Source organism: Streptomyces albireticuli (genome assembly GCF_002192455.1).
Lineage (GTDB): Bacteria > Actinomycetota > Actinomycetes > Streptomycetales > Streptomycetaceae > Streptomyces > Streptomyces albireticuli_B.
The window spans coordinates 3,677,647-3,734,135 of record NZ_CP021744.1 but is presented as its reverse complement, the minus strand read 5'-3'; the positions used below and the strand labels follow the sequence as shown (position 1 = coordinate 3,734,135).

Annotated in this window: 49 protein-coding genes, 1 tRNA gene and 2 pseudogenes (2 of these 52 only partly in view); 25 read left to right on the top strand and 27 right to left on the bottom strand. The window is 73.8% G+C overall.

Annotated elements, in window-relative coordinates; translation table 11 throughout:
* The 4 genes from SMD11_RS15970 to SMD11_RS15955 all read left to right on the top strand — a co-directional run.
* A protein-coding gene (locus SMD11_RS15970) for an anthranilate synthase family protein (RefSeq protein ID WP_087927094.1) crosses the window boundary here: on the top strand, positions 1–981 show its 3' portion. 915 nt of this gene lie to the left of the window's left edge; 981 of the gene's 1,896 nt are visible here — the last part of the coding sequence; its start codon lies beyond the left edge, outside the window; it ends in the stop codon at positions 979–981.
* Positions 982–1,071: 90 nt separating this feature from the next.
* A complete protein-coding gene (locus SMD11_RS15965) occupies positions 1,072–2,649 on the top strand; it encodes a class I adenylate-forming enzyme family protein (protein WP_087927093.1) in 1,578 nt (525 codons plus the stop codon).
* A 214-nt stretch (positions 2,650–2,863) separates the two neighbouring features.
* Complete coding sequence (locus SMD11_RS15960) at positions 2,864–4,459, top strand: FAD-dependent oxidoreductase (protein ID WP_087927092.1); 1,596 nt, start codon at positions 2,864–2,866, stop codon at positions 4,457–4,459.
* Between the two features lie 134 nt (positions 4,460–4,593).
* The gene (locus tag SMD11_RS15955; RefSeq protein WP_087927091.1) at positions 4,594–5,076 is read left to right on the top strand and encodes an RrF2 family transcriptional regulator; all 483 of its coding nucleotides are present in this window, start codon (positions 4,594–4,596) and stop codon (positions 5,074–5,076) included.
* Between the two features lie 93 nt (positions 5,077–5,169).
* Here SMD11_RS15955 and SMD11_RS15950 read toward each other — a convergent pair whose 3' ends face one another.
* The 9 genes from SMD11_RS15950 to SMD11_RS15910 all read right to left on the bottom strand — a co-directional run bounded on the left by SMD11_RS15950 (position 5,170) and on the right by SMD11_RS15910 (position 18,708).
* On the bottom strand, positions 5,170–6,408 hold the full coding sequence (locus SMD11_RS15950; protein WP_087927090.1) for an NAD(P)/FAD-dependent oxidoreductase: 1,239 nt from the start codon (positions 6,406–6,408) through the stop codon (positions 5,170–5,172).
* Positions 6,405–8,045 (bottom strand): FAD-dependent oxidoreductase, encoded by a 1,641-nt coding sequence (locus tag SMD11_RS15945; protein ID WP_234366057.1) that lies wholly within the window; start codon positions 8,043–8,045, stop codon positions 6,405–6,407. The genes SMD11_RS15950 and SMD11_RS15945 overlap by 4 nt, the downstream gene beginning before the upstream one ends.
* 47 nt (positions 8,046–8,092) lie before the next feature.
* Positions 8,093–10,093, bottom strand: a complete 2,001-nt coding sequence (locus tag SMD11_RS15940; protein ID WP_234366406.1) for a molybdopterin oxidoreductase family protein — start codon at positions 10,091–10,093, stop codon at positions 8,093–8,095.
* A gap of 466 nt (positions 10,094–10,559) precedes the next feature.
* A complete protein-coding gene (locus SMD11_RS15935; protein ID WP_087927088.1) occupies positions 10,560–11,903 on the bottom strand; it encodes an MFS transporter in 1,344 nt (447 codons plus the stop codon).
* On the bottom strand, positions 11,900–13,339 hold the full coding sequence (locus SMD11_RS15930) for a class-II fumarase/aspartase family protein (RefSeq protein ID WP_087927087.1): 1,440 nt from the start codon (positions 13,337–13,339) through the stop codon (positions 11,900–11,902). Before SMD11_RS15930 ends, SMD11_RS15935 begins: the two co-directional genes overlap by 4 nt.
* Positions 13,336–15,324, bottom strand: a complete 1,989-nt coding sequence (locus tag SMD11_RS15925; protein ID WP_087927086.1) for an FAD/NAD(P)-binding protein — start codon at positions 15,322–15,324, stop codon at positions 13,336–13,338. The genes SMD11_RS15930 and SMD11_RS15925 overlap by 4 nt, the downstream gene beginning before the upstream one ends.
* Positions 15,321–16,892: a class I adenylate-forming enzyme family protein gene (locus SMD11_RS15920; protein ID WP_087927085.1), complete on the bottom strand. Its 1,572-nt coding sequence runs from the start codon at positions 16,890–16,892 to the stop codon at positions 15,321–15,323. Before SMD11_RS15920 ends, SMD11_RS15925 begins: the two co-directional genes overlap by 4 nt.
* Positions 16,893–16,957: 65 nt before the next feature.
* Positions 16,958–17,500, bottom strand: coding sequence for an SRPBCC family protein (locus tag SMD11_RS15915; RefSeq protein ID WP_087927084.1), 543 nt, complete (start codon positions 17,498–17,500; stop codon positions 16,958–16,960).
* A gap of 200 nt (positions 17,501–17,700) precedes the next feature.
* The gene (locus SMD11_RS15910; protein ID WP_087930540.1) at positions 17,701–18,708 is read right to left on the bottom strand and encodes an NADPH:quinone reductase; all 1,008 of its coding nucleotides are present in this window, start codon (positions 18,706–18,708) and stop codon (positions 17,701–17,703) included.
* Positions 18,709–18,920: 212 nt separating this feature from the next.
* Here SMD11_RS15910 and SMD11_RS15905 point away from each other — a divergent pair, with 212 nt between their 5' ends.
* Positions 18,921–19,583 carry a DsbA family protein gene (locus tag SMD11_RS15905; RefSeq protein ID WP_087927083.1) on the top strand — a complete coding sequence of 221 codons (663 nt, stop codon included), beginning with the start codon at positions 18,921–18,923 and terminating at the stop codon, positions 19,581–19,583.
* 22 nt (positions 19,584–19,605) lie between these two features.
* On the opposite strand, the gene SMD11_RS15900 is transcribed toward SMD11_RS15905, so the two are convergent.
* Complete coding sequence (locus tag SMD11_RS15900) at positions 19,606–20,592, bottom strand: LuxR C-terminal-related transcriptional regulator (protein WP_234366056.1); 987 nt, start codon at positions 20,590–20,592, stop codon at positions 19,606–19,608.
* A 335-nt stretch (positions 20,593–20,927) separates the two neighbouring features.
* Here SMD11_RS15900 and SMD11_RS15895 point away from each other — a divergent pair, with 335 nt between their 5' ends.
* From SMD11_RS15895 to SMD11_RS15845, 12 genes are all read left to right on the top strand, one after another.
* On the top strand, positions 20,928–21,677 hold the full coding sequence (locus SMD11_RS15895) for an SDR family oxidoreductase (protein ID WP_087927082.1): 750 nt from the start codon (positions 20,928–20,930) through the stop codon (positions 21,675–21,677).
* 53 nt (positions 21,678–21,730) lie between these two features.
* Positions 21,731–22,786: an SGNH/GDSL hydrolase family protein gene (locus SMD11_RS15890; protein ID WP_087930538.1), complete on the top strand. Its 1,056-nt coding sequence runs from the start codon at positions 21,731–21,733 to the stop codon at positions 22,784–22,786.
* A gap of 166 nt (positions 22,787–22,952) precedes the next feature.
* Positions 22,953–25,199: an iron-containing redox enzyme family protein gene (locus SMD11_RS15885; protein WP_087927081.1), complete on the top strand. Its 2,247-nt coding sequence runs from the start codon at positions 22,953–22,955 to the stop codon at positions 25,197–25,199.
* Positions 25,200–25,283: 84 nt separating this feature from the next.
* Positions 25,284–27,116, top strand: a complete 1,833-nt coding sequence (locus SMD11_RS15880) for a carbamoyltransferase (RefSeq protein ID WP_087927080.1) — start codon at positions 25,284–25,286, stop codon at positions 27,114–27,116.
* A gap of 210 nt (positions 27,117–27,326) precedes the next feature.
* A complete protein-coding gene (locus SMD11_RS35900) occupies positions 27,327–27,470 on the top strand; it encodes a hypothetical protein (RefSeq protein ID WP_170116791.1) in 144 nt (47 codons plus the stop codon).
* Positions 27,471–27,504: 34 nt separating this feature from the next.
* Entirely contained in the window at positions 27,505–28,461 is a 957-nt protein-coding gene (locus tag SMD11_RS15875; protein WP_087927079.1) for a TauD/TfdA family dioxygenase, read from the top strand.
* Between the two features lie 38 nt (positions 28,462–28,499).
* The gene (locus SMD11_RS15870; RefSeq protein WP_087927078.1) at positions 28,500–29,756 is read left to right on the top strand and encodes an ATP-grasp domain-containing protein; all 1,257 of its coding nucleotides are present in this window, start codon (positions 28,500–28,502) and stop codon (positions 29,754–29,756) included.
* Positions 29,757–29,858: 102 nt separating this feature from the next.
* The gene (locus tag SMD11_RS15865; protein WP_232390387.1) at positions 29,859–30,107 is read left to right on the top strand and encodes a hypothetical protein; all 249 of its coding nucleotides are present in this window, start codon (positions 29,859–29,861) and stop codon (positions 30,105–30,107) included.
* Complete coding sequence (locus tag SMD11_RS15860) at positions 30,104–31,366, top strand: ATP-grasp domain-containing protein (protein ID WP_087927077.1); 1,263 nt, start codon at positions 30,104–30,106, stop codon at positions 31,364–31,366. The genes SMD11_RS15865 and SMD11_RS15860 overlap by 4 nt, the downstream gene beginning before the upstream one ends.
* Before the next feature lie 27 nt (positions 31,367–31,393).
* Positions 31,394–32,017 (top strand): LysE family translocator, encoded by a 624-nt coding sequence (locus SMD11_RS15855; RefSeq protein ID WP_087927076.1) that lies wholly within the window; start codon positions 31,394–31,396, stop codon positions 32,015–32,017.
* A gap of 72 nt (positions 32,018–32,089) precedes the next feature.
* Complete coding sequence (locus tag SMD11_RS15850; RefSeq protein ID WP_087927075.1) at positions 32,090–33,337, top strand: ATP-grasp domain-containing protein; 1,248 nt, start codon at positions 32,090–32,092, stop codon at positions 33,335–33,337.
* Positions 33,338–33,341: 4 nt separating this feature from the next.
* On the top strand, positions 33,342–34,643 hold the full coding sequence (locus tag SMD11_RS15845) for an MFS transporter (protein WP_234366055.1): 1,302 nt from the start codon (positions 33,342–33,344) through the stop codon (positions 34,641–34,643).
* Between the two features lie 77 nt (positions 34,644–34,720).
* Here SMD11_RS15845 and SMD11_RS15840 read toward each other — a convergent pair whose 3' ends face one another.
* Positions 34,721–36,073, bottom strand: coding sequence for a transcriptional regulator (locus tag SMD11_RS15840; protein ID WP_087927074.1), 1,353 nt, complete (start codon positions 36,071–36,073; stop codon positions 34,721–34,723).
* A 549-nt stretch (positions 36,074–36,622) separates the two neighbouring features.
* Here SMD11_RS15840 and SMD11_RS35460 point away from each other — a divergent pair.
* A complete protein-coding gene (locus SMD11_RS35460; RefSeq protein WP_159395306.1) occupies positions 36,623–36,766 on the top strand; it encodes a hypothetical protein in 144 nt (47 codons plus the stop codon).
* Between the two features lie 66 nt (positions 36,767–36,832).
* Here SMD11_RS35460 and SMD11_RS15830 read toward each other — a convergent pair.
* From SMD11_RS15830 to SMD11_RS15815, 4 genes are all read right to left on the bottom strand, one after another.
* A tRNA-Ser gene (locus SMD11_RS15830) sits at positions 36,833–36,919 on the bottom strand.
* 90 nt (positions 36,920–37,009) lie between these two features.
* Entirely contained in the window at positions 37,010–37,531 is a 522-nt protein-coding gene (tadA, locus tag SMD11_RS15825) for a tRNA adenosine(34) deaminase TadA (RefSeq protein WP_087927072.1), read from the bottom strand.
* A gap of 152 nt (positions 37,532–37,683) precedes the next feature.
* Complete coding sequence (locus tag SMD11_RS15820; protein WP_087927071.1) at positions 37,684–38,232, bottom strand: hypothetical protein; 549 nt, start codon at positions 38,230–38,232, stop codon at positions 37,684–37,686.
* Between the two features lie 196 nt (positions 38,233–38,428).
* Entirely contained in the window at positions 38,429–38,683 is a 255-nt protein-coding gene (locus SMD11_RS15815) for a hypothetical protein (RefSeq protein WP_087930535.1), read from the bottom strand.
* A gap of 201 nt (positions 38,684–38,884) precedes the next feature.
* Between SMD11_RS15815 and upp the strand changes: the two are divergent.
* A pseudogene (upp, locus tag SMD11_RS15810) lies at positions 38,885–39,519 on the top strand (uracil phosphoribosyltransferase).
* Positions 39,520–39,632: 113 nt separating this feature from the next.
* On the opposite strand, the gene SMD11_RS15805 reads toward upp, so the two are convergent.
* Both SMD11_RS15805 and SMD11_RS15800 read right to left on the bottom strand, forming a co-directional pair.
* Positions 39,633–40,289 (bottom strand): LytR C-terminal domain-containing protein, encoded by a 657-nt coding sequence (locus tag SMD11_RS15805; protein WP_087927070.1) that lies wholly within the window; start codon positions 40,287–40,289, stop codon positions 39,633–39,635.
* 137 nt (positions 40,290–40,426) lie between these two features.
* Entirely contained in the window at positions 40,427–40,723 is a 297-nt protein-coding gene (locus SMD11_RS15800) for a type II toxin-antitoxin system VapB family antitoxin (protein WP_003986294.1), read from the bottom strand.
* An 88-nt stretch (positions 40,724–40,811) separates the two neighbouring features.
* On the opposite strand from SMD11_RS15800, the gene SMD11_RS15795 reads away from it, so the two are divergent.
* Positions 40,812–42,386, top strand: coding sequence for a helicase HerA-like domain-containing protein (locus tag SMD11_RS15795; protein WP_087927069.1), 1,575 nt, complete (start codon positions 40,812–40,814; stop codon positions 42,384–42,386).
* 27 nt (positions 42,387–42,413) lie between these two features.
* Here SMD11_RS15795 and SMD11_RS15790 read toward each other — a convergent pair whose 3' ends face one another.
* Positions 42,414–43,031 carry a helix-turn-helix domain-containing protein gene (locus SMD11_RS15790; RefSeq protein WP_087927068.1) on the bottom strand — a complete coding sequence of 206 codons (618 nt, stop codon included), beginning with the start codon at positions 43,029–43,031 and terminating at the stop codon, positions 42,414–42,416.
* 195 nt (positions 43,032–43,226) lie between these two features.
* Here SMD11_RS15790 and SMD11_RS15785 point away from each other — a divergent pair, with 195 nt between their 5' ends.
* Entirely contained in the window at positions 43,227–43,922 is a 696-nt protein-coding gene (locus SMD11_RS15785) for a B3/4 domain-containing protein (protein WP_199843891.1), read from the top strand.
* A gap of 14 nt (positions 43,923–43,936) precedes the next feature.
* Here SMD11_RS15785 and SMD11_RS15780 read toward each other — a convergent pair whose 3' ends face one another.
* Together SMD11_RS15780 and SMD11_RS15775 are read right to left on the bottom strand one after the other, a co-directional pair.
* Entirely contained in the window at positions 43,937–44,539 is a 603-nt protein-coding gene (locus SMD11_RS15780) for an HhH-GPD-type base excision DNA repair protein (protein ID WP_087927067.1), read from the bottom strand.
* Positions 44,540–44,873: 334 nt separating this feature from the next.
* On the bottom strand, positions 44,874–45,800 hold the full coding sequence (locus SMD11_RS15775; protein ID WP_087927066.1) for an NAD(P)H-binding protein: 927 nt from the start codon (positions 45,798–45,800) through the stop codon (positions 44,874–44,876).
* Positions 45,801–45,905: 105 nt separating this feature from the next.
* Here SMD11_RS15775 and SMD11_RS15770 point away from each other — a divergent pair, with 105 nt between their 5' ends.
* On the top strand, positions 45,906–46,874 hold the full coding sequence (locus tag SMD11_RS15770) for an AraC family transcriptional regulator (RefSeq protein WP_087927065.1): 969 nt from the start codon (positions 45,906–45,908) through the stop codon (positions 46,872–46,874).
* Here the strand turns inward: SMD11_RS15770 and SMD11_RS36420 are convergent.
* The 4 genes and pseudogenes from SMD11_RS36420 to SMD11_RS15755 form a co-directional block, all read right to left on the bottom strand.
* Positions 46,839–46,964, bottom strand: coding sequence for a DUF6126 family protein (locus tag SMD11_RS36420; RefSeq protein WP_232390383.1), 126 nt, complete (start codon positions 46,962–46,964; stop codon positions 46,839–46,841). The two genes, SMD11_RS15770 and SMD11_RS36420, sit on opposite strands and share 36 nt — an antisense overlap.
* A 116-nt stretch (positions 46,965–47,080) precedes the next feature.
* Entirely contained in the window at positions 47,081–48,316 is a 1,236-nt protein-coding gene (locus SMD11_RS15765; RefSeq protein WP_087930533.1) for an MFS transporter, read from the bottom strand.
* A gap of 59 nt (positions 48,317–48,375) precedes the next feature.
* A pseudogene (locus tag SMD11_RS15760) lies at positions 48,376–49,586 on the bottom strand (PLP-dependent cysteine synthase family protein).
* A 280-nt stretch (positions 49,587–49,866) separates the two neighbouring features.
* Positions 49,867–50,451, bottom strand: coding sequence for a hypothetical protein (locus SMD11_RS15755; RefSeq protein ID WP_087927064.1), 585 nt, complete (start codon positions 50,449–50,451; stop codon positions 49,867–49,869).
* Between the two features lie 403 nt (positions 50,452–50,854).
* Between SMD11_RS15755 and SMD11_RS15750 the strand changes: the two genes are divergently transcribed.
* The gene (locus tag SMD11_RS15750) at positions 50,855–51,652 is read left to right on the top strand and encodes a VOC family protein (protein WP_087927063.1); all 798 of its coding nucleotides are present in this window, start codon (positions 50,855–50,857) and stop codon (positions 51,650–51,652) included.
* A gap of 14 nt (positions 51,653–51,666) precedes the next feature.
* On the opposite strand, the gene SMD11_RS15745 is transcribed toward SMD11_RS15750, so the two are convergent.
* The gene (locus SMD11_RS15745) at positions 51,667–52,665 is read right to left on the bottom strand and encodes an NADP-dependent oxidoreductase (RefSeq protein WP_087927062.1); all 999 of its coding nucleotides are present in this window, start codon (positions 52,663–52,665) and stop codon (positions 51,667–51,669) included.
* Positions 52,666–52,763: 98 nt separating this feature from the next.
* On the opposite strand from SMD11_RS15745, the gene SMD11_RS15740 reads away from it, so the two are divergent.
* Positions 52,764–53,666 (top strand): LysR family transcriptional regulator, encoded by a 903-nt coding sequence (locus SMD11_RS15740; protein ID WP_087927061.1) that lies wholly within the window; start codon positions 52,764–52,766, stop codon positions 53,664–53,666.
* Between the two features lie 199 nt (positions 53,667–53,865).
* Here SMD11_RS15740 and SMD11_RS15735 read toward each other — a convergent pair whose 3' ends face one another.
* Both SMD11_RS15735 and SMD11_RS15730 read right to left on the bottom strand, forming a co-directional pair.
* Positions 53,866–54,072: a DUF5988 family protein gene (locus SMD11_RS15735; protein ID WP_087927060.1), complete on the bottom strand. Its 207-nt coding sequence runs from the start codon at positions 54,070–54,072 to the stop codon at positions 53,866–53,868.
* A gap of 204 nt (positions 54,073–54,276) precedes the next feature.
* Positions 54,277–55,542 carry a globin domain-containing protein gene (locus SMD11_RS15730; RefSeq protein WP_418952446.1) on the bottom strand — a complete coding sequence of 422 codons (1,266 nt, stop codon included), beginning with the start codon at positions 55,540–55,542 and terminating at the stop codon, positions 54,277–54,279.
* A gap of 305 nt (positions 55,543–55,847) precedes the next feature.
* Between SMD11_RS15730 and SMD11_RS15725 the strand changes: the two genes are divergently transcribed.
* A protein-coding gene (locus tag SMD11_RS15725; protein WP_087927059.1) for a response regulator crosses the window boundary here: on the top strand, positions 55,848–56,489 show its 5' portion. It continues 84 nt past the right edge of the window; only the first 642 of its 726 coding nucleotides appear in the window; its start codon is at positions 55,848–55,850; the stop codon falls past the right edge of the window.

The window sequence follows — 56,489 nt, the reverse complement described above, 5'->3', positions numbered from 1 at the left end:
GGCAGCCCCCTGGAGAGCGCCTGCCGGGTCATCGACCGCTACGAGGAGACCGGCCGGGGCTACTACAGCGGGGTGCTCGCCCTCATCGGCCGGGACGCCGCCGGGCAGCGCGTCCTGGACTCGGCGATCCTCATCCGCACCGCCGACATCGACCGGGGCGGCCGGGTGCGGATCGGGGTCGGCGCCACGCTCGTACGCCACTCCGACCCGGACTCGGAGGTCCTGGAGACCCGCGCCAAGGCGGCCGGGCTGCTCTCCGCGCTCAAGGACGACGGCGGCGGCCGTTTCGGCCGCCACCCCAGCGTCCGGGCGGCCCTCGCCGAGCGGAACACCGGCATCGCCGGGTTCTGGCTGGCCCCCGACACCGAGCGCGCCCGCACCGTGCCGCTGCTCGACGGGCGGCGGGTCCTCGTCGTCGACGCCGAGGACACCTTCACCTCGATGATCGACCACCAACTGCGGGCCATGGGCCTCACCGTGACCGTACGGCGCTTCGACGAGCCGTACTCCTTCGACGGCCACGACCTCGTCGTCATGGGCCCCGGCCCCGGCGACCCCCGCGAGGCCGGCCACCCCAAGATCGCCCACCTGGACGCGGCGATCGGCACCCTGCTCGACCGGCGCCGGCCGTTCCTCGCGGTCTGCCTCAGCCACCAGGTGCTCAGCCTCCGGCTCGGCTTCCCGCTGCACCGCCGTGACGTGCCCAACCAGGGCGTCCAGCGCGGCATCGACCTCTTCGGCAGCCCGGAGCGGGTCGGCTTCTACAACACCTTCGCCGCGCGGAGCGAGGCGGACCGGGCCGTGACCGCGGCCGGTGAGCTGGAGGTCAGCCGCGATCCGCGCACCGGCGAGATCCACGCCCTGCGCGGCGCGCACTTCGCCTCCGTGCAGTTCCACGCCGAGTCCGTCCTCACCCAGGACGGCCCGCGGATCACCGGCGCGCTGCTGGCCGGGCTGCTCACCGGCGCGCCCGTCGCCTGACCCGCCCGCGACCGAACCCCCCGCCGCCTCCGGAGCGGGACACCCCCGCGCCCACGGACCCGAACCTTCCCGAATTCCCAGGAGCAACTCATGCTGCCGATCACCCCCAGCGACACCGGCATCCACATGGGGCTGGTGGCCGAGCGCGCCGCCGCCAGGTACCCGGACACCCTGATCACCCTCGACCACGAGATGCCCCTGCTGCCCGGCGCCGGGCCCGAGCTGACCTTCGCCGGGTTCGCGGACCACATCGACGACGTGGCGGCCCGGCTGTGGGCCGCGGGGGTGCGCACGGGCGAGCATGTCGCGCTCTACAAGACGGCCGGCTTCGACATCAACGTCCTGTCGTGCGCGGTCTCGCGGATCGGCGCCGTGCCGGTCCAGCTGTCCCCGGGGCTCGACGGCGCGAGCGTCCTGGCGCTGCTGGACCGGCTCGGCCAGCCGTACCTGGTGACGGACCTGGCCAAGCTCGACGCCGAGCTCGCCGACCCCACGCTGCCGAACCTGGCCAAGGAGATCTTCGTGGTGGCCGGGGCGCGGGAGGGCACGGTCTCCCTGGCCGACCTGGCCGGCGCGCCCCGCCAGGCCCCCGTCGAGCCGGGCCTCGACGAGCCCGCCCTCATCACCCACACCTCCGGCACCACCGGCCTGCCGAAGCTCCTCGTGCACACGCCGCGCACGCTGCACGGCCGCTACCGCCCGCAGGCGAAGCTCTTCGACCTCGTCCGTGAGCACGAGACCGTGGCGCTGCACGTGTCGTACGTCCACTCCCGGATGCCGCTCGCGCTCGCCGTGCTGCTGCCGCGCGGCGTCCCGTTCCTCGTCATGGACGACGCCGACCCGGAGAAGGTGGCGGAGCTCTTCGCCCGCACCCGGCCCGCGTTCGTCGAGTCGGCGCCCAACTCCTTCATGGAGTGGGAGGAGCTCGCGGACGACCCCCGCAGGCCCTTCGCGAACGTGAAGTACTTCAGCAGCACCTTCGACGCGATCCACCCCGGCACCATGCACCGGCTGCTGCACGCCTCCGACCGGCATCACCCGGTCTTCTACCAGATCTACGGGCAGAGCGAGACGGGCCCGCTCGTCGGCCGCTCCTTCACCCGGGAGACCGCGCTCGGCGCGGACGGCCGCTGCCAGGGCTACGCGTTCCCCGGCGACACCAAGTTCCGGCTCGTCGGCCGGGACGGCGAGGCGCCGTCGAAGGAGCACCCCGGCTACATCGAGGTGCAGGCGGCGGGCCGGGTGCTGACGTACTTCGGCGAGGGCGAGCGGTACGCCAAGCAGGTCGACGGCGACGGGTGGTGGCGCGGCATGGACGTCGGCTACCGCACGGAGGAGGGCTGCCTGCACCTCCTCGACCGTGAGGTCGACGTCGTCCCCACCATCCACAGCACCCTGGAGGTCGAGGACACGGTCCTCGGCCGCCTCCCGGAACTCGCCGAACTCGTGCTCCTGCGCGGTCCGTCGGACGAGCCGCTCCCCGTCGTGTGCACGCGCGGGGACGTACCGCTGGACCCGGAGCGGTGGCGGGCGGCGGTGACGGACTTCCCGACGCTGGCGGAGCCGGTGCGGATGCGGCTGGAGGAGCTGCCGCGGACGGCGACGATGAAGGTGCGGCGGCTGGAACTGGCGCGGCTCCTGCGGGAGCGTGCGGGCGGGGGCGCGTAGGGGCTTGTTCCCCAGCCCCGCCCCTTCCCGTAACCGGGGAGATCCCCGGGCCCCCGGTTCCGCGCTTCGCGCGGTGTCCTCAAGCGCCGGACGGGCTGAAATCAGCCCGTCCGGCGCTTGAGGACCGGGGTCCGGGGCGGAGCCCCGGTATCGGGAAGGGGCGGGGCTGGGGAAACAACCCGCCGGTCACAACCACCCGCACAGGAGACCCGCCATGCACACCCCCGACCCCACCGACACCCAGGTCCTCGTCGTAGGCGCAGGCCCCACCGGCCTCCTCGCCGCCTGCGAGCTGCTCCGCCGCGGCATCCCCACCCGCATCATCGACCGCGCCCCGGCCCCCATGACCGTCCCCAAGGCCCTCTCCCTCTGGCCGCGGGTCCTCGACATCCTCGAAGACCTCGGTGTCGCCGACGAGGTGCGGGCCGCCTCCGTCCCCATCCGCGCGTTCAGTTACTTCTCCGAGCGCCGTCCCCTCGCCTCGTTCACGTTCGCCGACGACCTCGCCGCCCGGCAGCTGCCGCAGCCGGAGACGGAGCGGATCCTCACCGAGCGGCTGCGCTCGCTGGGCGGGAAGATCGAGCGCGGGGTGCGGCTGCTGGCGCTGGACGACGTGGACTTCTCCGGCCGGATCGACGCGACCGACGGGGTCACCGCGATCCTGGAGCACGGCGAGGGGCAGGGGCCCGTCGAGCGGGTACGGGCGCCGTTCGTGATCGGCGCCGACGGCGCGGGCAGCCCGGTGCGCGGGCAGCTCGGCATCGGCTTCCAGGGGACCACCTACGAGATGGCGTTCGCGCTGGTGGACGCCCGTACCGACGGGGATCTGCCGGAGGACGAGATCCTCTACTACCAGGCGGCCGGCGGCACCCTGGTGATCGTTCCGCAGCCGGCGGGCGTGCACCGCTTCCTGTCGGTCATGCCGGACGGCGGCCGCGAGGTCAGCGTGCCGATGATGCAGGCGATCCTCGACGAGCGCGGGCCGCGCGGCGTGCGGATCACCGAACCGGTGTGGCAGACGGTGTTCAGGGTGCACGCGCGGCGGGCCGCGGACTTCCAGCGCGGCCGGGTCTTCCTCATGGGCGACGCGGCGCACGTGCACAGCCCGGCGGGCGGGCAGGGCATGAACAACGGCCTCCAGGACGCGCACAACCTCGCGTGGAAGCTCGCCGCCGTGATCCGCAGCGAGTCCCCGTCCTCGCTGCTGGGCACGTACGGGCCGGAGCGCTCGGAGTCGACGCGGCGGATCGTGCGGGACACGGACGTCCAGACGCGGGCGTGGATGTTCAACGGGCCCCTCCAAGTGCGCGCCCGGGACGCGGCGTTCCGCCTCCTGGACCGGACGAACGCGGTGTCGCGGTTCTACACGCCGGTGATGGCGGGCCGCCGCCTGGCCTACGAGCCCGAGCGGGACACCCAGCGGCCGGGCGGGCTCACCGCCTGCCGACTGCGGGGCCGGCTGCCCGGCGGGGCGAAGGTCGGCGGGACGTTCCCGCGCCGGGCCGCGCTCTCGGCGGGGATCGCGGGCACCGGGGCCGACCCGGGCCGCTGGGTCCTCGCCGTGCGCGCGCCGGGCAAGGGGCGGGCCGCCGGCTGGCGGGCGGAAATCGGCCACATCGCGGCGCGGCGGCCGCAGTTGCGGGTGCGCTGGATACCGCGCGGGGTGGCGGACGCGGACGCGTTCTGCGGCCGTCCGGGCTACTACCTGATCCGCCCGGACGGCCATATCGCGGCCCACGGCCACCAGGACGACCTCGACCGCCTGGAGACCGAGCTGAACACGGTGCTCCTGCGCCCTTCCGGAATCTGACGCGCCGCCCGCCGCGCCCTCGGCGCTCATTTCGCGCCATCGTCGCGAGGGCGCCGGGGCGGCCTGCGAATCAGGCGAATTCGCCTGCCACGCAGTCATTTTGCAGGGCTGATTCTCGCTATAGCATCACTTTCATGCGAATGAGCGAGGGTGTGGAATGGGCCATGCACACCTGCCTGAACCTGGCCTGGGTCGGCCCGGACAGAGCCGTGCCGGCAGCCAGGCTCGCCGCGTTCTACGACCTGCCGCCGGCGTACTTGGGCAAACAGCTCCAGGCGCTCGTCCAGGCCGACATCGCGTCCTCCAGCCCCGGCCCCCGCGGCGGCTTCCGGCTCGCGCGCGAGCCGGAGACCATCACGCTCATGGACATCGTGACCGCCATCGAAGGCCCCGAGAAGGCCTTCCGCTGCTCCGAGATCCGCCGCCGGGGCCCTCAGCACGAGGTCTCGCAGGGCGCGTTCGACCACCCCTGCCACGTCTCGTGGGCCATGCGCGAGGCGGAACTGGCCTGGCGCCGCCAGCTCGCCGCCAAGACGCTCGCGGACGTCCAGAAGACCGTGCTGCGGAGCTCCCCGGGCATCCCGGAGCGGACGCGCCAGTGGTTCGCGGACCATTGAGCGGGTGAGCGGCCCCGGCGCGTGGACGGGGCGACCACGATGCCGCCCGCCCTTCTGACATGAACGCGAGGCCCCGCGGCAGCGGCGTACCCCTCAGGGCTTCCACGTCAGCATCTGGTCCACCGGCGCCGGCAACTCCCGGTTCAGCAGCGACCGCAGCAGCGGGTACGGCTTCGCGTCCCCCGCCAGGACCCCGCCCAGCAGCGTCCGGCCGTCCTCGGCCAGGACCAGCTTCGCGTACGTGCCCGCCGCCGGGTCCGCCTCGACGTACTCGATCGCGCCCGGCGTCGTGGCGTGGGCGTCACCGATGCTCGCCACGTCGACGCCGAGCAGCTTGAGCTTGGTGGACATGTCGGCGCCGTCGAAGACGGAGCCGGCCGCGTCGTCGGTGGTGCCGCCGGTGGCGAGGAGCTGTTCCACGACGACCTTGGCCATCTGGTAGCCGGGGGTCGCGAGGCCGTAGCAGCGGCCTTCGACGGCGGCGCACTCGCCGACCGCCCAGATGCGGTCGTCCTCGGTGCGCAGGCGGTTGTCGACGAGGAAGCCGCCGCGCTCGGCGCGGCGGAGACCGGCCTGGTCGGCGAGCTCGTCGCGGGGGCGGATGCCGGCGGAGAAGACCACCAGGTCCGTCTCGACGAGGGTGCCGTCGGCCAGCCGGACGCCGGCCACGGAGCCGTCCGGGCCCGCCTCGACGGCCTCCGTGACGGCCGAGCAGCGCACCTCCACGCCCATGTCCCGGATCATGCGGGCCAGGATGTCGCCGCCGCCCTGGTCCAGCTGAACGGCCATCAGGCGGGGGGCCGTCTCCACGACATGGACCTTCATCCCCAGCTTGCGCAGCGCGCCCGCCGCCTCCAGGCCGAGCAGGCCGCCGCCGATGACGACGCCGGGCCTGCCCTCGGAGCCCTCGGCGGCCGCGCGTATCGCGTCCAGGTCGTCGAGGGTGCGGTAGACGAAGCAGCCGGGCAGGTCGTGGCCCGGGACGGGCGGGACGAACGGCCGGGAGCCGGTGGCCAGGACCAGCGCGTCGTAGGGGACGACCGTGCCGTCGGCGGTCTTCACCGTGCGGGAGCCGCGGTCGATCGCGGTGACGGGCGTGGACAGGCGCAGGTCGAGACGCGGGTCGTCGAGGAAGCCGGGGCGGGCCAGGGTGAGGGCGCTCGCGGCCCGGCCGCCCAGGTAGGTGGAGAGGGCCACGCGGTTGTACGCGGGCCGGCTCTCCTCCGCGAGGACGGTCACGCGCCATTCGCCGGCGGTGTCGCCGGCGAGGACGTCGGTGGCCACGCGGTGGCCGATCATGCCGTGGCCGGCGATGACGAGGGTGCGGGTCATGGAGTGCGTACCTCGGTGCAGAGCGCTCTTACGGTCGGGGTGCAGGATCCGCAACCGGTCGTGGCGCGGGTGGCGTTGGCGAGGGCGGTCAGGTCGCGGGCGCCGGCGCGGAACGCGGCGGTCAGGGCGGCCTTCGTGACGTTGTTGCACCGGCAGACTACGGCTTCGTCCGGGAGTTCGACAGGGCCCGCCTGGGCGGGCGCGGTGCCGAGCAGCAGCGCGAGCCGGTCCGCGGGGACGGGCAGGCCGTGGTCGTGCAGCCGGATGACGGCCGCGATGGCCCGGGGCAGTCCGGCCAGCGTGGCGGAGGTCAACCTTCCGTGACGCAGCGAGAGTTCCGCGAACCGGCCCCGCGCCGGGTCCGAGAACACCACCCGCCGGTCGTCCTCGTGGGCCCGGCCCAGGGTGACGAGGTCCAGGCCCGGCACCCGCGGCCGGAGCACGACCCGCGTGCCCCGGTAGCGGCCGCGCCCGGTGGCGAGGAGCCCGGCCAGCGCCTCGGCCTGGTCCCAGGCGTTGGCGTGGGTGCCCGGCGCGGCCTCCGGGTGTGCGGCGCAGTCGCCGATCGCGTGGACGCGCGGGTCGCTGGTGCGCAGCGCGTCGTCGACCACCACGCCCGTGCGCACGGCGAGCCCCGCCGCGCGGGCCAGCGCGGTGTCCGGCGTCACCCCGGCGCACTGCACCACGGTGTCCGCGTCCAGCAGCCGCCCGTCCCGCAGCCGCAGCTTGCCGTGCTCGCGCCCGGTGACCTCGGCGTCCGGCTCCAGCTCGACGCCGAGCCCGGTGAGCCGGTCCGCCAGCAGCCGCCCGGCCGCCGGCGGCAGCCGGTCCGCCATCGGGTACGGGCCGGGGTGCGCCATCGTGACCCGGCGCCCCGCGCGCCGCAGGGCCGCCGCCGTCTCCACGCCGAGCACCCCGCCGCCGACGACGGTCACGTGCCCGGGCCCGATCCGCGCGCAGTCGTCGAGCGTGCGCAGCACCCCCGCGCCCGCCAGCGGCTCCCGCGGCCGCGCCCCCGTCGCCAGGACGAGCGTCGCGTACGGGTACTCCGAGCCGTCGTCCGTCCGCACCACGCGCCGCCACCGGTCGACGGCGACGGCCGTCGTGCCCGTACGGACCACCGTGCCCTCGGGGAGCGGGGGCAGGACCAGGTCGGCGGGGGAGAGGGTGCCGTCGAGGACGGACGTGAGGAGCGGCCGGTGGTAGGCGGGCCCGGACCCGGCGCCCAGCAGGGTCACGGGGCCGGGGTGACCGAGTTCGTGGAGGCGGTGGACGAGGCGGTGGGCGGCGGGGCCGTCGCCGATGACGAGGAGGCCGTCCCCGGCGCGGCCCGGTTCCCGGGCCTCCGTGCCCCGTGCGGCGCCCGGTGTCGTGGTGTCCACGGTCTCCCGGGCCCCGCTCGGTGCCACGGCCGCCCGGGAGTCGCCCGGGCGCGCGGCGTCCGCGTTGTCCTGGGCGGCGTCCGGCCCTGCGGCTTTGACGGCCCTCCCGGCTTCGCCCGTTGCCGCGGCTTCGCGGGCGCGGTCCGGCCCTTGGGGCTTCATGGTCTCCCGGGCCTCGCGGGGCCCCGGGTGCCTCGTCCGGTCCCGCACGGCCCGGCCGTCCTGGCCGCCCTCGTCCCGTATGCCGTCCCGCACGGCGGCACCTCCCGTCGTACCCGTCCTCGTGCCGGCGTCCGCGCCCGTCACGGCGTGCCGCACGGCTCTACGCGCACCGCGCACACCTTGAACTCGGGCATTCCGCTGCGCGGGTCCAGCGCGTCGCTCGTCAGCAGGTTGGCCCGGCCCTCCGCCGGGAAGTGGAACGGCAGGAACACCGTGTCCGTGCGCAGCGTCCCCACCAGCCGCACGCGCGCGAGCGTGCTGCCCCGTACCGAGCTGATCCGGGCCAGCGCGCCCTCGTCCAGCCCGGCCCGGCGCGCGGTGTCCGGATGGATCTCCACGTACGCCTCCGGGGCCGCCGCGGCCAGCTCGGGGACGCGCCGGGTCTGCGCCCCCGACTGGTAGTGGGCGGGCGACCGGCCGGTCGTGGCGTACAGCGGGAAGCGCCCGCCGGGGCTCTCGGCCGCGTCGCGGTGGTCGACGGCGGCGAAGCGGGCCCGTCCGTCGGGGTGCGCGAAGCGGTCGAGGAACAGCCGGGGCGTGCCCGGGTGTTCCTCGTCGGGGCAGGGCCAGTGCAGCGCCTCCCCGGCGTCCAGCCGGTCGTAGCTGATGCCCGCGTAGTCGGCGCGGCCGCCGCGCGAGGCGCGCCGCAGTTCCTCGAAGGCCGTCCGGGGCGCGGTGGGGAAACGGTCCGCCGGCTGTCCCAGCCGTACCGCGAGCCCCTGGAGCACCTCCAGGTCGGTGCGGACCCCGGCCGGAGGGGGCAGCGCCCGGCGCCGCCGCAGCACCCGCCCCTCCAGGTTCGTCATCGTGCCGTCCTCCTCGGCCCATTGGGTGACGGGCAGGACGACGTCGGCCATGCGGGCCGTCTCGGAGGGCACGAAGTCGGCGACCACCAGGAGGTCCAGGGAGGCGAGCCGCTCGCTCACACGGCCCGCGCGCGGGGCCGAGACGGCCGGGTTGGAGCCGAAGACCAGCAGCGCCTTCGGCCCGTCCGCCGTGCCGAGCGCGTCCAGCAGCTCGTACGCGCCGCGCCCCGGGCCGGGCAGGGAGTCCACCGGTACGCCCCAGACGCCCGCGACGTGCTCGCGGGCCGCAGGGTCGGTGATCATGCGGTATCCGGGCAGCTGGTCGGCCTTCTGGCCGTGCTCGCGGCCGCCCTGGCCGTTGCCCTGCCCGGTCAGGCAGCCGTATCCGGAGCCCGGCCGGCCGGGCAGGCCCAGCGCCAGCGCGAGGTTGACGAACGCGGCGGCCGTGTCGGTGCCCTTGCTGTGCTGCTCGGCGCCGCGCCCGGTCAGGACGTACGCCCGCCGGGCGCCGGCCAGCAGGGCCACGGCCTCCCGCAGTTCGGCGACCGGCACCCCGGTGATCCGCTCGACGCGCTCGGGCCACCAGGCCATCGCGCGCTGCCGGGCCGCCGCGAAGCCGGCCGTGCGCCCGGCCACGTACTCCGTGTCCACCAGGCCCTCCGCGACGGCCAGGTGCAGCAGGCCCAGGGCCAGCGCGAGGTCCGTGCCGGGCGCGGGCTGGAGGTGCAGGGCGGCACGCTCGGCGGTCGCGGAGCGGCGCGGGTCGACGACGACGAGGGCGGCCCGGCCGAGGTGCCGCATCAGGGGCGGCATGGTGTCGGCGGGGTTGGCGCCCGCCAGGAGGATCACCTCGGCGTCCCCGAGGTCGGTGACGGGGAACGGCAGGCCCCGGTCGACGCCGAACGCGGCGTTCCCGGCCGTGGCGGCGGAGGACATGCAGAAGCGCCCGTTGTAGTCGATCTGGCTGGTGCCGAGCGCGACGCGGGCGAACTTCCCCAGCAGGTACGCCTTCTCGTTCGTCAGCCCGCCGCCGCCGAAGACGCCCACGGCGTCGGCCCCGTGGGCGGCCCGCAGCGCGCCGAGCCGCTCCGCGACCAGGTCGAGCGCGGCGTCCCAGCCGGTGGGCACGAGGGCCCCGGAGGCGTCCCGGACCAGCGGTGTCGTCAGCCGGTCGGGCGTGGTGAGCAGCGCGGGCGCGGTCCAGCCCTTCTGGCACAACCCGCCCTGGTTGACGGGGAAGCCGGGCGAGGGCCGGACGGCCGCGCCGGCGCCCAGCGGCGCGAGGCGGGTGCCGCACTGGAGGGCGCAGTAGGGGCAGTGGGTGGGGACTTCGGACCCGGCGGGCGGCGCGGGCGCGGGCGGGGTCGCGGCGCCGCCGCCGGATCCGGCACCGGGTCGAGGCGTGCACCCGGCTGCGGGGCCGCCCCCGGAGCCGCCCGCGGCCTCGGTCCGGGCCCCGGCCCCGGCCCCGGCCCCGGGCTCCGGGCGCGGCCCGGATGCCGTCCGTGCCCCGGCTCCGGCCAAGGGCCCGGTCCCGGGCGTGAGCCCGTCCGTGGAGATCCCGGGGCCACCTGAGGCCCCGGCTTCGGGCCCGCCCCCGGCCTCGGGCCCGCCCCCGGCCTCGGCCCCGGCCCCGGGCTCCGGGCGCGGCCCGGATGCCGTCCTGGCCCCGGCGTCGGCCGTGAGCCCGGCCCCGGGCCCCGCCTCGCCCGAGGTCCACCCCCCGGGCCCCGCAGGGGCCCTACGCACGGGACGTCTCCAGCGCCAAGGACGCCTCCGCCCGTTCCCGGCGGAGGTACACCGCCCATGTGACGACCGCACACCCCGCGTAGAACACGAGGAAGGTCCAGAACGCCGGGACGCCCGAACCCCCGCCGGACGCGCCGCCGTAGGACGCGCGGAAGGCGAGGTTGATCGCGACGCCGCCGAGCGCGCCCACCGCCCCCGCGATGCCGATCACCGCGCCCGAGAGCCGCCGCGCCCCCGCGAGGCCCGTGCCGGAGCGCAGCGCCTGCTGGGCGAAGACGGCGGGGATCATCTTGTACGTGGAGCCGTTGCCGATCCCGCTGAGCACGAACAGACCGGTGAAGCCGGCCACGAACAGCCCGAACGAGCCTACGTCGGAGGCGAGCAGCAGCACGGCCGTGCCCGCGCCCATCCCGGCGAAGCTCCACAGCGTCACCCGCGCCCCGCCCCAGCGGTCGGCCAGCCGGCCGCCCGAGGGCCGGGCCACCGAGCCGAGCAGCGGCCCGAGGAAGGTGTACGAGGCGGCCTCCAGCGGGGTGGACCCGAACTGGTTCTGGAGCACCAGGCCGAAGGCGAACCCGTAGCCGATGAACGACCCGAACGTGCCGATGTAGAGCAGCGAGATCCACCACGTGTGGGCGTGGCGCAGGGCCTCCCGCTGGGCGCCCGGTTCGGTGCGCACCGCCTCCAGGTTGTCCATCCGGAGGGCGGCCAGCAGCGAGACCAGCGCGATCAGCGGCAGGTAGAGCGAGGCGACGTACGCCGGGTGCGTGTCGCCGGCGGTGGCGATGACGAGCAGGCCGAGGAGCTGGACGGCCGCGACGCCGAGGTTGCCGCCGCCCGCGTTGAGGCCGAGCGCCCAGCCCTGGTGGCGCTGGGGGTAGAAGCCCGTGATGTTGGTCATCGAGGAGGCGAAGTTCCCGCCGCCCACGCCCGCCGTCGCCGCGACGAGGAGGAAGACCCACAGGGGCGTGCCCGGTCTGTGGACGAAGTACGCGGCCAGGGAGGCCGGGACGAGGAGCACCGCCGAGGCGAACACCGTCCAGTCGCGCCCGCCGAAGCGGGTGACCGCGTAGCTGTAGGGCAGCCGCAGCAGCGCGCCGACCAGGGTCGGGGTGACCACCAGCAGGAACTTCTCGCCGGGGCCGAAACCGAGGCCGATGGCCGGTGACATGAAGAGCACCAGGACCGACCACATGCTCCACACGGAGAACCCGATGTGCTCGGACACGACCGACAGGACGAGGTTGCGGCGGGCGACGCGCTTGCCCTCGCGCTCCCAGAAGTCCGTGTCCTCGGGGTCCCAGTGGGTGATCCACTTCGAGCTGCGTGTGGTCATGGCCGCAGGGCCCGGTCGGTCAGGGCGCCCGCCGCGCCGGTGTAGTCGGCGGGGTCGCACAGGGCGGCCAGCTCGGCCTCCGTACAGCGTCCCTTGAGCTCCGGGGCCTCGGCGAGGACCGTGCTGAGCGGCCTGCCGGACCGGTCGGCCTCCGTGGAGGCGGCCGTCAGGAGCGCCTTCGCGGAGGCCTTGCCGAGGTGCGGGGCGAGCACGGCCGCCAGCCGCTCGGAGACCACGGGGGCGCCGGTGAGCCCGAGGTTCTCGCGCATCCGGCCGGCGTGCACGGTGAGGCCCTCGGTCAGCTCGACGGCCGTGTGGGCGGCGCCCCCGGTCAGCCGCAGGGCCTCGCGGAGGAACTGCCACTCGGCCTGCCAGACGCCCGCCGCGCGCTCGTCCTCGCTGAGGAGGCTCTGGGTGAGCCCGGCGGCCAGGTGCGGGACCTGGAGGGCCGCGCTGCGGACGAGCGTGGCGAGGACGGGGTTCTGCTTCTGCGGCATGGCGGACGAGGCGCCCCGGCCGGCGGTGGCGGGCTCGGCGAGTTCGGCGATCTCGGTGCGGGTGAGCGTCAGCACATCCGTGGCGATCTTGCCGAGGGCGCCGGTCGTGAAGGACAGGACGGCCGCCAGGTCGGCGAGCGGGGTGCGCAGGGTGTGCCAGGGGAGCGCGGGGCGGGCGAGGCCGGTCTCGTCGGCGTACGCGGCGGTGAGCCGGCCGGGGTAGCCGGGGTCGTCGGTGCCTTCGAGACGGGCGTATTCGAGGTACCCGGCGAGCGTTCCGGCGGCGCCGCCCAGGGAGACCGGCAGATGGCGCCGGACGTGCTCGACGCGGCGGCCCGCGTCGAGCACCAGCTGCCGCCAGCCCGCGGCCTTGAGCCCGAAGGTGGTGGGCACCGCGTGCAGGCCGAGGGTCCGCCCGGCCATCAGCGTGTCGCGGTGCCGGTCGGCGAGGTGCGCGAGGGCCTTGGCGATACGGGTGAGGTCGGCGCGCAGCAGGCCCAGGGCGCGGTGCGCGACGAGCATGGTGGCGGTGTCGAGGATGTCCTGGCTGGTGGAGCCGCGGTGGACGTACTCGGCCGCCTGCGGGTCGTGCGCCGCGACGTGCAGGGTGAGCGCCTTGACGAGGCCGACGACGGGGTTGGCCGTCTCACGGGCCGCGAGGGCGAGGGCGCGCGGGTCGAGGTGGCCGGCGCGGGCGGCCCGGGTGATGGAGTCCGCCGCCGTGCCGGGCACGGTGCCCAGCCGGGCCTGTGCCCTGGCCAGGGCGGCCTCGGCGTCGAGCATGGCCTGGAGCCACGCCCGGTCGCCGGTCTCCGCCTCGGCGGGCGTGCCCGCCCGCACCGGGGAGAGGAGCCCGCTGTCGGTGAGCGGGTCCACGGCTTCCGGGGTCTCGGGGGTCTCCGGGGCCTCCCCGCCCGTGCCGGGTACCGGGCCGGTCATACGATCACGCCCGTCAGTTCCGCGTCGGCGACCTCGCGGCGCAGGGCGAGGGGTACGTGGGCGACGGGCGGGAGGGTGAGGACGGCGCGGGCGATGGCGTCGGAGTCGCCGAGGGTGACGGAGTCGACCCCGGGACGGATACCGGCCGCGGTCACCCAGTGCACCGCTTCGGTCGGGACGCCGTAGGCGAAGCGCCGCGGATGGGCATGGCCCCTCCCGTCGATCACGTGGTACGGCCGCTCCGTGACAGCGAGACCGCCTGTCTCATAACTCGTACCCGACGCCGCGTCGATACGGAAAGTCGTGATCTGGTCAGTGTTCAACAAATGCCGCAGCAAGGGATCAGCCGTCCGCCGCAGGTCCGGCTCCGGCAGCCGCGCCTCCACCAGCGTCCGCGCCCGCACCGCGGGCCCCGGCACCACCGTGGAGGACGCCACGAACGCCGCGTCCGCGGTGTCGATCCGCACCACCGTCCCCGGCCCCGTCACCTGAAGCACCCCGGCCTCGATCAGCGCGATCATCTCCTCGATCCGCGACGCCGGCGGCCCGATCGACAAGAACGCGTTCAGCGGCGTGTACCAGCCCTCCAGATCATCACGGTGCGAGGTGCCCTCCAGGCCGCCGTGGTCCACGGCCAGCCGGATCTCGTTGCGCAGATCCCGCATCACGTCCAGCGCCGCCTTCAGCGGCCCGCTCACATTCCCCTCACGCGCCGCCCGCACATCCGCCGCCAGATACTCCAGCAGCCACGCCTGGAACTCCCCACGACCGGAGAACTCCCGCTCCCCGTAAGGCCGCGACAACCGCTCCCAGCTCCAGCGCACCTCCCCACCGATCCCGAACGCCTCCAGCAGCTCCCCCCGCTCGTCCTCCTTCTCCAGCGCCAGGAAACGGTCGGCGAAGGGCTCCGCCTCCTCGGTGCGGTCCAGGGAGCGCAGGAGGGTGGCGTAGTAGACGCTCTCCACCTCGCGGGCGATCAGCGGCCACAGGTCGGCGCCGAAGCGCACCGGCTCACCGCTTTCGGCGCGGTCGCGCAGGCCCGCGATGTACTCGGCCGTGAGCAGCTTGGGGAAGTAACGGCCGTAAGCGCCCTTCTCGTTCTCACCCCGCGCGTGGTATGGGATGCCGCGCCGGGAGAACGCGTAGAGCTTCGGCTCACGGCCGGAGGCGCGGTAGACCAGTTTCCCGTCCTCGCGGGCGAACGTCCCGCCACGCCCGGCCGTGAACAGCGCCATGTGGTCGAAGAAGTTGAGGCCCAGGCCGCGCAGCAGGACGGGTTCGCCGCCCCGCACGCCGCTCAGGTCCAGGTCGGCGGGGTTGGCGGGCGTGACGTAGTTCAGGTGGTGGATGCGGGCCAGGCTCGACGTCCGGGCCTCGCGCGGCGAGAGGTGGGCCGGCACGTGGCCGAGGGCCATCACGATCGCGTCCAGCTGGTTCAGCCGGGTGCCGTCCTCCAGCCGGATGCCCTGGGGGCCGCCGGGCACCCCCTCGGTGTCGGCCATGGCGACCGCGCGCGAGCGGTGCACGCGCACCGTGACGTGCCCGGGGGCGCGGGCCACGACCTGGAGGAAGCTGTCGTGGAGGTAGCGGCCGTAGAACGCCCGGGTCGGGTAGGTGTCCGGGCCCAGCCGGCGGGCCTCGGCGAGGGTCTCCTCGTCGTGGTCCGGGGCCCGGCCCGCGTCGGCGAGGGCGGCCAGGCCGCGCGCCCACTCGTACAGGCTCGGGCCCGGCTCGACGGGCCCCTCGATCCGGGCGCTGTCGTCCGTGTAGACCGTGATCTGCGACGACACCGTGTTCATCAGCAGCTCGCGCGACTGGTCGCTGCGCCAGACGGTGCCCGCGCCGGGTGCCGACGGGTCGACGACGTGCACGGTGACGGCCGTGTGCGTGGGCGTGGCGCGCTCGTTGGCGCACAGCCGCTCCAGGACCGACAGGCCGCGCGGGCCGACGCCGACGACGCAGATCTCCATGTGGTTGCCACTCATGCCGGGGAGCCGTCCCTCGTCTTCAGCAGGCGGGCGAGTTCAAGGCGCTTGATCTTGGTGGTGGCGGTGTGCGGCAGGTCTTCCAGCCGCCACTGCACGGGGTCGGCCATCGGGGCGAGGCCCTCGACGGCCCGCTGCCAGGCCGGCGGGTCCAGCGGCTTGTCGTCCTTGGTGCACACCACCGGCACGGCCCGGCCGTCCTCGCCCGGCACGATGATGGCCTCGACGAGCTCCGGCAGGCGGGCGAAGAGGGTGTCCTCGACGGCCAGGGTGCTCTCGATGCCGGGGATCACGTCGACCTCGCGGTCGAGCAGGTGCAGACAGCCCTGCTTGGTGCGGTAGCCGACGTCGCCCATGGCCCACCACTCGCCGTCGGCCTGCTTCTCCCACCGGGCGTGCTCGCCCAGATAGGTGATGATCCGGCCGTCGCTGCGGACCTCGATGTTGCCGGGCGAGGTGCGGGAGGGCGGGTTGCCGTCGCGGCTGAGGACGCGGACGCCCGTCATGCCGGGGAAGGGCATGCCCACGCAGCGGCCGTCGGCCTCGGCGCCGCGGTCCCGGGTGTACGTGCGGGCGGCGATCGGGCCGACCTCGCTCTGCCCGTAGGCCTGGGCGAACAGCGGGTGGCCGCGGCGCGAGGCGCTCAGCAGCCGGTGCACGGTCCGGGGGTGGATCGCGTCGAAGGTGCTGCTGAAGTACTTGACGTTGGCCAGCGGCGCGCGCGGGTCGTCGACGAGCTCCTCCCAGCGCATGAACGAGTTGGGGTGCGCCTCGATGAACCCGGGCGGCGCCTGGGTGAAGATCTCGCCCACGGAGACCGGGTCGTCGTCGGCCAGCACGATCAGCGGGTGGCCCTGGAGGACGGCGATCGGCATGGCCGTGAACATCCGCGAGTGCACGAACGACACGTGCACGGCGATCGGTTCGCGCTTGCTGACCAGCGAGACCACGGAGGCCTGCGGGCGGTAGCGCGCCTGGAAGGTGGCGCCGGTGTGCACGGCCAGCTTCGGGGTGCCGGTCGTCCCGGACGTGTGCGTGATCAGCGTCGGGTGCTCCGGCGGCATGGGCACCGGGGCGACCCGGGGGGCGCCCGCCAGCGTGTCCAGCCCGGTCGCGCCCTCGTGGGTCCCGGTCGTGAGCAGCACCTGCTCCGACAGCCCGAAGACCGCCTCGGGCAGGTCCTTCTCCAGCTTCGCCTGGTCGGTGACCAGGTGCGGGCGGTTCACCCGGCGCAGCAGCTCCGCGACGGTGCCGCCGTCGAGCTTCGACGACAGCAGCACGGGAACGGCGCCGATCCGCGCGACCGCGCAGGCCAGCAGGGTGATGTCGAAGCCGTCCGTCTTGTGTACGACGACGTGCTCGCCGGTGCGGACCCGGGCGGCCCAGAGCCGTGCGGCGTAGTCGTCGATCAGGTCCGCGACCTCCGTCAGCGTGGCGCGGCGGCCGAGCCGCGGGGCGATGTCGAGGGTGTGGTCCAGGAGGATCAGGTTCGCCGGGTGCTTCGCGGCGGCCCGGTCGAAGAGCGTGCCCAGCCGAATTCCCTTATTACCGATGCGTTGCAGAAACATGTCCCCGCTATCTCGCTCGTAGCTGCCATGAAAAACCGGCCGCGCGCCCGGTAGGCGCGCTCGGGTCAGTTCTTCTCGATGACGTCCTTGACGCGCCGGAGCGTGACCTCCATGTCCTGCTCCAGCTTGGCGCCCCACTCCTCGACGAAGCGCCTGCGGCCGGCCTCGTCCAGATCGGCGACGATGTGGTGAATTCCCTCGGTGGCCCGGCCCATCCGGAAGTGGTGGACGAGTACGGCGCCGTCCTCGGCGGGCTCGATGTCGAAGCCCCAGACGCTGTCCTGGTCCTCCTGGGCGTGGGTGAGCATCACCCAGCGGAAGGTGCTGCCGGGGTCCGCCGCCACCACCTTCGCCTCGGTGTACCAGGTGCCGCGGATGAGCGGGGCCCAGGCCACGACCTCGGTGCTGCGCAGGTTCTCGCCCCGGAAGACCGCGCCCACGGTGGACGGCGTGCCGGAGGTCCATTCGCCGCCCATGCATTCCGGGCTCCATTCGGCGCTGCGCCCGAGGTCGCTGACCACCGAATAGATTTCGAACGGATCGGCCGCCACCCGGATCTCCGTCCGGCACTCGAAAAGCGGGCTGGAATCGATGATGGATTCGCTCATGGGGAAGACGATGCCGAGGCCCCGGCGGCCCGGTCAAGGAAAAAGGTGAGTGTTGTCAAGTCGGCGCACCGGGTTTATCCGGAGGGTGCTCAGCAAAGAGTGCCGGCAGCGCTCCGGCGTGCTGTCGGCAGTCTTTTGCATTCGGTTTTCCGGTGGGCCTGCAAGAAGTCCCGGCGATTTCGCCGGAGCGGCCGGGGAATTCAGTCGCGCGGCTCCGCGGGGCGGCCGGCCGGCGCCGTGCGCAGGACGACGCGGCGGCCGTTCGCCTCGCCCGCCTCGACCCGGCGGTGCGCCTCGGCGGCGTCGGCGAGCGGCAGGACGTCCACGGCCCGGGGCCGCAGCAGGCCCTCGGCGAGCAGCCGGCCGACGGCCTCCGCCGCCTCGGCGAGCTCCCCGGTGGTCGCCTGCGAGATGGCGAAGCCGACGACCGAGCAGTCCTTGAGGTAGAGCGGGCCGACGGGCAGGACGGGCCGGGTGCGCAGCCCGGCGAGCAGGACGATCCTGCCCCGCTTGGCGAGCAGGTCCACGGCGGCGGGCAGGTCGTTGCGGGCCGAGGTGTCGACGTAAAGGTCGGCGCCGCGCGGGCAGGCCGCCCGCAGCAGCGCGGCCTCGGCCGGGTCGCGGTAGTCGATGATCTCCGTCGCGCCCAGGGAGCGGCAGTACTCCGCGTCCTTCGCGCTCGCCGTGGCGACGACGCGGGCGCCCGCCCGGGCGGCCATGACGATCAGCGCGGTGCCGACGTTCCCGGCGCCGCCCGCGACGACCACGGTCTCGCCGGCCCGCAGCCGGCCGTGCGTGAACAGCGCGAGGTAGGCGGTCGAGGCCGGGTGGGCCACGGCGACCGCGTCGGCCGGCGCCACCCCGCCGGGCAGGTGGTAGAGCCGGTCGGCCGGGACCACGACCCGCTCGGCGGCCGCGCCCTGCCGGCCGCCGTGGCCCATGCTGGTGGACCACACGACGTCGCCGGGGCGGAAGTCCGGCGCCCCCGGACCGGCCTCGGCGACCGTGCCGACCAGGTCGCGGCCGACGGTGAACGGGAACGTGACCGGGGTCCGCCAGGCACCCGAACGCACAAAGGTGTCCACGTGGTTGACGGTGGCGACGGTGACGTCGACGGTCACATCGGTGGGCCCGGCCTCGGGGGCGGGCAGCTCGCCGTACTGGATGACGTCCGGCGGCCCGAGCTCTTCTATGTAAGCGGCGCGCATGATCACGGGGGCGATCCTGGCAGCGTTTAGCAGGTGCGTCGCCGGCCGTCCCGGATTTCGCGCGCCGTCTGTCAAGTCCGTTGCGCGCGCGGGGTGTCGGGGGCGCCACGGGCCGATCCCGCGGTCCCGTAACGCCGTTGCGGGAATTGGCCCAAGGAATTCCCGGCCGACTGGCCCCCCGGCCGGGTCCACCCGCGGCTTAGGGTCGCCGCGTGACCAACGACCAGCAGACCCTCGCCGAGAACGCCCCCGCCGGGCGCACCGCCACGGAGAAGTCCACCGTCGACTTCTACTACGACGCCGCCTGCCCGTTCGCCTGGATCGCCTCCCGCTGGATCCTGGAGGTCGAGAAGCTGCGCGACATCGACGTCAGATTCCATCCGATGAGCCTCTACCTGCACAACGCCGGCAACGAGCTCCCCGCGTGGTACCGGGAGCTGGTCGACAACTCCCTCGGCCCGGCGCGCGTCGCGGTGGCCGTGGCCGAGCGGCACGGCGAGGAGCGGCTGCGCGACCTCTACACCGCCTTCGGCACCCGGATCCACCGGGAGAAGAACGAGGACTTCGACGCGGTCGTCGCGGAGGGGCTCGCCGAGCTCGGCCTGCCCGCGGAGCTCGCCGCCGCCGCGCACGACACCGCGTGGGACGAGCCGCTGCGGCTCCGCCACGACGAGGGCAAGGACCCCGCCGCCGGCGCGTACGTCGGCACGCCCACCCTGCACCTCGACGGCGTCGCCTTCTTCGGCCCCGTCCTCAGCTCGATACCCCGGGGCGAGGAGGCCGCCCGGGTCTTCGACGGCGTCCGGCTGCTGGCCGGATACCCCGACTTCTTCGAGCTGAAGCGCACCCGCACCGGCACGCTCGACGCCGGCTGAGCCCCGGGGCGGCCCGGCCGGGTCACTCCGCCGCGGGCCGGTCGGGCCCCTTCCGCGGCGCCTGTACGGCCGGGCCCAGCGCCTCCATCGCCTCCGGGTCGTCCAGCAGCCCGGTGCGGGCGATGAGGTAGCCGAGCTGCGCCCGGCTGCGGCTGCCCAGCAGGTCGGCGGCCTTCTTCACATGCGTGGACACCGTGCGCGCGCTGATGCCCAGCCGGGCCGCGATGGCCTCGTCGGTGTGCCCGCGCACCATCAGCTCCAGGACCGCGCGGCGGGTCTCGTGGGTGAGCGCCTCCGCGCCCCCGCCGGCGGCGAGGCCCTTGCCGCGCACCGGCTTGGCCGCCTCCCACAGGTACTCGAAGTACTTGAGCAGGTACTGGATGACTCCCGGGTCCTGGATGACGAGCGCGGCGGTGCGGCGCTGCTGCACACCGGGGATGAAGGCGATCGACCGGTCGCAGACGATCAGCCGGTCGATGATCTCGTCGACGGTGCGGACCTGGGCGCCGGCGGCGGTTATTCGCTCGATATAGGCCAGCGTGGGCCCGTGGGACCGTACGGTGTGCTGGTACAGGGTGCGCTGGCGGACGCCGCGGGCGCTCAGCGCGAGGTCGCGGTCGATGGCCTCGGCGAGCAGCTCGGGGTCCCGCCCGCCGCCCGGCTGGGCGGTCAGCAGTTCACGCCGGCAGGAGCCGACCGCCTTCTCCAGGGCAGCGCTGATCGCGCTCTCGCCCAGGAGGAGCCGGACGGGGGCGGACTGCTGCTGCACCTCCTGGTAGACGGTCTCCAGCCGGGACACGGAGACCCGCATGGAGGCCAGCATGTGCTGCTGGTTGAGGATGGCGCGCTCGATGGGGCGGGCCATGTCGAAGAGTGCGACGTCGGGCGGGACGGGTACATAGGTCGACGGGGCGTCCGGCAGCGACCGCAGCAGGCCGAGTTGGAGTAAGCAGCGGGGCACCGGGGCCGAAACGGTCCCCTCGGTGAGGGCCAGCCGGTAGGCCTCCATGCCCGGACCGCACACCTCTACATGGTCGGTTCGTCCCTCGTCTTCGGGTTTTGGGCACATTTGCTCCCCCTTCGTGTTCCCGCACTACGCGATCATGATGCCATTCCGCCCTGCTGAATCATGAACTTTTCTGGCTATCGTCGCGTTCGGCGCTGGGAAGTTAAATGCGCCGGAATGCGAAGAGGGCGGGGGCCATGAAACGCAACGCATTTTCTGGATTCTTCGATGTTCTTTCCGAGGTCGCGTCGACCACGTTCCGCGACGATTACCCGGATTCCGCCTGGGGCTAGCCATGCCCCGTTCATAATCCCGCAATAATTCAGGAGGTGGTCCGCATGGCCCGAACGGCCGTGGTGACCGGTGCGAGTAGCGGTATCGGCGCGGCCACCGCCCGGCGACTGGCCGCGAGCGGCTACGAGGTCGTCGTCCTGGCCCGCCGCGAGGAGCGGCTGACCGAGCTCGCCGAGGAGATCGGCGGCCGGGCGCTCACGGTGGACATCACCGACGCGGCGGCCGTCAAGGCCGCCCTGGCGACCCTCGACAGCTGCGACGTGCTGGTCAACAACGCGGGTGGCGCCCTCGGCGCCGACCACGTCGCGGGCGCGGACCCCGACCACTGGCAGTGGATGTTCGACGTGAACGTCCTCGGCACCCTGAAGGTGACCCAGACGCTGCTGCCGCTGCTGCGGGCGGGTGGCGGGGGCACGATCGTCACCATCACCTCGACCGCCGCGTTCGTCAACTACGAGGGCGGCGCCGGCTACAGCGCCGCCAAGCACGCCGAGCACGCGCTCACCGAGACCCTCCGGCTGGAGCTGTCCGGGGAGCCCGTACGCGTCATCGAGATCGCGCCCGGCATGGTCAAGACCGACGAGTTCGCCGTCAACCGCTTCGAGGGCGACGCCACGAAGGCGGCCTCCGTCTACGCCGACGTCGACCGCCCGCTGACCGCCGAGGACGTCGCCGAGTGCGTCGCGCTCGCGGTCGGGCTGCCGCAGCACGTCAACGTCGACCAGCTGGTGGTGCGCCCGCTGGCCCAGGCAGCGCAGCACAAGATCCACCGAGGCCGTCTGTTCCAGGGCTGACCCGGCCCGTCCCCGCAGGGACGCGGCCGCCCCCACACAGGGAGAGATTGTTCGTGAAGCTGTACCGAGAGACCCTCACCCCGCAACTCCTTCAGTACGACGACTTCGACGACCGCGGTGAGGTGCGTTACCTGCCCTACCTGATGTACTTCCACCGGGCCTCCTACCGGTCGCCCGTCATCAACACGGACCGGCTCGGCTTCCGGCTCTCCCGCGGCCCCGGCGGGCAGACCGCGTCCGCGGCGGGCGAGCTGCCCAAGGGCCCGGTGAAGCTGCTGATGGGCAGCTCCACGGCGCTCGGCATCGGCGCCACCAACGACGGCGCCACCATCTCCTCCCGGCTGTGGAGCACGTACGCTCCCTCCGCGCCCTGGCTCAACTTCGGCGGCCGCAGCCACAACTCGGCCCAGGAGCTGATGCTCTTCCTCTTCCACCAGCACCTGCTGCCCGAGGTCGAGGAGATCGTCATCCTCTCCGGGCTCAACAACCTGGCCCTCTCGCTGCTCCCCGAGTGGCAGCGCGGCGAGGACGGCGCCTTCTTCTTCAGCGGTGAGTACTTCGAGGCGATGGACGAGCTGCGGGCCAAGGCCCGTAAGCCCGCCAAGGCGCCCGCCCGCGGCCTGACCGGTCTGCTGGCCGACCGCAAGCCCGCCGCCCCCGCGCCCCGCCGGCCCGCCGAGCGCAAGCGCACCCTGCCCGAGCTGATCGACACCGCCGCCGGCCTGACGGGCCGCCACCTGGAGTCGCTGCGCAAGCTCGTCGGCCCCGATGTGAAGATCACCTACGCGCTCCAGCCGATGGCGCCGTGGCTGCGCGAGGAGCACGCCCCCCAGGAGAAGCTGCTCTTCGAGGAGCTCAACTCCCTCTCCTCCAACGGCTCGTTCGAGGAGAACTACGGCATCATCGCCTCGATCGAGGCCGGCCGTACCTACGCCGAGGCCCTCCGGGTCGTCACGGAGAAGGCCGGCGCGCGCTTCTTCGACCTCAACCCCGCGGTCGCCGACGCGATCAAGCCGGCCGACTGGCTCTTCGTCGACCGTGCCCACTACACCGACGAGGGTCACGAGATCGTCACCCGCGTCATGGCCGAGACCCTCGGTCTGTCCTGACCGTCACCGATCTCCCCACGAGAGGGCGTGCCCGCCGTGTCCATCCTGCGAAAGATCCTGGACAAGCTGCTCGGCCGCAAGCCGAAGAAGAAGAACGACGCGTCCATCTATCCGATGTTCTAGCGCCCCCGCAGCGCCAGGCGAACCAAGCCAAGGAGGGAAGAGGTTGCTGACCCACAAGGCGGCGTCCCCTGCCCCGAGCCCGCCCCGGCGGCAGGACGCCGGGTCCGCGTCCCGGACCCTGTACGTACGGGCCGCGGACCCCGAGTGCTCGCTGCCCGGCGGGCGGTTCCCGGAGGAGATCCGTGCCGAACTGCGCCGGATCCCCGCCGGGGCCGACGGCCCGGCCACCACCCCCGGGCCCACCGGCCCGGACACCACCGCCGAGCGGGCCGGGCAGCCGGACCTGACCGGACTCACCGAGCGGGCCGCGGCCTGGGCGGACGCGGAGCGGACCCGCTTCCGCGCGCTGCTCGACGGCGTGACCGCCGACGGCACCCGCGACACCCTGGTGCGCCGGGCGACGCTCGGCTGCGCCCCGCTCGCCCTGCTCTCCGGGGCGTGGCTCCAGTGGCTGAGCGCGCCGGGCAACGCCGACGACTCCGCCGCCCTGCGGATCCTCACCGTCTACGCCTCGGACGTCGGCGCGGGCCACCCGCGCGCCTCCCGGGGCAGTGCCTTCCTGGCGCTGCTGCGGCAGCTGCTGCTGTCGGAGAACGCCGTGCCCGCGTCCCGGCTCGCGCTGGACCAGCGCATCGGCGACGACGCGTTCCACCTGCCCGCCCTGCTGCTGGCCATGAGCCGGCGGCCGGACGACTTCCGCGCCGAGATCCTCGGTGCCGACCTGTGCCTGCGGCACGCCGGGCTGCCGCCCGCGCTCGCCCTGGTCCGGGAGGCCCTGCCGGGCGGCGCGGACTGGTCGCTGCTCGACCCGGGCGGCGCCCGGGAGGAGGGCGGCCCGGCCGACCTGGAGCGGGCCCGCGCCGCCGTCGACGCCCTGCCGGCCGCCGAGGCCGACCGGGTCGTCACGGGCTTCACCTGGGCCCTGGCCGCCCTGCGCACCTGGAGCGCCGGCCTGTACGCCCAGCTGGACGCCGCTCGCGACCCGGCCTACGACATGGCCGAGCTGATGCGGCTGCGCGCCCGCGAGGGCTCCGTCTACCACCACGACTTCCAGGTCGAGGGCCGGTCGCTGTCCGACTGGCTCAAGCAGGCCCGCACCGACCCGGGTCCGCTGCTCGACGTGCTGTCGCGCAGCCGCCTGGTCAAGCCCGGCCGGTCCAAGGCCAGTCCGCTGGTCAACGGCCTGGTCTCGGAGCGCGGTCCGATGTTCCGGGTGTTCTCGCCCGAGGACCTCACCGTGATCCGCCGGTGGATCGACTCGCTTCCCGCCAAGGGGGAGGAGCGGGAGACCGCCGGGCCCGCCGCGGCGGAGGCCGCGGCCACCGCAGCCGCGCCGGACTTCCCGTCGCTGGCCGTCCGGCCGGCCGAGGGCCGCGCCCCGGCCGACCTGCGCGAGGCGTACTGGATGCTCCAGCGCCGTACGGACACCCCGGCGCTGCGCCGCTGGGCCGTCGGCTACGTCCAGGACTGGCTCGCCCGGTCCCGGCACGGCCTCGACAAGGCCGAGCTCCAGCTGCCCGTCCGCTGGCACCGGGCCGGGCTGCGGCCCTGGCTGGCGGAGCAGCACGACCGGCACGGCCAGGAGTTCGAGGACGGCGCCGAGATCCCGGTGGCGAGCCGGGCCGAGCTGGTCGACTCGACGGTCCAGCTGGCACCGCTGACGCTGATCGACGGCAGCTGGCTCCAGGGGTTCACGGACTACGAGAACGCCTCCTCGGAGATCGGGTTCTCGCTCTTCGAGACCTACTGGGACGAGCTGGGCAACGGCGAGGAGAAGCTCAACCACCCGCTCATCTACCGCGAGGTCCTCGCGGAGATGGACGTGGTCCTGCCGCCCACCGGCTCCCGGGAGTTCTCCCGCTGGTCCGGCTTCCGCGACGAGTCCTTCGAGCTGCCGGTGTACTGGCTGTGCGTCGGGCGCTTCCCGCGCACCTTCCTGCCGGAGGTGCTGGGCCTGAACGTCGCCATGGAGCTGTCCGGCGTCGGCGGCTCGTACCGCCGGGCCCGGATCGCGCTGAAGGAGCACGGCTTCAGCACCCGGTTCGTCGACATCCACAACACCATCGACAACGTCTCCACCGGGCACTCCGCGTGGGCGGCCGACGCCGTCGACACCTTCATGGCCACGGTGCCCGCGACCCGGACCACCGGTGGCCGGGCAGTCGTGGGCGGCCCCGAGGACGTCTGGGAGCGGGTCCGCGTGGGCTACCGCTCCCTCAACCCGCCGCGGACCTTCCTGGCCCGCCAGGTCGCGCCGCGGATGGCCCGCACCCTGGGCGGTCTGCGATGAACCACGGCCCCGAATCCCCCCTATCCGCGAGCACACCCCCGAAGACGCCGTCCGGCCGTCCTTCGCGCGTTAAGGAGCACAGGCATGTCTGACCTGGTTCTGGGCGTCTCCGCCTACTACCACGACAGCGCGGCCGCCCTGGTCGCGGACGGCGTCCCCGTCGCGGCGGCCCAGGAGGAGCGCTTCACCCGGCGCCGCCACGACTCGGCCTTCCCGGCCCGGGCGGTCGAGTACTGCCTGGACGAGGTGGGCGCCACCCTGCGCGACGTCTCGGCCGTCGCCTACTACGAGGACCCGGAGCTGAAGTTCCGCCGCGTCCTCGCCACCTTCGCGGGCTCCGCCCCGTACGCCTTCCCGGCCTTCCAGGCCACGCTCCCGGCGTGGCTGAAGTGGAAGCGCCGGACGGCCGACACGGTCCGCCGCGAGCTGCTGGAGCTCGGCCTCGGCCGGGTCCCGCGGATCGACGTCCGCAAGCACCACGAGTCGCACGCGGCCTCGGCGTTCTTCCCGAGCCCCTACGAGTCCGCTGCCGTGCTGTGCATCGACGGCGTCGGCGAGTGGGCCACCACCACCATGTGGCACGGCCGGGGCGACCGGCTGCGGCCCATCGCCGAGATCCGCTTCCCGCACTCGCTGGGCCTGCTGTACTCGGCGTTCACCTACTTCTGCGGCTTCAAGGTGGACTCCGGCGAGTACAAGCTGATGGGCCTCGCGCCCTACGGCAAGCCCCGCTACGCCGGGCTGATCCGCGAGAAGCTGATCGACGTCAAGCCCGACGGGTCCTTCCGGCTCGACATGCGCTACTTCGAGTACCTGCGCGGCGAGGTGATGACGGGCCGCGGCTTCGAGCGGCTCTTCGGCGGTCCCCGCCGCAGCCCCGAGGGCCCGCTCACGGAGCGCGAGTTCGACCTCGCCGCCTCGGTGCAGCAGGTCACCGAGGAGGTCGTCGTCAAGCTCGCCCGCTCGGCCCGTGAGCGCACCGGCGAGAAGAACCTCGTGCTGGCCGGCGGCGTCGCGCTGAACTGCGTCGCCAACGGCAAGATCATCAACGCCGGGATCTTCGACGAGGTCTGGATCCAGCCCGCCGCCGGTGACGCGGGCGGCGCGCTCGGCGCGGCGCTGGCCGTGGCCGCCGACCGCGGTGCCCGCCGCACCCACGTGGGCACCGGCAAGGACGCCATGTCCGGCTCGCTGCTCGGCCCCGGCTACTCGGACGACGAGATCGCGGCGTACCTCGACGGCAAGAACGTCCCGTACACCCGCCTGGAGCCCGACGCGCTGGCCCGCGAGGTCGCCAAGGGCCTCGCCGACGGCAAGATCGTCGGCTGGTTCCAGGGCCGGATGGAGTTCGGTCCGCGCGCGCTCGGCGCCCGATCGATCATCGGCGACCCGCGCGACCCGGTGATGCAGTCCGCGATGAACCTCAAGATCAAGTTCCGGGAGTCGTTCCGGCCGTTCGCGCCCTCGGTGCTCGACACGGACGCCAAGGACTACTTCGACCTCCCGCAGGAGAGCCCGTACATGCTCGTGGTGACCCAGGTCGCCGAGGCGCAGCGGGTCGAGGCCGCCGAGTCGGACGCCAAGGGCCTGGACCTGCTGAAGGTGCAGCGCTCCACCATCCCCGCGGTCACCCACGTCGACTCCTCCGCGCGCGTGCAGACCGTCTCCGAGCACAACAACGCGCCGTACCACCGGCTGCTCACCGCGTTCAAGGAGGAGACCGGCTGCCCGGTGCTCGTCAACACCTCCTTCAACGTCCGCGGCGAGCCGATCGTGAACACGCCGGAGGACGCCTACACCTGCTTCATGCGCACCGACATCGACCTGTTGGCGGTGGGCAACTTCCTGCTGGAGAAGTCCGCGCAGCCGGAGTGGCACGAGGACAACGACTGGCGTGAGGCGATTCCGCTCGACTGAGCCGGCTCGGCGAGGTCCGGTGCGGTTCGGCAGCGCCCCGAAGGGGCGCGGGGAACTGCGCGACCAGCCACGACGCACCCGCGGACGACTCGCCGGAGTCCCGGCCGAGCGCTCAGGCCCTCCCGACCGGTTCCCGGCCGCCCGGTGCGGCCGGGCCCGGCGGACCCGCCCCACGCAACGACGAAGAAGCCCCCGAGAAAGAGCAGGACGATGCCCAAACCTCTGCTTTTCGCTGCCTATTACCTGGTGGTCACGCCGATCGGCCTCGTGAGCCGGCGCCTGCGTGACCCGCTGGCCCGGCGCTGGGACCCGCGCGCGCGGACCTACTGGATTCCCGTAGCGGGCCATGACTGAGCACCCGCACGCGAGTGACCGATCGGAGCCCTCGATGACAGACGGCATACGACTGTCCGAATTCCGTCTCGACGACGGTACAAGGGACCTCCTGGGCAAGGAGATCGCCGAGCGCGTGGCCGCCACCGAACTGGACTCGGACGCCGATGAGGCGATCCTGGCCACCATCGGCGCGCACGCGCTGGGCAACCTCCTGCCCGGCCAGGTCCTGCACGAACTGGAGATCTTCTCGGTCGCCGGCGCCCACGCGCTGATCCTGGGCAACCTCCCGCGGCAGGACTTCCCGGACACCCCGGTGCACGGCTACGGCGACGAGACCGGCCTGGCCGTGATCAACGCCCTCCACTTCGGGCTGCTCCAGCTGCTGGGCGCCACGCCCTTCGCGGTCAGCTACGAGAACGACGGCCGGCTGATCCGCAACGTGGTGCCCAACCCGGCCGCCAGCGGCATCACCAGCTCCTGGGGCGCGGACTCGGAGTTCTTCTGGCACTCCGACCAGCCGCACCTGCCGTTCGGCGAGCCGGGCACCGACCCCCGGCTGTACGTCCCGCACTACCTCTCCTTCTACGCCGTGCGCAACGACGAGCGCGTGCCCACGGAGCTCACGGCGGTCGACGGGGTCGCCGAAGGGCTCGACGAGCACACCCGGACGCTGCTCCAGCGGCCGGAGTTCGCCGTGGGCGTGCCCGCCTCCAACGACGCGGACGGGTCCGTCCGGGAGCTGGCACCCGCCCGGCTGCTGGAGACCGCGCCCGACGGCCGGCTGCGCGCCCGCTACGACCGGGGCACCACCCGCGGGGTGACGGAGGAGGGCGCCGCCGCGCTCGCCGCCTTCTCGGAGGCCCTGACGGGCGCCGAGTCCCGGGAGCTCGTCCTCAGCGCCGGCGACTTCATGATCTTCGACAACTACCGGGTGCTGCACCGCCGCAAGGCGTTCAGCCCGCTGCCCGACGCCGGGGCGCGCTGGCTGCGCCGCGTCTACGCCAGCTGATCACCACCCCCTCCCACAAGACACCCCAAGGAGTTCGCATGCCCCGCAAGTTCCGCGTAGCGGTGATCGGCGGCCGTCCCGCGCCCATCAACGGCGCGAAGGAGCTGGACATCGACATCGTGCTCGTCCACGAGAAGGGCGCGTACGACGAGGCCGTCGCCGAGCACTGCGAGCGCATCATCCACGCGCCGCTCACCGACGGCCAGGCCATCCTGGACGTGCTGCGCCCGCTGCACGAGGAGCGCCCCTTCGACCGCGTCGTCACCACCACCGAGCCGGCCGCCGAGTCGACCGGCTTCGTGGTGGACGCGCTCGGCCTGCCCGGCGTCTCCGAGGCGACGGCCCGCGCCTTGAAGGACAAGGCCCTCACCCGTGAGCTGCTGGCCAAGCACGACCTGAGCCCGGTCCGCTACCGCGTGGTGAAGAGCGTCGAGGAGGCCACCGCGTTCCTCGCCGAGGTGGGCGGCCCGATCGTCCTCAAGCCCGTCGACGGCGTCGCGAGCCTGCACATCCACGAGATCTCCGAGCCCGCGCAGGTGGCGGCCGCCTGGGAGACCCTCCAGGCCGCGGGCATCACCGCGCCGATCGCCGAGGAGTTCCTCACCGGCCCGGTCGTCAGCGTCGACTCGTTCTCCTTCGAGGGCCGTCACCTGCCGATCGGCTACTCCGAGTACCGCATGAACGACCGCTTCGTGGAGTGGGAGGTCAGCACCCCGAGCCGGGTCGCCCGCCCGCACCTGGACGAGCTGCGCGCCCTCACCGTGAAGCTCCTCGACGCGGTCGGCCTCACCGAGGGCCCCTCGCACAGCGAGTTCGTGCTGACCCCGGACGGCCCCCGGGTGCTGGAGTCGCACGCCCGCCTCGCGGGCAGCGGCGCCCCGGAGCTCGTCCGCCGGGCCTTCGGCCTCAGCCTCAACCGGATGTTCCTGACGGTGCTGCTGGGCATCGACGAGCTCCCGGAGACCTCGCCGGAGCCCATCGCCGGCGCCGCCGTGCGCTTCTTCACCCCGGACGCGGGCACGGTGCGCTCCGTCGACGTGGAGGAGGGCATCCCGTCCACCGTGCGCCACCTGCCCAAGGGCGAGGTGCCGCTGGTCTTCCTGCCGTACCTGGACCAGCTCCAGGACGAGGAGGTGGCGGCCGTCATCCAGAAGGGCCCCGGCGACGAGGTGCCCCCGCTGCTGACCGTCGCCGACTGCGTCTCCGGCTACGTCATCGCCACCGGCGTGGACGCGGACGACGCCGTGGCCAAGTGCGACGACATCAACGACCGGATCCGCTTCAGCATCGGCTGACCGGTCCACCAACGGCCGGTCCGGCCGCCGGGCTCTTCGCGGGCCGCGCCCGACACGCGGCGCGGCCCGCGAGGAGCCCGCTTCGACCGACGGGAGAACCCTGTGCAAAGCAACGCAGCACAGCTGCTGGAATCGGCCCACAAGGCGGTCGCCAAGGAATTCGGCCCGGACGACGACCTCGCCCGGGTGGCGCTGCACCTCATCGAATGCGCGACGGACGTGGTGGGCGGGCTGCCGGACGCCGACCTCGACGCCGCCCAGGAGGCCCTGGGCGCGGCCCGTGCCGCCGTCCTCACCGCGACGTACGCCGTGCGCCGGATCCACGACCACGCCAGAAGGGAACAGCCTTGAGCGACCACATCCTGGTCATCCACCGGTGGCGCGACCGGTACGCGCTGTACGAGAACTACATCGACCACAGCGCGCACCGTGTCTCGTACGTGACCACGGTGCTGGGCCGGCAGTCCATCCCCGAGAGCGCGGCGGGCATCGTCACGGTCCGCGCGACGGACGACTTCCACCAGGTCAAGCAGGCCGCCGACACGCTGTCCGTGCGCTTCGGCACGCCCGCCCGGGTGGTCGCGCTCAACGAGGGCGACCTGGACACGGCGGCGCTGCTGCGGGCCCAGCTCGGCTGCCCCGGGCAGAGCCCCATGGAGCTCGCCCGGTTCCGCGACAAGCTGACCATGACGGAGCTGGTGGCGGGCGCAGGGATCCGGACGCCCGCGTTCGCGGACGCCCCCGACGCCGAGTCGGTGCGCGAGTTCGCCGACGCCCATGGCTGGCCCGTGATCGTCAAGCCCCGCCGGGGCACCGCCAGCCGGGGCGTGATGCGCCTGGACTCGGCCGACGACCTCGGCGAGCTGGAGGCGCTGGAGCCCGAGGCCCGGCTGGTGCAGACGCTCTGCCCGGACACGATCTTCCACATCGACGGGCTGTGGACCGGCACCGCGCTGGGGCCCTGGACGGCCTCCCGCTACGTGAACACCTGCGTCGACTTCACCGAGGGCCAGAGCCTGGGCTCGGTCGAGGAGGACGATCCGGAACTGCTCGGTCCGCTCGGCGAGTTCACCGCCGCCGTGGCGGGCGCCCTCGGCGGCCGCCGCCCCTGGGTGTTCCACCTGGAGGTGTTCGTCGGCACCGACGGGTCCGGCGCGCCCCGGCTGACCTTCCTGGAGGCCGGCTGCCGGGTCGGCGGCGCGGAGATCCCCTTCATCTGGCGCGAGGTGCACGGCGTCGACCTGATGGCCGCCGCGGCCGCCATCCAGGTCGGCAAGGAACCGGCGCTGGAACCGGTTCCGCACGGCAGCACCGGCGGCTGGCTGCTGGTGCCCACCCCGGTGCCCGCGCCCTGCGAGGTGGTCGCCGCCTCGCCGACGCCGAGCTCGGGCCCGGCCCCGTACGCCGCCGTGGTGCCGCAGATCGGCTACGTCATGCCGAAGGTCGGGGGCTACGAGCACGTGGGCGCCCGGTTCCGGTTCCGCGGCGGCACCACCCACGAGGTGGAGAAGTCGATTCTGGCCACTGCCGACCAATTCACCCTGGACTGCGTTGCGGTTGAATATCCAGGATCCCCCGTCGCCCGGGGCGGCTGCGGCCTGGACCGCTAGCAAACGCTCCGCCAGCAAAGGAGTTGTATGGTCAGCATGCATGCCGTGGTGGGCATGGCGGTCATCGCGCTCGGCCTCGTCCTCACCCCCGGCCCCAACATGATCTATCTGGTGTCCCGTTCGGTGACCCAGGGCAAGCGGGCCGGACTGGTCTCGCTGCTCGGCGTCGCCGCGGGCTTCTTCGTCTACCTCCTGGCCGCCATCGCCGGCATAGCCACGCTCTTCACGCTGGTGCCCGCCGTCTACACGTCCGTGAAGCTGGCGGGCGCGGCGTATCTGCTCTGGCTCGCCTGGAAGACGCTCAAGCCCGGCGGCACCTCCGCCTTCGACCCGAAGCCGCTGCCCCCGGACCCGCCGCGCAAGCTCTTCACGATGGGTCTGGTCACCAACCTCCTCAACCCCAAGATCGCCATCCTCTACATCTCGGTGCTGCCGCAGTTCGTCGAGCCCGACAAGGGCTCCGTGGCGCTCCAGAGCCTTCTGATCGGCCTCACCCAGATCGTCGTCGCGGTCACCGTGAACGCCCTGATCGCCCTGGGGGCCGGCTCCATCTCCACCTTCCTCAAGAACCGTCCCCGGTGGCTGAACATCCAGCGCTATGTGATGGGCACCGCGCTGGCCGGGATCTCGGTACGCGTGGCCATGACCTGAGGCGCGGCCGCCCGGCACGCCCCTCGCCCCCCTTCCTACGAGCCCTCGTACGACAACAAGCGGAGACAACTGATGTTTCGAGTAGCGTGGATCGGCGGCCGCCCGGCCCCCATCGCCGGCGCCAAGGACCTGGGCATCGACATCGTGCTCGTCCACGAGGAGGGCCTCTACGAGCCGTCGATCGCGGAGCACTGCGAGCGCGTCGTGCACGCCCCGATCACCGACGGCCCGGCCATCCTGGACGTGCTGCGCCCGCTGCACGAGGAGCGTCCGTTCGACCGCGTCCTCACCACCTCCGAGCCGGCCGGCGTCGCCTGCGGCCACGTCGTCGACGCGCTCGGCCTGCCCGGCGTCGGCGAGGAGACCCAGCGGGCGCTCAAGGACAAGGCGCTCACCCGCGAGCTGCTCGCCAAGCACGACCTCAGCCCCGTCCGCCACCAGGTGGTGCACAGCGCCGAGGAGGCCGCCGAGTTCGCCGCCTCGGTGGCCGGGCCGGTCGTCCTCAAGCCCGTCGACGGCGCCGCCAGCCGCCACATCAACCGGGTGGAGGGGGCCGAGGAGGCCGTGCGCGCCTGGGAGTCCATGACCGGGGCCGGCCTCACCTCGGCCCTCGCCGAGGAGTTCCTCTCCGGCCCCGTCGTCAGCGTCGACGGCTTCTCGCTCGGCGGCCGCCACCTGGTCATCGGCTACTCCGAGTACCGCATGAACGACCGCTTCGTGGAGTGGGCCGTCAGCACCCCCAGCCGGGTCGCCGTCCCGTACCTGGCCGAGCTGCGGGACATGACCGCCCGGCTGCTCGACGCCGTCGGCCTGACCGAGGGCCCCTCGCACACCGAGTACGTGCTGACCCCGAACGGCCCCCGGGTCCTGGAGTCCCACGCCCGGCTCGGCGGCCACGCCATGCAGCACCTGGTGAACCGCGCCTTCGGCCTGGACCTCGCCCGGATGATGCTGACCGTCCCGCTGGGCATCGACGAGCTGCCGCTCACCCCGCCCGAGCCGGTCGGCGGCGCGGCCATCCAGTTCTTCGTCCCCGAGCCCGGCACCGTCGAGGCCGTCGAGATCGACGAGGACGTCGACGCCGTCGTCCGGCGCGTGCCGCCGGGCGAGCTCACCGACGCCTACCTGCCGCTCCTGCACGAGATCACGGGCCACGACCGGGGCGTGGTGATCGCCCGCAACCCCGGGGACACCATCCCGCCGCTGCGGACCGTCGCCGACTGCTGCGCGGGCTACATGCTGGTCTCGGGCGCCGACGGCGCCGACGCGGTGGCGCGGTGCGACGTGATCGCCCGCCAGGTCCGCTTCCGAACCGCCTGAGCCCGTGACGTCTCCCTCGGACACCACCTCCGCGACGGGCGCGGACGGCGCGGCGGCCTCCCCGGAGGCCGCCGCGCCGGTGCGCGGATCCGTCTTCGCCCTCAAGGACTTCCGGTACGTCTTCGCCGCCGGGGCCACCAGTAAATTCGGCACCCAGATCAGCTATCTGGCCGTCCCGCTGCTCGCCGTCACCGAACTCGACGCCTCCTCGGGTCAGGTCGGCGCGCTCGCCGCGCTGAGCACCGTCGCGTTCCTGCTGATCGGCCTGCCGGCCGGCGCCTGGGTCGACCGGATGCGCCGAAGACGCCTCCAGATCACCGCCGACGTGGTCCGCGCCGCGCTCTTCGGCTCGATCCCGGTGGCCTGGTGGCTCGACGCCCTGACGCTCTATCAGCTCTACGCCGTCGTCCTGATCGGCGGCGTCGCGACCGTCTTCTTCGACGTCTCCAACCAGAGCTTCCTGCCCCACGTCGTGGGCCGCGAGCGGCTCGGCGAGGCCAACGCCCGGCTGATGAGCGCGGAAGCCGTCAACTCGGTCGCCGGCCGGGGCGCCGGCGGCTACCTCGTCCAGCTGATCACCGCCCCCTTGGCCATCGGCGTCAACGCCGCCACGTACGTGGTCTCCGCGCTGTGCCTGCTGCGGGTGCGGCGCCCCGAGCCCGCCCCGAAGCGGCAGCCCGGCCGCCACCTCGGCCGGGAGATCCTGGAAGGCGCCCGCTTCGTCCTCGGCCACCCCCTGCTGCGCCCGATAGCCCTGGAGGGCGCCGCCACCAACCTGGCCGTCCAGATGAGCCTCACCCTGCTCCCGGTCCTCTTCGTCCGCGAGCTGCGCCTCTCCGAGGGCGTCCTCGGCGCCTACCTGGGCCTCGGCGGCGTCGGCGCCTTCCTCGGCTCCCTGTGCGCCCGCGCCATCGGCCGGAAGCTCGGGCACGGCCGCGCGATGTGGGTGATCGGCCTCGCCGTCGCCCCGATGGGCTGCCTCATCGCCCGCCTGGACCGGGGCCCCGCGCTCTGGGCGGCCGCCCTCGCCTGGCTGGCCATCACCTTCAAGATCGGCTCGGACAACGTCATCAAGGTGACCGCCCGGCAGGAACTCACCCCCGACCACCTCCTCGGCCGCATGAACGCCACTTTCCGGTTCCTGGTGACCGGCGCGCTGGCGGTGGGCTCGCTCCTGGCGGGCCTCCTGGGCGAGTTCGCGGGCCTGCGCGCCGCGTTGTGGACGGGGGCGGGGATCATGGCGGTGAGCTGGCTGCTGATCTTCTTCTCGCCGCTGCGGTCGATGAAGGAACTGCCGAAGGCGTGAGGGCGGGGGCGTAGCCCCGGCCCGTGCCCCGCCCGTGTCCGGCCGTCCGCCCGGCGCGGGCGGCCGCCCTTCGGGCGCTACGCCGCCGCGACGAACTCGCGCGCCCGCTCGTCGAAGTCGGCCACGAGCCGGTGCGCCCCGAAAGGCCGCATCCGCCGCTGGAGGTCCTGCACGGCTTCTACGCAGCGGGAACTCTTGACCTTCCGCGAGAGGGCGAGCGTCCGCAGACCCGCGGCGTGCGCCGAGTCGAGGTCCCGTCGTTGCAGGTGCGAGACCGCCAGCGCGGCCTGCGACATCGCGCCGCGCCGGGCCCGCTCCTGCCGCTTGGCGAAGTCGATCGACCGGCGGGCGTGCTCCGCCGAGGTGCCGGCGTCACCGAGGTCCCGGAAGGTGTTCGCGTGCTCCCCGTGCAGATACGCGGGGTCGATGAACGCCGCCCAGTCCGGCTCTTCCCCCGGCCGTACCCGCTCGTACTCCTTCTCCGACGCCGCGACCGCGCGTGCCGCCGCCTTCTTCTCGCCGAGCAGCGCGAGAGCCCGGCCTTCGAGGCACCACAGGTCCGCCAGGCAGGCCGGGGAGGTGGACTTCGCGAGCCCGTGCCTGCCCGCTTGCGCGAGACGGCGCCCTTCGGCCGGGTTCCCGAGCAGCGTCGCCTGATCGGCCATGCCCGCCAGGACGTGCGCCCCGAGAGCGACGTCGCCGGACTCCTCCGCGAGCCTCAGCGACTGAATGAGGTACCGCTGCGCCGTGCCGTTCTCACCGTTGTCATAGGCCATCCACCCGAGCAGGTACGTCTGTTCGGCCGCCGCCTGGCAGAGGGCCCGGCGGACGTCCTTCGTGTGCGTGCGGCGGAGCAGCGGGTAGACGTGCTGGGTCATGTACTCGGCCAGGACCAGGCGACCCGAGCCGCCGCCCTGGAAGATGTCCATGCGCTGGAACGTGGTGAACATGTTCCGCACCGCCGTCACGTCCTCGGCGCGCACCCGGGGGCCGGACTCCGGTTCCTGGTCGAGGGTGCTCAACAGCCAGTCCCGGGAGGGGCCCACCCCGGCGACAGCGATGAACGGCGCTGCTGCGAGCAACTTGCGACGGTCCACGTCCGCTCTCCCCAAGTCGGCGACTGTTTCCACCGTAGCCGCGTACGAGGCGTTGTACACGAGTGCGTCGTCGGCGGTCGTGCTGTCCCCGAGCCCGAGGTCGTACGTCGTGATCCGGTACCCGAAATGCTCGGAGAACACGTCCGCCAGGATCTCCGGGAGCGGTCGGCGGGGCGCCTCACCGCGCAGCCACCTGCGCACGCCGGTGCTGTCGGGCGCGATGTGCGGCTGATGCCGGAGGGCCGCCGCGGCCTTGACCCTCCGCGCCAGCTCTCCCCGGCTCAGGCCGGACCGGGCGAGCACCTCGGCAAGCTGTTCGTTCGGCGACCTCATACCCCGGCCTCCATGCGAGCGGTAGGGGAAGCGACAGGCTTCGACACCCCTCACGACGGTACCCGCGCCGGGCGCCGCCGTGTTGGTTGAGCACAGGAACTGAACTCCTGGCGAAGGGAGTACGAGGCCGTGACACCAACGGACGAAGTGAAGAGTACGGGCGGGCGGGGCGGTGGCAGGAGCGTCGCGCGAGCGTGGCTGAGCCGGTTGACCATGGCGTACGGGACGGACGGGATGGTCGTCGTGAAGCCGGACCCGGGCGACGCGGGCCCGGAGCACGCCCCCGTACCGGAACCCGGGGCCGTTGTGGACGTGCGGGATGCGGCCCGCAGGGGGCACGCATGATGATCCCGCCACCGGCCTTCGGCCTCCCCGCGCTGCGGCCGCGCGCCGTGGCGGACACGGCCGCCCTCGGCAGGCGTGGTGCGGGAGCGGAGGGGCCCGCACCGGGGGCCGGGGCGCGGGACCCGCAGGGAGGAGCGTCGGACGACCATCGCACCGATCGGCGGGACCGAGATGTCCGGTAACGACGATCAGGATTTCGACGACGTGTTCGAGCTTCTCCACGAGATCACCCCCGAGGGCTACAAGAGCGAGATCGTCGGAGGAGCCATCCTCATGTCGCCGCCGAGGCATACGCACTGGGCCGTGATGGGGATCGTTCTCGCGACGGGGAGGTTCCCCCGGGGCTGAGGCCCGCCCCGGCATACGAAAACCGCCTCCGATCTGCTCGCGCAGATCAGAGGCGGTTTACTGAAGCGGTAGCGGTGGGATTTGAACCCACGGTGGAGTTGCCCCCACACACGCTTTCGAGGCGTGCTCCTTAGGCCGCTCGGACACGCTACCGAGAGAGAGCTTAGCGGACGTTGGGCCGTGCTCTGAAATCGCGTCCCGGAGAGGGGCCCGCGAGGGGTCCCCGGAGGGTCTCCCGCGGGGTCAGAGGGTGCGGAAGAAGTCCGTGAGCAGGGCCGCGCAGTCGGGGGCGAGGACGCCCTCGATCACCTCGGGGCGGTGGTTGAGGCGGCGGTCGCGGAGGACGTCCCAGAGGGAGCCGGCCGCGCCGCCCTTCTCGTCGGCCGCGCCGTAGACGACCCGGTCCAGGCGGGAGAGGACGATGGCGCCCGCGCACATCGTGCAGGGCTCCAAGGTCACGACGAGGGTGCAGCCGGACAGCCGCCACTCGCCCAGGACCCGCGCGGCGTCGCGGATGGCGAGGACCTCGGCGTGGCCGGTCGGGTCGCCGGTGGCCTCGCGTTCGTTGCGGCCGCGGCCGATGACGGAGCCGTCCGGGCCCAGCACGACGGCGCCGACCGGGACGTCCCCGGTGCCGGGGGCCAGGGCGGCCTCCGCCAGGGCGGCCCGCATCGGGGCCCGCCACGGGTCCCGTACGGGGTCGGGGTCGGCTGCGGGACCGGGCCGGGGGTCGTGCCGGACGGGGCCGGGAACGGCTTCGCTCATCGCACCAGTGTGCGCGAGGGCCGTGCCCGGGTGCGCGCGGGCACGGTGTCCGGCCGTCGTGCCCGGCGGCTGGGGCGCCGACGAGGAGCCGTCCCCGCGGGGGCCGGGCGGGGACGTCACGGGATGCGGCCGCGCGGGCGCGGCGGCGGCCGTCAGCGGACGGCCTCCAGGACGTCCGTGCAGCCGAGCAGGTCCGCGATCTCGCCGAGGGCGTCCTCGCTGAGGGCGTTGAGCTCGCGCTCGCCCATGCCGAGGTCGGCGAGGATCTGGCCGTCGCCCAGCGGCCCGGCGGGCACCGGCGGGGCGGCGTCCGGGGCGTCGGCCTCGTCCTCCGCCGGCTCCGGTTCGCCGTCCTCCGTGCCGTCGAGGTCCGGGAGGCTGTCCAGGTCCTCCGTGATGTCGTCCCGGCCCAGCAGCTCGTCGGCCAGCAGGGCCCCGTAGGAGCTCCGGCTGGCCGCGGCGGCGTCCGAGAGGTAGATACGGGGGTCGTCCTCGCCGTCCACCCGGACGACACCGAACCAGGCGTCCTCCTGCTCGATGAACACCAGGACCGTGTCGTCGTCGACCGCGGTCTCGCGGGCCAGGTCGGCGAAGTCGGACAGGGTTTCCACGTTGTCGAGGTCTGTGTCGCTCGCTTGCCACCCGTCTTCGGTGCGCGCGAGCAGTGCGGCGAAGTACACCGTGACTCTCCCACTGGTCATAGGCGTTGCCGGGCCGGACGGGGACCACCCCGCCCACTCGGAATCGTGGCAGAAAGCGGGCCGTTGCGAGAGGTCTTCCGCGCTGCGTCGTGCAGCAGTCCGAAGAGATGTGCCTCACGTGGGGGCCTTACGGACGACATCGGGACGGGCGTGTCACCCCCGGACCACCCCGGATCACCGCCGGACCACCCCCGGATCACCACCGGAAGGTCCGCATCCGCATCTGCTGGCGCATCCGCGCGGCCCGGGCCCGGCGGGGCTGCACCCGCTCCCGGAGCTCCTTGGCCTCGTTCAGCTCGCGGAGGAACTGGGCCCGTCTGCGTCTGCGCTCCGTGTCGCTCTCGCGCCCGGGAGCGTCTCCCGCGGCGCCTCCCGCGGCGCCCGGGGGCGGATCCGCCGGGCCCGCCCGGTCCGCCGCGTCGGGATTCTCGTGGGTCTCTCGGTCAGCCATGGGCAGCACCACCTCGCGCCGAGGTCCTCGCCCGGCGAGACAGACCGGGCGTACGTGCCCACTTTCCCCCTAAGTGGTGGTTTGATGCCAGTGCGGCGACAGACCTGTCGGAGACTTTGAACGTTCATCGGCTCCCCATGGGAGGCGCCGGTGCCGACCGCGCGGGAGCTGGTGCCCGAAAGCTCGGTTAATGTCGGTGTCATGCGGATCCACGTCGTCGACCACCCCCTGGTGGCGCACAAGCTCACCACCCTGCGCGACAAGCGCACCGACTCCCCCACCTTCCGGCGTCTCGCCGACGAGCTGGTCACCCTGCTCGCCTACGAGGCCACGCGCGACGTGCGCACCGAGGAGGTGGCCATCGAGTCCCCGGTCACGGCGACCACCGGCGTGAAGCTGTCCCACCCCCGCCCCCTGGTGGTGCCGATCCTGCGCGCCGGCCTCGGCATGCTCGACGGCATGGTCCGGCTGCTGCCGACCGCCGAGGTGGGCTTCCTGGGCATGATCCGCAACGAGGAGACCCTCAAGGCGGAGACCTACGCGACGCGCATGCCGGAGGACCTCTCGGGCCGCCAGGTCTACGTCCTGGACCCGATGCTCGCCACCGGCGGCACCCTGGTCGCGGCGATCAACGAGCTGATCGAGCGCGGCGCGGACGACGTCACGGCGATCACCCTGCTGGCCGCCCCGAGGGCGTCGAGATCATGGAGCGCGAGCTCGCGGGCGCGCCGGTGACCGTGGTCACCGCCTCCGTGGACGAGCGCCTCAACGAGGACGGCTACATCGTCCCGGGCCTCGGCGACGCGGGCGACCGCATGTACGGCACCGCGGGCTGACCCACCCGCCGCACCACCAGCACAGCGCGAAGCGCGTACGGGCCGGCCTACCGCCGGTCCGTACGCGCGTGTGCGGCCGGGCGCGCGGGGTCACGTGCTCCGCGCCCCGTGCTTCAGCACTTCGCCGGGGTCTCCATCGGCTTCGGCTGCCCGCCCAGCGCCGTCAGTGCCCGGTCGGCATCCTGCCGCGGCGTGAGCTCCTTGAACTGCGCGCCGATGATCAGATCGACCTCGCCGTTCGTCCGCTGATCGTTCTTGACCTGGGTGCCGGCGAGCTGTGTGCCGAGCACCTTCAGCGCCCCGTCGACGGCCTCCGGGGCGCCCAGCAGCAGCCCCGTGCCCTCGACCTTACGGTCGTAGAGGGCGGGGGCGTTCTCCCACTTGCCGACCTTGAAGCCGCGCTTGCGGAGCTCGTCGGCGGTGGCCTTGGCGAGCCCGCCGCGTGGTGTGGCGTTGTAGACGTTGACGGTGATCTCGTCGGGCTTCGGCAGTGCCCTGGGCACGGCCTTGCAGTCTTCCTTGCCTTCCTTGCCGCTCTTCGTGCCCTGCGTTCCCTTGCCGTGCGCCGCCTGCGTCGTCTCGTCGGCGCTGCCGCCCGAGAAGACGTCGACGAGCTGGAGCGTGCCCCATCCGGCCAGCGCGAGCGCCGTGGCCGCGGCGGCCACGGCGAGCACGATCCGGCGGCGGTTTCTGGGGCGGCGCATGTGCGGGAACCGACGGCCCGTGATGCGGTACTTTCCACCCATGCCGGGAGGGGTGAGCATGCTCATGGGCGCAGCGTAGTGCGGGGTGGGGCCGCTGCCTACTAAATGATCAATGGGTTGCGCGCGCCCCAACCCGAAAGGCCGAACAACGGCCGGAAACCCTCCGGCGGCAGCCTGTTCGAGGGCCTGGGGCCCGTTCGAAATCAGCCCAGTTCGAGCACGCGGGCGTGCAGCACCTGGCGCTGCTGGAGCGCGGCGCGCACCGCGCGGTGCAGGCCGTCCTCCAGATAGAGGTCGCCCTGCCACTTCACGACGTGGGCGAACAGATCGCCGTAGAACGTCGAGTCCTCGGCCAGCAGGGTCTCGAGGTCGAGCTGCTGCTTGGTGGTCACCAACTGGTCGAGCCGCACCGGGCGGGGGGCGACGTCCGCCCACTGCCGGGTGCTCTCCCGGCCGTGGTCGGGGTACGGCCGCCCGTTTCCGATGCGCTTGAAGATCACACGGAAAGCCTACCGGGCAACCGGCTCCGAGCGCAGCCACGGCACGGGAGTGCGAAGGTGACAATCAGCCGCATACCGGGAGTGATGCATGAGCCGCAGCCCTTCTTCCCCGGCCCCTTCCGGCGCCGATTCCGTCACACGCATCGCCGAGGGCTACGTGTTCGAGGGACCCGCGCTCGATCTGGGCGCCCTGCTCTGGCCGGACGGCACGGGCCTGGGCTGCCGGCCCGACGTCCCGGTGCGGGTGCCGCTCGCCGTGCTCAACCGCCACGGCCTCGTCGCGGGCGCCACGGGCACGGGCAAGACCAAGACCCTCCAACTGCTCGCCGAACAGCTGTCCGACCAGGGTGTTCCCGTCTTCCTGGCCGACATCAAGGGCGACGTCTCCGGGATCTCGGCCCCCGGCGCCGAGGGCGACAAGGTCCGGCAGCGGGCCGCGGAGGTGGGGCAGGACTGGTCACCGGCCGGCTTCCCCACGGAGTTCTACGCGCTCGGCGGCATCGGTACGGGCGTACCGCTGCGCGCGACGGTCACCGACTTCGGGCCCGTGCTCCTGGCCAAGGTCCTGGGGCTCAACCCGACGCAGGAGCAGTCGCTCGGCCTGATCTTCCACTACGCGGACGGCAAGGGCCTGGAGCTGATCGACCTCAAGGACCTGCGGGCCGTCGTCGCCTTCCTGACGTCGGACGAGGGCAGGCCGGAGCTGAAGGGCATCGGCGGGCTGTCCTCGCAGACCGCGGGCGTCATCCTGCGCGCGCTCACCGCCTTCGAACAGCAGGGCGCGGGGCCGTTCTTCGGCGAGCCCGCGTTCGACACGGCGGAGCTGCTGCGCACCGCGCCGGACGGGCGCGGCACCGTCTCGGTGCTCGAACTCCCGGCCGTCCAGGACCGACCGCAGCTGTTCTCGACGTTCCTGATGTGGCTGCTCGCCGACCTCTTCCAGGGGCTGCCCGAGGTCGGCGACCTGGACCGGCCCAAGCTGGTGTTCTTCTTCGACGAGGCGCACCTGCTCTTCAAGGGCGCGTCCAAGGCGTTCCTGGAGTCGATCACGCAGACGGTGCGGCTGATCCGTTCGAAGGGCGTCGGGATCTTCTTCGTCACGCAGTCGCCGCGCGACGTGCCCGCCGATGTGCTGGGCCAGCTCGGCAGCCGGGTGCAGCACGCGCTGCGGGCCTTCACGCCGGACGACGCGAAGGCGCTCAAGGCGACGGTGTCGACGTTCCCGGTCTCGCCGTACGACCTGGAGGAGGTGCTCACCGGGCTCGGCACGGGCGAGGCGGTGGTCACGGTGCTGAGCGAGAAGGGCGCGCCGACGCCGGTCGCGGCGACCCGGCTGCGGGCGCCGCGGTCGCTGATGGGGCCGGTGGACGCGGCGGCGCTGGAGGGCGCGGTCCGGGCGTCGGAACCGTACGGACGTTATGCACAGGCTGTGGACCGCGAATCGGCGTACGAGAAACTCACGGCGGCGGCCGGGGCGGCTCCGGCCGAAGCGCCGCCGGAGGAGCCCGCGAGGCGGCCGGAGGCGAAGCGGCCGGAACCCTCGCTCGTCGAACAGGTCGTCGGCAGCGGTGTGTTCAAGTCCCTCGCCCGCTCGGTCGGCACCCAGATCGGCCGGGAGATCACCCGTTCGCTCTTCGGCACGACCCGCCGGCGCCGCCGCTGAGACCGGGGCGAACGATCGGGGCGGGGGTCAGGGTACGAGCACGACGCCCGTGTAGACGACCTCCTCGCCGGTGCGGTTGGCGTAGCCGTGCGGGTGGTCGCCCGCCATGCGCAGCCCGTGCCCCTCCGGCAGTACGGTCTCCTGCCCGCCGACCGTGACGGTGAGGGTCCCGCTCAGCACGTGCAGGAGCTCGACCGTCCCCGCGAGGTGGGCCTCGCTGTGGTGCTCCTCGCCGGGCGCGAGCCGCCAGTGCCACAGCTCGGCGCCGACGGGCTGGGCGGCGCCGGTCAGCAGCCTGCCCGTGCCGCCGTCCGGGCCGGTCCACAGCACCGGCTGCTCCTCGGGCGGCGACGGCGCCAGGAGCGGCGTCGCGGGCTGCTGGAGCAGGTCCGTGAGCGGCACGGCGAAGGCGTCGCAGAGCCGGATCAGGGTGGCGAGGTTGGGGTTGGAACGCCCGTTCTCCAGGGCGACGAGCATGCCCTTGCTGACGCGCGCCCGGGCGGCCAGGGCGTCCAGGCTCCAGCCGCGCTCCTTACGGAGCGCGCGGGCGCGGGCGGCGACCGCCTCCATCACGGTCCGGTCGTCGCCGGGCCGCCCCGGGGCCCGCTCGTCACCCGGTCGGTCGTCCGCCGTGCTGTCGCTCATCCCTGCCGTCCGCCCTGCCGCTCGTGCTCGTGAAGACGCGTCCGGTGGAGACGCGCGTCGAGGAGACGCTACGCAACGAAGCCGCGCGAAGCCGCCTCGGAGGGCTTTTCCCCGGCCACGGTCATTCGATGCTACCGTCGATTTCATCAAAGCGACTGATCTGAAGTGAACGTGTTCCGGAAAGCGGGTGCCCCCATGACCATGGATCTCGACGCGGTGGCCGGGAGCGTGCGGGTCGACGAGGCCGTGCGCGCGCTGCGGCCCGACCTCGCCGTCCTGGTGATCGCCGCGGACGGGCTGCCGACGGGCCCGACCGACGCCTGGTCGCGCGGCCTGCTCAAGGAGGCCGCGGACGGCGCCGCCGGGCTCGACGTGACCGCCGAGCCGCACATCGCCGCCTGGCGGCAGGCGTACACCGCGTTCGGCGCCAGACCTGGCCGCACCCGCAACAGCGCCGAGGCCCTCGCCCGCCGGGCCGCCGCCGGCCTGCCCGAGGTCAACCTCCTCGTCGACGCCTACAACGCCGTCTCCGTCGCCCACCGTCTCCCGGTCGGCGGCGAGGACCTCGACGCGTACGCGGGCGCCCCGCGCCTGGTCCGGGCCGTGGGCGACGAGCGCTTCGACACCGCCGCGAGCGGCGAGCCGGCCGTGGAGCACCCCGAGCCCGGCGAGGTCGTCTGGTGCGACGACCTCGGCGTCACCTGCCGCCGCTGGAACCACCGCCAGTGCGTGCGGACCCGGATCACGGAGACCACGACCCGCGCGCTGTTCCTCCTCGAACGGCTCGACCCCATGCCGCTCGACGCGCTCGACGCGGCGGCCGAGGACCTCCTGGCCCGGCTGCGTGAGCGGGCCCCGGAGCTGCGCGCGGTCACCCGCCTCGTCCGCTGACGCCCGGCGGGGGCTCACCCCTTGGCGCCCCCGGCCTCCTTGGCCGCCTTCGCCGCCCGCTTCATCTCCTGCTTGTGCGCCCGCACCTTGGTGAGCGACCCGGGCCCGGTGATGTCCGCGACCGAGCGGTACGACCCCTCCTCGCCGTACGCCCCCGCCGCCTCCCGCCAGCCCTCCGGGCGCACCCCCAGCCGCTTGCCCAGCAGCGCCAGGAAGATCCGGGCCTTCTGCTCACCGAACCCGGGCAGCGCCTTCAGCCGCCCCAGGAGCTCCTTCCCGCTGTCCACGTCACGCCACACCGCGCTCGCGTCCCCGTCGTAGTGCTCCACGAGGTACTGGCACAGCTGCTGGACCCGCTTGGCCATCGACCCCGGGTAGCGGTGCACGGCCGGCTTCTCCGACAGCAGCGCGGCGAACGCCTCGGGGTCGTACGCGGCGATCTCGTGGGCGTCCAGGTCGTCGTGGCCCATCCGCGTCGCGATCGTGTACGGGCCGGAGAAGGCCCACTCCATGGGGATCTGCTGGTCGAGGAGCATGCCGGTGAGGGTGGCGAGGGGGCTGCGGGTGAGGAGGGCGTCGGCGTCGGGCTGCTGCGCGAGGTGAAGGGTGTCGTCCATCTTTCGATGATCAGCCCTGGGGGCGGGGGCGGCACGTCTTGGTGGGTGCGGGGTGGGGGTCGGGGGCGGGGTTGCGCCTGCGGCGGGCCTTTTTCCCCGCCCCGCCCCTTCCCGGAACCGGGGGCAAGCCCCCGGACCCCCGGTTCCGGGCAACAAATCAGCCCGTCTGGGGGCACCTCCCAGCGGTAGCTGGGGGAGTTTGAGGACCGGGGTCCGGGGCGGAGCCCCGGTTCGGGAAGGGGCGGGGTGGGGAAAAGGCCCGCCGCAGGCGCACCCGCCGCACCCACCCCCACCCGCACCCGCCGCCGCACCCACCCGCCGGCCCCCACCCCCGTCAGGACCAAGCCCCCGCCCCAACCCCCCGCTCCACATACGCCTCGAACGACGCCGCCTCGCGCCCCAGCACCCGCCGCACCCCGTCCACCGGCGCGGCCGTCACCCCCGTGCGATGCAGCGCGAACAGCGCGCTGAACGCCTTCACCGCCGCTTCCGGCCAGCCGGAGGCCCGCAGGTCCGCCTCGTACTCCTCCGGGGTCAGTTCCACGTACGTGATCGGGTGGCCCGCGGCGCGCGCGATCTGCTCGGCCGCCTCGCGGAAGGACAGGCCGCGCGGGCCCGACAGCTCGTACACCTGCCCGTCGTGCCCGTCCTGGGTGAGCAGGGCCGCCGCGACCTCCGCGACGTCGTCGGCGTCGACGAAGGGCTCGTGGACGTCGCCGATGGGCAGGGCGAGGCGGCCGTCGCGGAGCGGCTCGCGCCAGAGGTCCTCGTCGAAGTTCTGGGCGAAGTTGTTGGGGCGGATGACCGACCACCGGGCGCCGGACTCGCGTACGGCGCGCTCCGCGGCGGCCATGCCCTGCCCGAAGTCCGGGCCCACGAGGTCGATGCCGCGCCCGGACAGGACCACGAAGCGGCCGACGCCGGCGGCCACGGCCTGCTCGACGAAGGGGCCCACGGCGTCCGGGTGTTCGTCGGAGGCGATGACGTAGGCCGCCGTCGCGCCCGTCAACGCGTCCGCCCAGGTGGCCGGTTCCGCCCAGTCGAAGCGCACCTCGCCGGAGCGGGAAGCGGCCCGTACGGGCACGCCGTCCGCGCGCAGCCGGCGCACCAGGCGGCGGCCCGTCTTCCCGGTCGCGCCGAGCACCAGGACCGTTTCCGTGGAGCCCGTGGAGCCCGTGGAGCCCGTGGAGCCCGTGGAGCCCGTGGAGACCTCGGAGTTCTTGGAGGCCGTCTTGTCCGCTGTGTTCTTCGTCGTCGTCATGTGTTCCAGCCAACCCCGTGCGGAGCCCGCGCACCATGGACGTCCGTCCGGCGGCCATGTGCGTCCGTACGAACGGCCTTCGGCCCGGCCGCATATCGTGAGGCCATGGACCCGTTCGACGATCTGTTGCGAGGTGTGCGCGCCAACGGCGCCCTGTTCGGCGGCTCGGTGCTGTCCCCGCCGTGGGCGCTGCGCTTCACCGGCGACGCCTATCTGACGCTGTGCGTGCCGCTGCGCGGCGAGGGGTGGATCGTCCCGGGCGGTGGCGGGGAGCCGCGCCGGATCCGGGTGGGGGACGGGGCGATCGTGCGCGGCCCCGAGCCGTTCGTGTTCACCGACGACCCGGCGTCGGCCCCCCGGCCGGGGCTGACGCGGGAGATCCGGTGCGGCGAGCCGGGCGCCCCTGAGGGCGGCGACGGGTCGACGGACGGCCGTACGGTCCTGATGGCGGGCGCGTACCGGGTGCGGGGCGAGGTGCCGCGCCGGCTGCTGCGGGTGCTGCCGCCGGTCGTCGTCGTGCCGGACGACGAGGACTGCTCGGGGATGCGCGCCTATCTGGAGGCCCAGTTGGCCGCCGTCCGCCCGGGGCGGCAGATCGTGGTGGACCGGCTGCTGGACTGGCTGCTGGTGTGCACCCTGCGGGACTGGTTCGACCGCCCGGAGGCCGCGCGCCCCGCCTGGTACCGGGCGCTCGGCGACGACGCCGTGGGCCCCGCGCTGCGGGCCATGCACGACGAGCCGGGCCGGCCCTGGACCCTCGCCTCGCTGGCCGCGGAGGCCGGGGTCTCCCGCTCCACGTTCGCCAAGCGCTTCAACGACCTGCTGGCCGAGCCCCCGCTGGCGTACCTCACGGAGTGGCGGATGGCGCTGGCGGCGGACCTGCTGGCCGAGCCGGGCGCGACGATCGCGGGGGTGGCCCGGCGGGTCGGGTACGCGGACGCCTTCGGCTTCAGCGCCGCCTTCAAGCGCGTGCGCGGTACGAGCCCGAGCGCGCACCGGGCGGCGGTGACGGTGATGCCCGCGGCGGCGCTGTCCGGCTCACTTGTCGGCGTGGCCGCCGAGGTAGAACAGTAGCCAGATGAAGCCCGCGAAGAGGTGGGTGACGAAGACGTAGACCAGCACCCGCAGGGCGACCTGCTTCTGCTGCCACTTCTCGCTCTCCACCCCGTGAGTCTAATGGGCGGCACGGCGGCGGGCGTGGCCCGATGCCGTACCCGGTCCGGTCGCCCTCGGCCGCCGGGTCCCGCCGGCACCCGAGGGCGACCACCGCCTCGTCCTTCTCACCCCGCTGCAGGCCGGGCCAAGGGCGTGCCCGTCAGCCGGCCGGTGCGGTGCAGGGCGAGGACGGCCACGGCGCAGCCGCCGCCCACGGCCGTGAGCGCGATCCACGGCAGGGCGGGCGCCCCGGCGGAGCGCGCGGCGTCCAGGGCGGCGCCCGTGAGGAGGTTGCCGAGGGTGATGCCGATGCCGCAGATGGTGTTGTAGAGGCCGTAGTGGGTGGCCACGTAGCGGTTCCCGGCCAGGGCGACGATCGTGTCCATCTCGAAGGGGTACGCGAGCATCGTGCCCAGCGCCAGCAGCAGCGCGGAGGCCAGCGGCGGCAGGACGGCCAGCGCCCAGAGCGCGGGCCCGCCGTCCGGCACCGGCGCCGCCGTGGCGGCCAGCGGGGGCAGGAAGGCCGCCCCGAGCGCCGCCAGCCCGGCGACGAGCGCCGGCCCGGCGCCCAGCCGCCGCCGGCACCAGGCCGTCAGCCGCGTCTGCCCCACGACCGTGGCCAGCCCGGAGGCGGCGAACAGCAGCCCCACGCCGACGGTGCCGGTGCCCTCGTCGCCCGCCACCCGGCGGACCTCCAGCGGGAGCGCCAGGTAGACCTGGAACGACAGGGCGTACGAGCCGATCATCGCGAGGGAGAACAGCAGGAAGGCCCGGTTGGCGACGACCGTGCGCCACTGCGCCAGCACCGAGGCGACGGACTCCCCGGGGGCCGCCGCCGGGGACGCGGCCGCGGGCAGGGCGCGCAGCTGCACCGCCGACAGGACGGCGAAGACGGCCGCGGCGACCAGGCAGGTCAGCCGGAAGCTCACCCCGGTGAGCAGGACGCCGACGAGCGGGCCGAGCAGGATCCCCGCCTGGTAGAAGACGTTGAACAGCGCGAACGCCTCCACCCGCCGCTCCCCGGCGTCCTGCGCCAGGTACGCCCGTACGGCGGGGTTGAACAGCGCGCCCGCGAGCCCGGTGGCCGCCGAGGCCGCCAGCAGCGCGGGCAGGGTGTCGACGAGCCCGAGGACGGCGAAGCCGGCGACACGCAGCACCAGCCCCGAGACGATGAGGGGCTTGTAGCCGAACCGGTCGGCGAGGGTGCCGCCGACGAAGAACATGCCCTGCTGGCTGAAGTTCCGTACGCCCAGGACCAGTCCGACGGTCCACGCGGCCATGCCCAGACTCCCCGAGAGGTGCTGGGCGAGGTAGGGCATGAGCATGTAGAAGCCCAGGTTGATGGTGAACTGATTCACCATCAGGAGCTGGGTGACGGTGCCGAAGGAGCGGGCCTGGGCCAGCGGGCCGGGACCCGGCCTCACCGCGGACCGCCCTCGGTGGCGGGAGCGGGGGCGGGTACGAGCGTGGGGGCGGGCGCCCCGGCGGAGGACGAGGTGGGGGCCGCGGCCGCCTCCGCCGGTACGGCCGCCGGGCCCGCCGCCCGGCGCGCGACCATCGGGTCGACGACCCGCGCGCACCGGGTCCAGCGCGTGACCTCCTTCTCGTCGGGCCGGCCCACGACCTCGGGCTCGGCGGCCGGCGGCCCCTCGCACAGGCCGTGCGCGGCGCAGTAGTCGTCGTCGAACACCGTCGTCAGATAGCGCTGCGGGCCGTCGGGGAAGATCGCGGCGATCCGGGTGTCCCGGGGCAGCGTGCGGGCCAGCCACGCGGCGACCAGCGCGACGGCGCCGACGCTCCACCCGCCGCTGGCGTAGTGGGAGGCGGCCAGCCGCCGGCAGGTCCAGACGGCCTCGGCCGGGGCGACCCAGTGCACCTCGTCGAAGCTGTCGTAGGCGACGTTGCGCGGGTAGATGCTCGACCCGAGGCCACGCATCAGCCGGGTGCGGGCGGGCTGCCCGAAGATCGTGGAGCCGATGGTGTCCACGCCGACCAGCCGCAGCTCGGGGTGGAGCTGCCGCAGCACCCGGGAGACCCCGCGGAGTGCCCGCCGGTCCCCACGCTGCACACGAGGACGTCGATGTGCTGGAGCTGCCCGGCCAGTTCGAGGGCGAGCGGGGTGTACGCGGCGACGTTGTCCGGGTTGTTGTACTGGTCCGGGACCCAGGCACCGGGGTGCGCGTCCCGCAGCGCCGCCACACGGTCGCGGCGCGCCTGCTGCCAGCCGCCGGCGGGGTGCGGCTCGCGGACGATGTCGACCCGCGCCCCGTAGGCGGTCAGCAGCCGGATCATGGACGGCTCCAGGCCGGGGTCGGTGACCAGCGTGACGGGGTGCCCGTGCACCATGCCGGCCAGCGCCAGGCCGAGCCCGAGCGTCCCGCTGGTGGACTCGATGACCATGTCGCCGGGCAGCAGGTCGCCGCGGGCGCGGGCCCGCTCGACCATGTGGAGCCCCGGCCGGTCCTTGATGCCGCCGGGGTTGAACCCCTCCAGCTTGGCCCAGAAGCCGCGCCCGGGAGGGCAGAGGGGTTCGGAGATCCGCAGGACGGGGGTGTCGCCCACCAGCCCGGACAGGCTGGGGCGGCCGGGGCCGGGGGACGGCGCGGCGGGGACGGGAGGCACGGGAGGCATGGGGAGATCCCTCTCAGGGGTGGGGGAGCTCCCGCGCCGGCCCGCCGGCGGGGCGGGGGCGCGGGAGTACGGGGTGGTCGCGCGTGCGGGAGCGGCCCGGCGCGGAGGAACGGCGTGCGGGCTCGCGGGGCGCGCGGACGGGCACGGGCGCGTACGGGCGTACCGGCGTCCGGTGTGCGGACGTGGCGGCGTACCGGCGTACGGGTCCCGGGGACGGTCGGCAAGGTGCCGATCGGTGGCGGGTGCGGCCCCTGCGGTACGGGGTGGGGGGAGCCGCGGCCTAGATCCGCAGCGTCGGCGGGGCCGACGGCGGCAGGGGCCCGGCCGCGTGCGCGGTGAGCCGCACGACGGCCCAGCCGGGGACGTACGAGGGCGGCGCGGCCCTGTCGGGCGCCGCGCACAGGGCGGGCAGGTCCGTGGCGTCCTTCACGGCGCCGGACAGGCAGTCCTGGGCGGCGTGGGAGACGTCATGGCCGTTGTGCGGGGCGGGCGAGGCGCCCTGCCCGGCGGACAGCGGGCCGGGCCGGGGCCCGGCCGCGAGGTCCTGGGCGCCGGATGCGGAACCCGGTCCGGCACCGGATACGGAACCCGGAGCGGAACCCGGAACGGAACCAGGAGCGGGGTCCGTCGCGGGTTTTGTCGCGGAGGCCGCCGGAAGGCCGCTGCCGTGGCCGGCGGTGGAATGCGCGGCGGCGGACATCTGCGTCAGCGCCGGGTGCACCGGGTGGGCCGATGTGCCTTCCGTCATCATCCCGTGGCTGTAGAGCAGCGCGAGGAGCAGCAGCCCCGACCAGGAAAGCCACCAGGAGCCCGCCGCGAAAAGGCGGGCTCGCAGCGCGCCGACGTGCGGCGGAGCCGTGGCCATGCCGTCATCGTGCCGTACGGGGCCGCCGTCTGGGAACTCCTCACGGCCAACTGCCGCGATAAACATGGGGGATGGCGCGGATATCGGTCACTGTAGGCGCCCTTATTCGCGTACGAACGCAGTGAATAGAAGACAATTCAGCAGCACGCGGAACTGTGCCGCCTACCGGCCCGGGCGCGGTCCATACCCCGCAATCGGCGCCTCACCGGTGAAACAGGGGGAAACCAGCGGGAGTGAGGGGGAAGCGCGGGGGAGGCGAGGGCCCGAAGGGGACAAGGAGGAGCCGGCCGGCGGGGGAGTGGCGGGAAAGCGGCGCCACCGGCTCCCTGCCGTGCGCACTCCCGGCCGACTCACTAGCGTGGAAAACGGGACTGTTCAACCTCTTACGAAGGGAGTCAGGACCATGGCCGCGCTATCGGAAGGCACGCCGTGCTGGGCCGACGCGATGTTCACGGACGTGGAAGGCGCGAAAAGCTTCTACGGCGATCTGCTGGGCTGGACTTTCGCCGAGAGCTCGGCGGAGTTCGGCAATTACACGCAGGCGTACTCGGACGGCAAAGCGGTGGCCGCGGTGGTGCCGCCGATGCCGGGCCAGGCGGACCCCGTGTCGGCCTGGTGCCTGTACCTCGCCTCGCCGGACGCCGCCGCCACCGCCAAGAAGATCGGTGACAACGGCGGCGAGGTGGTGATGGGGCCGATGCGGGTCGGCGACTTCGGCTCGATGGTGCTCGCGAAGGACCCCGGCGGGGTGACCTTCGGCGTCTGGCAGGCGGGCACCCACGAGGGCTTCGAGAAGCGGGGCGAGACCGGATCCTTCTGCTGGGCCGAGGTGTTCACCCGGCAGCCCGGGAAGGCCGACACCTTCTTCCCGGCCGTCTTCCCGTACCGCACCCAGCGCATGGAGGACCCCGGCATCGACTTCAAGGTCTTCAACCAGGGTGACGACACCGTCCTGGGCCGGATGGCGATGACGGAGGAATTCCCGCCCGAGATACCGCCGTTCATCAACATCTACTTCGCCGTCGCGGACTGCGACGCCGCCGTGGAGAAGGCGACGAAGGGCGGCGGAGAGCTGAAGTTCGGGCCGATGAGCACCCCGTTCGGCCGGTTCGCGGCGCTGCACGACCCCCAAGGGGCGGCGTTCTCCGTGATCGACATGTCGAAGACGGAAGGGGAGATGCCGCGGATGACGGACGCGTAGCGGCCCGGGCCCCCTCAGTCCCCGACCTTGACCAGCATCTTCCCGGTGTTGCGGCCCCGCAGCACGCCCAGGAAGGCGTCCACCACGCCGTCGAACCCCTCGACGACCGTCTCGTCCTGCGCCACCCGGCCCGCCTGGAGGTGCGGGACCAGGAAGTCCTCCAGTTCGGCCTGCGCGTCACCGTGCTTGCGGACGAGGAAGCCCTCCAGGCGGATGCTCTTCTCGACGATGTCGTAGAGGTTGCGCGGCGCCGGCGGCGGCTCCGCGCTGTTGTACTGGGCGACCGCGCCGCACCAGGCGATCCGCCCGTGGTCGCGCATGGCCGAGATCGCGCCCTCCAGGTGCCCGCCCCCGACGTTGTCCACATAGACGTCGATGCCGTCCGGGGCGGCCTTCGCGAGCTGCTCGCCGACCGGGCCGTCGTGGTAGTCGAAGGCGGCGTCGAAGCCCAGCGGGCCGGTGAGGTGCGCGACCTTCGCGGGCGAACCCGCGCTGCCGATCACCCGCCCCGCGCCCAGCAGCCTGGCCAGCCGGCCGGCCGCGCTGCCCACGCCGCCCGCCGCGGCCGAGATGAAGACCGTCTCGCCGGGCTGGAGCCGGGCGATCCGGGTGAGGGCGACGTACGCGCTCAGGCCCGTACCGCCGAGCAGCCCGAGGTACGAGCTGACCGGCACCCCCGCGTGCCGGGGCAGCACCCGCGCCCCCTCCGCCGCGCTCACCAGCGCGTGCGTACGCCACCCCGCCCGGTGGAAGACGAGGTCGCCGACCGCGAGCCCCGGGTCGCGGGACGCGACGACGCGGCCGATCGAGCGGCCCTCCAGCGGGCGCCCCAGCTCCCACTCCGCGTCCATCGCCTCCCGCATGTACGGGTCGACGGACAGATAGAGGTTCTCCACGAGGGCGGTGCCGGGCACGACCTCCGGCACCGGCCCCTCGACGAAGGCGAAGTCGCCGGGCACCGGCATGCCGTGCGGGCGGGAGATCTGCTGAACTGCGCGAAAGGTGCTGGTCATGGGCCCACCGTAGGGAGCGGGACGGGGGCCGTCCCAGCCCTCGCCGTCGATGGACCGGGCCCTTCCATGAACCGTGTTCATGGACGTAGGTTCACCGGATGAGCGAACCCGGACTCACCGTCCCCGAACTGCGTGTCCTCGTCGCCGTCGAGGAGGAGGGCGGCTTCACGGCCGCCGCGGCCCGGCTCGGGCTGACCCAGTCGGCGGTCTCGCACGCCGTGCGCAGCGGTGAACGGAAGCTCGGCGCCGTCCTCTTCGACCGCGGCCGCCACGGTGCCCGTCCCACACCCGCCGGGACCCGGGCCGCCGGCCACGCCCGCCGCGTCCTGCGCCTGCTGGAGACGATGGCGGCGGAGGTCCGGGGCGCGGGCCGGACCGCGGAGACCGTCGACGGCCCGGTCCGGATCGCCGCCTTCCGCAGCGCCGCCGCCCATCTGCTGCCCGCCGCGCTGGCCCGGCTCACCGCCCGCCACCCGGGGATCGCCCCCGAGGTGCGGATCGTCCGCGAACTGGGCCGGGGTACGGCGGGTGAGGTCGCCGACGGCCGCGCCGACCTCGGCATCGCCACGCTGGGCGGCACCGACCCGCTCCCGCGCGGCCTGCTGTCGGCGACGGTCGTCACGGAGCCGTACTTCCTGGTCCACCCCGTGGGCCACCCGGCGCCGCGCACCCTGCCGCTGATCGACTGGATGGAGAACTGCGGTTCGTACACCCGCGCGTGGTGGGCTGGCCAGGACTGGATCCCGCCGGTCACCGTCGACGCGGAGGACGACAGCGTCGTCCTGTCGATGGTCGCCCAGGGCATGGGCATGGCCATCATGCCCGCGCTCGCCCTCATGTCGGCCCCGAGATCGGTGACGATCACGGACCTGGGGGAGGGGCGGCCCACGCGGGGGGTCGGCTATGTGACGACGCCGGAGATGGTGCGGGTGGGGGCGGTGCGGGAGCTGATCCGTGAGCTGCGGGGGGTGGAGCTGGGGGAGGTGCCGGTGGGGGTGTAGGTGCGGGTGGGTGCGCCTGCGGCGGGCCTTGTCCCCTACCCGCCCCTTCCCGAATGTCCTCAAGCGCCGGACGGGCTGATTTTCAGCCCGTCCGGCGCTTGAGGACCGGGGTCCGGGGCGGAGCCCCGGTTACGGGAAGGGGCGGGGTGGGGAAAAGGCCCGCCGCGGGCGCACCCGCCGCACCCGGCACCCCCGCCAACTACTCCGCGATCTCCGTCCGCTCCCACCACTCGTACACCGGCAACCGCCCCTCCCCCGTCTCCTCGTACCGGGACGTCGCCTTGAAATGCTCGTACCCACCCCGGAACGGAATCTTCAGCTCGATCCCCGGCGGAGTGATCTCCACGATCCGCGCGGGCAGCTCGTCCGGACCGCCTTCGAGAAGTGCTTTGGGCGCTTTGCTCATGGCCTCAGTCTCCCGGGGCCCGGCGCCGGGGGCCCTCCGACGCGCCGACCGGCGCGAGGGCGGGGAGCCGGCCGTCCGCCGGTGGCCCGGCGGAGGAGGAGGCGGGGGTCTCCGCATGACCGTTCGGACCGTATCGGACGGCCGGCTCGTCTCGGCTGGACCCGCCGCGCCCGCCGTGAGGGGACGTGCGGCGGCGGGCCCAGGTCAGGGGGCGTCCGGCAGCGGATCGTGCCGGACGCGGTCGGCGGGCAGGTGCGTACCGGCCAGCCGGGCGACGGTCGCGGCGACCATCGCGGGCGGCCCGCTGACGTAGGCGAGGTGGTCCGACCAGTCACCGCGCCGGGCCACCGCGTCGGCCAGCGGACGGTACGGGTCCGCCGCCGGGCCGGTACCGAGCACCGGGACCACGCGCAGCCACGGGCGGCGGCGCTCCAGCTCGGCCACGGGGCCCGCGTCGTAGAGCCCGGCCAGGTCGTCGGCCCCGAGGAAGAGGTGCACGCTCCGCCCGCCCATCCGGCGCCCGGCCAGCTCCTCCAGCAGCGACTTCGCCGCCGCCCAGCCGATGCCGCTCGCGACCAGCAGCAGGTCGCGGGCGGGCGCGGCGCCCTCGTCGTCGAGCGTCATCGTCCCGGCGGGGGGCCCGACGCGCAGCGTGTCACCGACGGCGGTGTGCGTCACCAGGGCCTCGCTCACCCCGCCCGTACAGGTCTGTCGCACATGGAACTCCAGCTCGCCGTCCGGCCGGGGCGCCGTGGCCAGCGAGTACTGCCGCCAGGCCTGGGGCAGTAAGGGGGAGGCGACGGACGCGTACTGCCCGGCGCGGTAGGGGTACGGCTCGTGGGCGCGTACGCGCAGGACGGCGAGGTCCGGGCGGCGCGGCTCGTGGGCCGTGACGGTGGCCGGCCAGTCCGGGGGCTCGGCGAGCGCGGCCTCCGCGCCCTCGACCATGGCGCCCACGGCGAAGCGCAGCATGCGCACCCACGCCCCCTCCAGCTCCCTGTGCCACGCGGTCCCCGCCGTGCGGCGCAGCGCCTCGCACAGGGCGGATTCGAACGTCTCGTAGTGCACCGGCCGTACGCCCAGTTTGCGGTGGTCACGGCCGAGCCGGGTGAACTCCCTGGCCACCTCGTCGGACCGGTGCAGGTTCTCGATCAGGTAGCGGAAGATCGCCTCCAGGTGCTTGCGCTGGAACTCCATCGAGGAGGGGAACAGCGATCGCAGGTAGGGGTGGTGCGCGAACATCGCCTCGTAGAGGTGGGCGATCAGGACGTCGAAGGGCGTCGCCAGGTGGAGGTGACGCAGGATCAGCTCCTGGTCGGCGGCGCCGTCGTAGGAGGGGTGAGCGACCCGGGCGGGGCGCGTGCCGCCACCGCTCTCGGGCCGCCGGTCGGGGGACAGGAGTTGCCGGCGCAGGCGCATCGCGTCGTGCCGGGCCAGTAGCGCGTGGTACTGGGCGTCGACGGTGGTCACGGGGCACAGGCTCCTCGGGCAGGCACGGGTGTCGCGCCGGGGGAACCCGCCGGGGGACGGTGGGCGCAGCAGTGCCCGGCCGTCCCCCTGCGGGCGGGACGCGTCATTCTGGCACCGGGTCACCGGGCCCGGACGGCCCTATTCCGGGGGTCCGGACGGCCCTGCCGGCAGGGGCCGTTCGGCCCTATCGGCGGGCGGGCGGAGGGTGTGGGCTGTGCGGGTGTCCGTGGCCCGGCGGGAGCACCACCCCTGTGTCGGGGTGGCCCCTCTCCTCCCGCTCCGCCGGGCCCGGACATACTGCTTGTATGGATCAAAACACCTCGCCCGCCCCGCCGTTGCGCGTCTTCGTCCTCGACGACCACGAAGTGGTGCGCCGAGGGGTGCGGGACCTCCTGGAAGCGGAACCGGACATCGAGGTCGTGGGCGAGGCCGCCACCGGCCGCGAGGCCCTCGCCCGGGTCCCGGCCGTCCGCCCGGACGTGGCCGTCCTCGACGTACGGCTCGGGGAACGCCCCGGCAGCGGCGGCGGCGACCACGAGGGCGTGGAGGTCTGCCGTGAACTCCGCGCCAGGATGCCTGATCTGCGCTGTCTGATGCTGACGTCGTTCGACGACGACGAGGCGCTCTTCGACGCCATCATGGCGGGCGCCGCGGGCTATGTGCTCAAGCAGATCAACGGCTCGGAGCTGGTGACGGCCGTACGTACGGTCGCCACCGGCAAGTCGATGCTCGACCCGCGCACGGCGTCCCGCGTCATGGCCCGCCTGCGCGCCCCCCAGGAGTCCCCGGCGGCACCGGAGACCGCCCCGGGCTCCGGCGCCTCGGAACTGGACAGCCTCTCGCCCCGCGAGCGGCAGATCCTGGAACTCATCGGCGAGGGCCTGACCAACCGGCAGATAGCCGACCGCCTGTTCCTGGCCGAGAAGACGGTCAAGAACCGCATCTCG

What these genes read in the sequence shown, in the direction of transcription:
- SMD11_RS15965 (WP_087927093.1), top strand. Translation starts at nt 1,072, where the DNA reads ATGCTGCCGATCACCCCCAGCGACACCGGCATCCACATGGGGCTGGTG.
- SMD11_RS15960 (WP_087927092.1), top strand. Translation starts at nt 2,864, where the DNA reads ATGCACACCCCCGACCCCACCGACACCCAGGTCCTCGTCGTAGGCGCA.
- SMD11_RS15955 (WP_087927091.1), top strand. Translation starts at nt 4,594, where the DNA reads ATGCGAATGAGCGAGGGTGTGGAATGGGCCATGCACACCTGCCTGAAC.
- SMD11_RS15950 (WP_087927090.1), bottom strand. Translation starts at nt 6,408, where the DNA reads ATGACCCGCACCCTCGTCATCGCCGGCCACGGCATGATCGGCCACCGC.
- SMD11_RS15935 (WP_087927088.1), bottom strand. Translation starts at nt 11,903, where the DNA reads ATGACCACACGCAGCTCGAAGTGGATCACCCACTGGGACCCCGAGGAC.
- SMD11_RS15930 (WP_087927087.1), bottom strand. Translation starts at nt 13,339, where the DNA reads ATGACCGGCCCGGTACCCGGCACGGGCGGGGAGGCCCCGGAGACCCCC.
- SMD11_RS15925 (WP_087927086.1), bottom strand. Translation starts at nt 15,324, where the DNA reads ATGAGTGGCAACCACATGGAGATCTGCGTCGTCGGCGTCGGCCCGCGC.
- SMD11_RS15920 (WP_087927085.1), bottom strand. Translation starts at nt 16,892, where the DNA reads ATGTTTCTGCAACGCATCGGTAATAAGGGAATTCGGCTGGGCACGCTC.
- SMD11_RS15915 (WP_087927084.1), bottom strand. Translation starts at nt 17,500, where the DNA reads ATGAGCGAATCCATCATCGATTCCAGCCCGCTTTTCGAGTGCCGGACG.
- SMD11_RS15910 (WP_087930540.1), bottom strand. Translation starts at nt 18,708, where the DNA reads ATGCGCGCCGCTTACATAGAAGAGCTCGGGCCGCCGGACGTCATCCAG.
- SMD11_RS15900 (WP_234366056.1), bottom strand. Translation starts at nt 20,592, where the DNA reads ATGGAGGCCTACCGGCTGGCCCTCACCGAGGGGACCGTTTCGGCCCCG.
- SMD11_RS15895 (WP_087927082.1), top strand. Translation starts at nt 20,928, where the DNA reads ATGGCCCGAACGGCCGTGGTGACCGGTGCGAGTAGCGGTATCGGCGCG.
- SMD11_RS15880 (WP_087927080.1), top strand. Translation starts at nt 25,284, where the DNA reads ATGTCTGACCTGGTTCTGGGCGTCTCCGCCTACTACCACGACAGCGCG.
- SMD11_RS35900 (WP_170116791.1), top strand. Translation starts at nt 27,327, where the DNA reads ATGCCCAAACCTCTGCTTTTCGCTGCCTATTACCTGGTGGTCACGCCG.
- SMD11_RS15875 (WP_087927079.1), top strand. Translation starts at nt 27,505, where the DNA reads ATGACAGACGGCATACGACTGTCCGAATTCCGTCTCGACGACGGTACA.
- SMD11_RS15870 (WP_087927078.1), top strand. Translation starts at nt 28,500, where the DNA reads ATGCCCCGCAAGTTCCGCGTAGCGGTGATCGGCGGCCGTCCCGCGCCC.
- SMD11_RS15855 (WP_087927076.1), top strand. Translation starts at nt 31,394, where the DNA reads ATGGTCAGCATGCATGCCGTGGTGGGCATGGCGGTCATCGCGCTCGGC.
- SMD11_RS15850 (WP_087927075.1), top strand. Translation starts at nt 32,090, where the DNA reads ATGTTTCGAGTAGCGTGGATCGGCGGCCGCCCGGCCCCCATCGCCGGC.
- SMD11_RS15840 (WP_087927074.1), bottom strand. Translation starts at nt 36,073, where the DNA reads ATGAGGTCGCCGAACGAACAGCTTGCCGAGGTGCTCGCCCGGTCCGGC.
- tadA (WP_087927072.1), bottom strand. Translation starts at nt 37,531, where the DNA reads ATGAGCGAAGCCGTTCCCGGCCCCGTCCGGCACGACCCCCGGCCCGGT.
- SMD11_RS15820 (WP_087927071.1), bottom strand. Translation starts at nt 38,232, where the DNA reads ATGACCAGTGGGAGAGTCACGGTGTACTTCGCCGCACTGCTCGCGCGC.
- SMD11_RS15815 (WP_087930535.1), bottom strand. Translation starts at nt 38,683, where the DNA reads ATGGCTGACCGAGAGACCCACGAGAATCCCGACGCGGCGGACCGGGCG.
- SMD11_RS15805 (WP_087927070.1), bottom strand. Translation starts at nt 40,289, where the DNA reads ATGAGCATGCTCACCCCTCCCGGCATGGGTGGAAAGTACCGCATCACG.
- SMD11_RS15795 (WP_087927069.1), top strand. Translation starts at nt 40,812, where the DNA reads ATGAGCCGCAGCCCTTCTTCCCCGGCCCCTTCCGGCGCCGATTCCGTC.
- SMD11_RS15790 (WP_087927068.1), bottom strand. Translation starts at nt 43,031, where the DNA reads ATGAGCGACAGCACGGCGGACGACCGACCGGGTGACGAGCGGGCCCCG.
- SMD11_RS15785 (WP_199843891.1), top strand. Translation starts at nt 43,227, where the DNA reads ATGACCATGGATCTCGACGCGGTGGCCGGGAGCGTGCGGGTCGACGAG.
- SMD11_RS15780 (WP_087927067.1), bottom strand. Translation starts at nt 44,539, where the DNA reads ATGGACGACACCCTTCACCTCGCGCAGCAGCCCGACGCCGACGCCCTC.
- SMD11_RS15775 (WP_087927066.1), bottom strand. Translation starts at nt 45,800, where the DNA reads ATGACGACGACGAAGAACACAGCGGACAAGACGGCCTCCAAGAACTCC.
- SMD11_RS15770 (WP_087927065.1), top strand. Translation starts at nt 45,906, where the DNA reads ATGGACCCGTTCGACGATCTGTTGCGAGGTGTGCGCGCCAACGGCGCC.
- SMD11_RS15765 (WP_087930533.1), bottom strand. Translation starts at nt 48,316, where the DNA reads ATGGTGAATCAGTTCACCATCAACCTGGGCTTCTACATGCTCATGCCC.
- SMD11_RS15755 (WP_087927064.1), bottom strand. Translation starts at nt 50,451, where the DNA reads ATGGCCACGGCTCCGCCGCACGTCGGCGCGCTGCGAGCCCGCCTTTTC.
- SMD11_RS15750 (WP_087927063.1), top strand. Translation starts at nt 50,855, where the DNA reads ATGGCCGCGCTATCGGAAGGCACGCCGTGCTGGGCCGACGCGATGTTC.
- SMD11_RS15745 (WP_087927062.1), bottom strand. Translation starts at nt 52,665, where the DNA reads ATGACCAGCACCTTTCGCGCAGTTCAGCAGATCTCCCGCCCGCACGGC.
- SMD11_RS15740 (WP_087927061.1), top strand. Translation starts at nt 52,764, where the DNA reads ATGAGCGAACCCGGACTCACCGTCCCCGAACTGCGTGTCCTCGTCGCC.
- SMD11_RS15735 (WP_087927060.1), bottom strand. Translation starts at nt 54,072, where the DNA reads ATGAGCAAAGCGCCCAAAGCACTTCTCGAAGGCGGTCCGGACGAGCTG.